We start from the raw sequence: 52,202 nt of genomic DNA, 5'->3' as shown, positions 1-52,202 counted from the left end.
CCAGCCGCTCCCAGTCCTGATCAGTCAGATCACCAGCCACAACACGCCAACGATCGACCACAGTCATCCGTGATGATCCGTCAGATGCGCTCTAGACCACCGTGGAGAAGGCGACGTAGAGGATGACCACGATCTGGGCGATCAGGCCGAGCCCGCCGAGCGCCATGCCGGAGTAGGTCATCCCGCGGTTCAGCGGCGACCGCAGCCCGATCACGCCGCTGACGATCGCCGCGATCGACAGCACCGGGCCGAGCGGCACGCAGGCCGTGGCCGGCAGGGACAGGATGCCGAGGACGAGGGAGACGAGGGGCGCGCCGCCGTTCTGCCGGGGAGGCGGCGGCGCGGTCCGGCCGTACACCACGGGATGGCTCCCGGTGGGCGCCGGCAGATCCCAGACGACCCGGGACAGCTCGCCCCAGGTGCGGCACGCGTAGGCCTGCCGGGTCCGCTCGCTGAACTCCTCGATGGAGAGCCGCCCCTCGGCGGTCGCCTGGTTGAGCCGGGCCACGATCGCCTCACGGTCGGCGTCGGACACCCGCATGTGCGGCTCGCGGTACATGCCCGGAGACTATCCCTGCACGTCAAGCAGGCGCAGCGTCCGATCGTCCGGTCCGTCGTAGAACACGTCCAGCACCCGGGTGAAGATCGCCGGATCGTCGGCCGCCCGGGCGAACAGCGTCATCGACGACCGCAGCTTCAGGTCGTCCGGGTATCCGAAGATCTGGGTGGCCGACTTCTCCGGGTGCGCGAGCACGGCGGTGGCGCAGGAGATCAGGCGCGGCCCGAGGACCGGATGGGCCAGGTACGCCCGCGCCTCGGCCAGGTCACGGATCGCGTACTGCTGGGCGGTCGGGCTGCTGCCGAGCCCGGCGATCTGCGGGAAGACGAACCACATCCAGTGGCTGCGCTTGTTCCCGTCGACGATCTCGGCGAGGGCGCGGTCGTACACGCCGTCCTGTGCCCGTACGAAACGCTCCAGGTCATCCCCCATGACCACAGACTCTAGGCGAAGCGGGCGATCCGCAGCCCGGAGGAGCCCGGCATGCTGCGCCTTGCCGCGCCGAGGCCGCTCACCCCCTCGACGGTCACCTCGACGATGTCGGCGTCCGCGAGCACCAGGGTCTCGCCTCCGGGCGGCATGCGCAGGATCAGCTCCCCGTTGTCGCGGACCTCGCCGCCGGCCGCGGTGAGGCCGGCCGCCCCGGTGATCAGGTAGGGGTCCAGGTGGGGGTGCGGCGAGGCGAGCAGGCGCTCCGCCCGTACCGAAAGAATCCAGGGAAGACTGAGAGCCTCACCCAATCGCGCGAGCGCGCAGCGGCGCCCCGCGGCGTCCGGGAAGGTCACCACGTGCTCGAAGCCGCCGTGCCCGAAGACGCCCCGGTGGTGCGGCGCGAAGGTCCGGCCGTCGTAGGAGCCGACCGCGTAGGAGCCGGCCACCAGCAGCACCCAGGCGCCGCCGAGCGGGAAGAGCTGCGGGCAGCGGGCGCCCTCCCAGGCCGTCAGGTCCGAGACGAACTCCCAGGTCCGCTGGTCGCTGGACCGGTATTGCACGATCCGGTCGGCGGCCGCGAGCAGCATCCGCCACTCGCCGCCCTCGCTCCACACGTAGGGGTCGCGCAGCCCGGGCCCCGCGTCCAGGACCCGGCTGGTGGTCCAGCCGGGAGGTCCGCTCACCGCACGATCGACGGCGCCGGGGGTACGGGTGAAGTAGACGGCCGGCCCGGTCACCACCGAGCCGCAGCCCCACTCCCCCGGGCTGTCCGCGACCGGCTGCTCCCACCAGATCACCAGGTCGTCGGAGACCGCCCGGCCGAGACCGCCGCCCCCGGCGATCGCGTAGTACAGCCGGTAGCGGCCGTCCTCCCGGGTGACGCCGTAGACCTCGCCGACGCCGGCGGCACGCGGGGAGAAGTGGAGCCGGGGCAGGGGCACGGGTTCCATGCCTCTGCGTAACACCCCGGCCCGGATAAGGGAACAGTCACACCCGCAGAAGCTGTGCCACTCCGGTCGCCGGCCGGCCGGTCAGGTCGGTCACGTGCGTGGTCACCGCCGCGAGCTCGCCGGCCGCGATGGCCAGGTAGGTGGAGACCCACGCGTCGACCTGCCAGCGCGGGGCGCCGTAGACCGCCCGGGACTCGTAGGCCTCCTCGATCGTCTCGTCGTGGTACGTGACGCCGAGGATCCGCGCGATCTCGCCGAGGCTCAGCGCCTCCGGGCCGGTCAGCTCGTAGGTGCTCCCGGCGTGCGCGGCCGGGTCGCGCAGCACCGCCACGGTGGCGTCGGCGATGTCGTCCTGCGCCACGGCGGCCACCCGGCCGTCGCCGGCCGGCCCACGGATCACGCCGTCGGCGCCGGCCAGGTGCGGCAGGAAATCGGCGTAGAGGTTGTCCCGCAGGAACGTCGCGGGGATGCCGCGGGCGCGGATGTGCTGCTCGGTGGCGTGATGGTCGCGGGCCAGGGTGAAGGTGGCGTCCGGCGACGCGCCCGCGAACGAGATGTAGACGAGGTGCCCGACGCCCGCGTCCGCCGCCGCGTCGACGAACGTCCGGTGCTGCTCGACCCGGTCCTCGGTCTCCGACGCCGACACCATCAGCACGGTCCGCACGCCGTCCAGCGCCTCGCGCACGGCGGGTCCGTCGGCGAAGGGCGCGACCACCGCTGCGGCGCCGGCCAGCTGCGGCGCGCGCGCCGCGTCTCGCACCAGCAACTTCATGGGTACGCCGGCAGCACCGAGGCGGCGGGCCACCCGCCCGCCGAGCTGTCCCGTGGCGCCGGTGACCGCGATCGTTTCCAGGCTCATGAGGTCCATCCTGCCGGGGCGGGAGGGTGGTCCGCCCCGGCAGGAGGAATCTTCTAGCGCGCGTACGCCTGGAACTCGGCGATGCGCACGTTCTGCGCCTGCGGGCTCGCCGTCGAGCAGTCGGTCGCGGCCCGCGGGTCGGCGTCCTGCTCACCGGCGTAGGCCGGCCCGCCCGTGCACTGGTTGGTCACGACCTCGACCCGCAGGTGGGTCGCCGTCGTGTCCGGGATGTCGAAGTCCCGGACGATCAGCTCCGGCGCGCGCGGGCGCGGGTTGCCGGACGGGAACGCGTCCCGCTTGCTGACGTACACGGTCCGGTAGTCGGCCGCGTCGGCGCAGTCGTTCGCGGCCGACGCCGTGCAGGCGAGGACCTTGAACTGCCGCAGCGCCGAGAACCGGCTCTGCGCGGCCGGGTCGGCGTTACCGGTGATCGCCGGGCGCAGCATGGCGCTGACCTGCACCCGCTTGATCCGCTGCCGGTCGCCGGCCAGGTCGACGCTGACCCCCTTGCCCGCGATCGGGGCGGCGAGCGACGCCCAGTTGGTCGCCTCGTCGTCGTCGATCAGGGCGGTCAGGTTGACGCCGTCACCGGTCGCCGTGGCGCCACTCGTGCCGGACGCCAGGTTGGTCGGCATCTTCACGAACAGCGTCCGGTCGTGGCCGGCCCGGAACTCGGTCGCAGTGACCCGCGCCTCGCCGCGGCCGGGGGCCTGGGCGATGAACGAGTACTTCCCGGCGACCAGGTCGACGGTGTCCGGCAGGGCGGTGGCCGGGTCGGTGTCGGCGACCGCGACCGCGCGGGCCTGGTAGTCACCGACGAACAGCTTCGCGCCCGCCACGACCTTGCCGTGCTCGTCCAGCGGCCGGAACCTCACCGTGGACTCGTTCGCGTACGGCGACGCGAAACTCGGCGTCGGGTTGACGTCGCCGGCGCCGTTGCTGGCCGCGCCCTCACCGAGGCCGCGCTTCGCGAACGCGTTCCAGATGATGTCCTGGTTCTTCCCGCCGAAGCGGACCTGGTCGGCGGCGATGAGCGCGTCCCGGGCGTCGACCTGGCTGTTGGCCGAGTTCGCCAGCAGCAGGAACGAGTCGAACACCAGCTGGATCCAGCGCCGGTTGCCCGGGCACTTGGTGACCGCGACCTTGCCGTTGGCGCAGGCCTTCTGCAGGGCCGCGCTGCCGGTGCCGTACCGCTTCATGAACGCGGAGCGGACGTCGAAGTTGGCGGCGCTCCACACCTCGCCGGAGGCGTGCACCTGCAGGCCGACGAAGTCGTAGTCGACGTGGCTGTAGTTGAGCGGGCTCCGGCTCATGTTGAAGTTGCGGATGCCGGCGCCGCCGTCACCGGTCACGTACTCGCCGATGGTGTAGGCGCTGCTGCCCTTCGGCATGTAGCCGTGCTCGTAGAGGTACTCGATCGCGAGCAGGTCGGACCAGCTCTCGCTCATGCCCTGCGGCGAGCTCAGACCCGCGTTCGGCCCGGCGATCATGCGGTTCGTGATGGCGTGCGTGTATTCGTGGGCGATCACCGACATGTCGTAGTCGCCGTCCACGCAGGGCCCGTAGAAGGCGCCGGCGATGGGCTGCCACAGGTACATGTTCGTGATCGGGGCCTCGCCGTCCGGCGGGGTGATCTGGTTGGCGTTGTTGCGGGCCGCGAAGTCCGGCGGGCCGCCGCTGATGCCACCGGCCTGCGCGTTGCCCTGCTCGTAGTCGTTGCCGAGGCCTGCCCCGGTGAAGTTCTCGGCCTGCATGTTCCAGGTCTCCTCGGTGAAGCCGAGGTGGTACGACCAGTCGTGCATCCGGTTGTGCATGGCGAACAGGTTGGCCCGGGCCGCGTCGATGTCGTTCTCGGCCGGCGTCGTGAAGACGGTGGGCGCGCACTGCTCCTTGAACCACTGGTTGGTCCAGCGGTACCGGTAGTCGCGGTCCGGGCGCGGGGTGGCGGTCTCGGTGCCGACCGTGAACGGGTCGTTCGAGTTCCAGTTCTCCACCGCGATCGCGTTGTTGCCGCGGGTCGTGAACGTCGGCTGGTCGGTGGCCGGGTCGACGTCCCAGCCGATCGGCGACGCCGGGGTGCCGACGACCTCGTCGCAGCGGCGGGACGGGAACTGGCACCACGTCCTGCGGGTGTCCGCCGACGAGTGGTCGGTGCGCGGCGAGTTCGGGAAGACGTCCCACTCCGGGTTGTCGCTGTCCGCGTCCACGATGCTGTCGCTGACCAGCACCGCGCCGTCCCGGGCGTCGACCCAGGTGGTGTACGCGACCGGGTCCGCGCCGGTCAGGTCCTGTCCGAGGGTGACCTGGTAGGCGGCGCGGGCGCCCTGCTCCGGGGTCGGCACGGCGACCAGCTCGGTGGCGAGGACGGTCGGGCTGGTGAGACCGGCGTCGGAGGCGGCGATCCGCTCGGCGTCGGCCTTGCTGAGCGTGGCCGGCGCCGGCGCGGCCCCGTCCCGGGCCAGCGACGAGCTGACGCTCCACACCTCCCCGTTGCGCACCCCGACCGAGAGCAGGCCGTCGCGGCCGGCCACCAGGTCGCCGAAGCGCTGCCGGAGGATGACGACGGCGCCCTCGCCGAGCTGCTGCTTCGTCAGCACCTCGAGGGCGTCCGCGCCGCTCTGCGTCAGGCCCAGCACGTCGAGGTGCGAGGCGACGTAGGCCTGGGCGGCCGCGACCGGCTCGGCCGGAAGGCCCTCGGCCAGCGGCGCCGCGGTGGACGTGAGCGCGGCCGGGGTGCCGAGCGTATTCCAGCGGACCAGCGCGCCGGACTCGGCCGCGCCCTCCCGCTGCGCCGCGGTGGGCGCGAGGCTGCCGCGGCGGTTGTCCCTGCTGTGGTCATGGTCATGGTCGTCGTGGACCCGGGCGGTCCGGGGTGGCTCTGCGGGAGCCGCGCTGCTCGCCGTAGCGGGAGTGAGCACGAGCACCGCCGCGACGAGGGCTGTTGTGGATGCCGCCGACGCACGGGATGGTGTGCGCACGGTACCTCCTTTTTGGACGGCCTTTTACCGACCCCGCCATCCGATCAGCCGGACGGGCCCCGGCGACATGGGCCGAACATCCACAATCGAAGTCGATCAATTGCGAAAGTCGTCGATGTCGCCGGGTCGCGGTGCCCCCTAGGCCGCCTCGTCCAGGCGCCGGCGCTGGTCCTCGGTGAGGATCACGTCGCGGGCGCCCATCGCCTCGGTGATCTGGGCGATCGTGGTGACGCCGACGATGGGCGCGATCCGCCGGGGGCCGCCCGCCAGCCAGGAGAGGACGACCTGGTTGCGGGTCGCGCCGGTCTCCGCCGCGACCGCGTCGAGGACGGCGAGGCGCCGCGTCGTGCCGGGGTGGTCGTAGGCGTCCGGCAGCGGGCGGTCCTCGCGGGTGTAGCCGCCGTCGAGCAGGGTGTTGTAGGCCCACAGACCGAGGTCGTTGCTCGCCAGGTATTCCAGGGTCTCGGCCGTGGCGTGGACGTGGGCGCTCTGCGGCAGCTTCACTCCCGGCAGTGGCTGGAGATAGGAGTAGCGGAGCTGGAGGACCGTGTAGGGCTCGAGGCCCCTGCTCCGAGCGATGCCTCGTGCCCTCTCCACCCGCCAGACGGGGTGGTTCGAGACGCCCAGCCGGTCGACTCTCCCCTGGGCCACGAATCCGCCCAGAGCGGTGACCGTCTCCTCCAGCGGCGTGGCCCGGTCCTCGATGTGCGCCCAGTAGAGCTCGACCTTCTCGGTCCGCAACCGCTCCAGGCTCCGGTCCAGCGCGGTGGTCAGCGCCTTCTCCGACAGCCCCTCGACGTGCTCGGGGAACCCGTTGGCGACCGTCGGCTCGGCGCCGGCCTTGGTGCTCAGCCGGACCCGTTCCCGGGCGCCGGGCCGCCGGTCCAGCCATCGGCCGATGACGGTCTCGCTCTGCCCGCCGAAGCCGCTCGGGTGCATCCACCACGCGTAGTTGTTCGCCGTGTCGATCCACTCCCCGCCCAGCTCCCGATAGCGGTCGAGCAGGTCGAAGGATTGTGCCTCGTCGATGCGGGTGCCGAGCGCCAGGGCGCCGAGAACGATCGTGATATCGGTTGCCATGCCCGTTACCCTGTCGCCTGGAGCGCGCTCCAGGTCAAGCATCCACGGGGAGATTCCATGCCGTACACACCGGGCGAGGCGGCCGGCCGGATCGGGGTCAGCATCGACACGATCCGCTACTACGAGAAGATCGGCCTGATGAACGGGGTCCAGCGCGACTCCGTCGGCCGCCGGGTCTTCTCCGACCACGACCTGTCCCGGCTGGGGCTGCTGCGCTGCCTGCGCGACTCCGGGATGCCGATCGCGCGGCTGCGCCGGTTCGCCGAACTGCTCGAGGAGGGCGACCACACCGCGGGGCAGCGCGCGGCGCTGCTCGAGGAGCATGATCGCGAGATCGACGAGAAGGTCGCCCAGTTGCGGCTCGAGCAGAAGCGAGTACGGGAGAAGATCGAGTGGTACCGGTCGGTAGCGGAACACTGACGTACGTCAAGAGCATCACCTTCGACTGCGCCGACGCCCTCGTGGTCGCGCGGTTCTGGGCGGCGGCGCTCGGTGGCGAGCTGGACTCCGGCGCCACGAGCGGCAAGGCGTACGTCGAGGCGCCCGGCTGGGGCGGCCCCAACCTGTGGTTCCAGCGCGTGCCGGAACCCGCGGTCGCGAAGAACCGCATGCACTTCGACCTGCGCGCCCCGGGCGGCGACGTGCCGGCCGAGGTGGCCCGGCTGAGCGCGCTCGGCGCCACGGTGGTGACGCCCGGCGACCTGACGGTGATGGCCGACCCCGAAGGCAACGTGTTCTGCGTCGAGGCCTAGGCGGGGACTGTTCTCTCCTCGTACACATGCTCGGCAGTGGCCCGCGCCCAACGGCCTGTCGAGAAACGCCCCAGCGCAAGCACCGCCAGGCCGAGCCCCACGAGGATCCACCAGCCCACGGCGGGCGCCACCGCCGAGGCCACCACGGCGCCGATGACCGCCACGCCCAGCGCGCTGCCCACCTGCCGGCTGGTCGAGGCGATCGCGGCCGCGACGCCCGCCCGCGCACGCGGCATGCCGGAGACCGCGGTGTTCGTGATCGGGGTGTTGACCATGCCGAAGCCGAGACCGAAGAGCAGGTAGCCGATCACCAGCTGCCAGACCGGCGAGGTGGCGTCCGCCTGCGTGAGCGGGAGCATGCCGAGGGCCATCGCGGAGCCGGCCACGGTGAGCGGCAGGCGGGTGCCGCGCGCCCCGACGAGCCGGCCGGAGAGCGGCGAGGCGATCACCGTCATCAGCGCCATCGGCAGCGTGTAGAGGCCGGCGTGCAGGGCCGAGAGCCCGCGCTGCTCCTGCAGGTAGAGCGTGTTGAGGAAGAGGAAGCCGCCGAGGGCCGCGAAGGCGCAGACCGCGATCAGGGTGGCGCCGCTGAACGGGGCGCTGCGGAAGAACCGCAGCTCGATGAGGGGTTCGGTGCGCCGCGGCTCCCACCACAGCAGGCCGCCGAGAGCGGCCATCCCCAGCAGGAAGCAACCCCAGGTCTGCGGGGACGTCCAGCCCGCGTTCGGTCCCTCGATGATTCCGTACGTCGTGGCCGACAGGATGACCAGCACCAGGACCTGCCCGACCGGATCGAGGCGGCGCGGGTGCTCGGCGCGCGACTCCGGGATGAAGCGCCACGCCAGCAGGAACGCCGCGATCCCGACCGGCACGTTGATCCAGAAGATCGAGCGCCAGCCGAACGCGTGCACCAGGACGCCGCCGGCGAGCGGGCCGAGGGCCATGCTGAAACCGGTCACCGCACCCCAGACGCCGATGGCCCGGGCCCGCTCCTTCGGCTCGGTGAAGGTGTTCGTGATGATCGACATGGCGACCGGGTTGAGCATCGACCCGCCGACGGCCTGGACCATCCGGAAGGCGATCAGCCATCCGAGCGACGGCGCCACGCTGCACAGCAGGGAGCCGAAGGTGAACAGCGCGAGACCGATCTGGAACACCCGGCGCCGGCCCACCCGGTCGGCGGTCGAGCCGGCCAGCACCAGCAGGCTCGCGAGGACCAGGGTGTACGCGTCGATGGTCCACTGCAGGCCGGAGACCGACGCGCCGAGCTCGGCCCGGATCGCGGGCAGCGCGATGTTCACGATCGTGACGTCGAGGCTGATGATCAGCAGGCTCATGCAGCAGATGGCCAGGACGAGGTAGCGGCGGGGCACGTCCGCAGTTCTACCCGCAGGAGGATGTTGCTCACATCGGCGGTTGTTTTCCCGGCGGAGGTATTTGGGCAGTCTGGGGCCATGAAAATCTGGCCTGGCAACCCGTATCCGCTGGGTGCGACATACGACGGCGGCGGCACCAACTTCGCGATCTTCTCGGAGGCGGCGACCCGCGTCGAACTCTGCCTCTTCGACGAGAACGGCAACGAGACCCGCGTCGACCTGCCGGAACGCGAGGCACTCGTGTGGCACGGCTATCTGCCACGGGTGGTGCCGGGGCAGCGGTACGGCTACCGGGTGCACGGCCCGTACGACCCGTCGCGGGGGCTGCGGTGCAACCCGTCGAAGCTGCTCCTCGACCCGTACGCGAAGGCGATCGACGGCGACTTCACCTGGGACCAGGCGCTGTTCTCGTACAACTTCGGCGATCCGGGCTCGTACAACGACGCCGACTCGGCGCCGTTCGCCGCGAAGTCCGTGGTGATCAACCCGTTCTTCGACTGGGGCAACGACAAGCCGCTGAAGATCCCGATGTGGGAGACGGTGATCTACGAGGCGCACGTGAAGGGCATGACGGTCCAGCACCCTTCGATCCCGGAAGACGTCCAGGGCACCTACTCCGGGCTGGCTCACCCCGAGATGATCAAGTATCTCAAGAGCCTGGGCGTGACCGCTGTCGAGTTGATGCCGGTGCACCAGTTCGTGCACGACAGCGGGCTGGTCGAGAAGGGCCTCTCCAACTACTGGGGTTACAACACCATCGGCTTCTTCGCGCCGCACAACGGGTATTCGTCCTTCGGCGGGATCGGCGGGCAGGTCCAGGAGTTCAAGGCCATGGTGAAGGCCCTGCACGCGGCCGGGATGGAGGTCATCCTGGACGTGGTCTACAACCACACCGCCGAGGGCAACCATCTCGGTCCGACGCTGTCGTTCCGGGGGATCGACAACCCGGCCTACTACCGGCTTGTCGATCAGGACAAGTCCTATTACTACGACACCACGGGTACGGGGAACAGCCTCAACGTCCGGCACCACGAGTCGCTGCGGCTGATCATGGACTCGCTCCGGTACTGGGTGACCGAGATGCACGTCGACGGCTTCCGGTTCGACCTGGCCGCCGCCCTGGCCCGCGAGTTCCACGAGGTGGACCGCCTGGCCGCCTTCTTCGACCTGGTCAACCAGGACCCGGTGGTCTCGCAGGTGAAGCTCATCGCCGAGCCGTGGGACGTCGGCGACGGCGGCTACCAGGTCGGCGGCTTCCCGCCCAACTGGACCGAGTGGAACGGCAAGTACCGGGACTCGGTCCGGGACTTCTGGCGCGGCGAGCCGTCCAGCCTCGGCGAGTTCGCGTCCCGGTTCACCGGCAGCTCGGACCTCTACCAGGACGACGGCCGGCGGCCGATCGCGTCGATCAACTTCGTCACGGCGCACGACGGCTTCACGCTGAACGACCTGGTCAGCTACAACGAGAAGCACAACGACGCGAACGGCGAGGGCAACCGGGACGGCGAGAGCCACAACCGGTCCTGGAACTGCGGGGTCGAGGGCCCGACCGACGACGCCGACGTGGTGATGCTGCGCGAGCGGCAGAAGCGCAACTTCCTCACCACGCTGCTGCTCAGCCAGGGCGTGCCGATGATCGCGCACGGCGACGAGCTGGGCCGCACCCAGCAGGGCAACAACAACGTCTACTGCCAGGACGGGCCGATCTCGTGGGTGGACTGGCAGGACTCGCGCAACTTCGACGTGCTGACCGGTTTCGTCCGCCGGCTGCTCGCCCTCCGCGCCCAGCACCCGATCTTCCGGCGCCGCCGGTTCTTCACCGGTGAGCCGGCCGGCGACTCGAAGCTGCCGGACATCGCCTGGCTGCGCCGCGACGGCGAAGTGATGACCGACGAGGACTGGCACACCCGCGGCGGGATGACCATGACGGTGTTCCTGAACGGTCACGGCATCCCCGAGCGCGACGCCCTCGGCGAGGAGATCAAGGACGACTCGTTCCTGCTGCTCTTCAACCCGCTCGACGAGGACGTGTCGTTCACGGTGCCCGGCCGCGACTACGGCCGCACCTGGGAGGTCGTGGCGAACACGGCCGACCCGCTGCTGGCCGGCCGCCGCCGCACGTTCAAGGCGGGCAGCCAGATGGGCGTGATGCGGCACAGCCTGGCCGTGCTGAGGTGCCGCTACTAGGTCACCGCGGGTGGGCGGCGGCGGCCGGATCGGGGAGAATCGGGGCGTGGGGGAAATTCTTGACATCCAGCGCATCTACCTCGAACCGGCCGCCGCCGAGCTGCCGCGCGGCAAGGAGGTGCTGAGCCGCTACCCGGACGCCACGATCGTCGAGGTGGAGAGCCACCAGCGCATCCCGGAGCTGTACGGCGACGAGACGAACGTGCGGCGCTGGGTGCGGATCAAGCGGGAGGCCCTGGTCCTCGGCGTGAAGAAGACGATGACGGCCCGGCCGAACGGGCGGTCCGCCGACTTCATCGCCCCCTCCACGGCGAACGGCTGCGCGATGGCCTGCGCCTACTGCTACGTCCCCCGGCACAAGGGCTACAGCAACCCGATCACGGTCTTCGCCAACATCGAGCGCATCACCGGCTATCTCGGGCGGCACGTGGGGCGGCAGGGCGTCAAGCCGGAGGCCAACGAGTGCGACCCGGTCAGCTGGGTCTACGACATCGGGGAGAACTCCGACTGCTCGCTCGACGCGAGGATCAGCGACAACGTCCGGGACCTCGTCACGCTCTTCCGGGCGCTGCCCACGGCGAAGGCCAGTTTCGCGACCAAGCACGTCAACCGCGACCTGCTGGACTGGGATCCGCAGCAGCGCACCCGGATCCGCTTCTCGCTGATGCCGCAGGCCGACGCGAAGGTGCTCGACATCCGGACCAGCCCGATCGCCGAACGGATCGCCGCGATCGACGACTTCGTCGAGGCCGGGTACGAGGTTCACGTCAACTTCAGCCCGGTCGTGGTGCGCGACGGCTGGCTCGACGACTGGCGGGAGCTGCTCGACGAGCTGGACGCCGGCCTCGGCGAGAAGGCGAAACGGCAGCTGGCCGCCGAGATCATCTTCCTGACCCACAACCGGAACCTGCACGAGGTCAACCTGGGCTGGCACCCGAAGGCCGAGGAGCTGCTCTGGCGCCCCGACCTCCAGCAGGTGAAACGGTCGCAGAACGGCGACCTGAACGTCCGCTACCGCACCGGGGCGAAGGGCGCCTACGTGCACGCCCTGACCGCCCTGATCGCCGAGCGGACGCCCTACCTCCGGGTGCGCTACGCCTTCTGATCCCTCTCAGACGCGGAACCGCGACACCAGGGTGTTCAGGTCCGTCGACATCCGCGCCAGCTCGGCGATGGCCTGCTGCGTCTCCCCCACGCCGTGGCTGGTGTTCTGCGCGGCCTGCGCCACGCCCACGATGCTGCGGGAGATGTCGCCGGTCCCGGTGGCCGCCTCGGAGACGCTGCGGTTCATCTCGGCCGTCGTCGCCGTCTGCTCCTCGACCGCGGACGCGATGGTGGTCTGGAAGTCGCTGATCCGCCCGATCACCTCGGAGATCTTCTCGATGGCGGCGACCGCGCCCTCGGTGTCGGCCTGGATCGCCTCGACCCGGCGGGAGATGTCCTCGGTGGCCCGGGCGGTCTCCTGCGCGAGGTCCTTCACCTCGGAGGCGACGACCGCGAACCCCTTGCCGGCGTCGCCGGCGCGGGCCGCCTCGATGGTGGCGTTCAGCGCGAGCAGGTTGGTCTGCTCGGCGATCGAGGTGATCGTCTTGATGACGTTGCCGATCTCCGCGGACGACTCGCCGAGCTTGTTCATCGTGGAGGACGTCGAGGAGGCGAGGCTGACGGCTTCGGCGGCCACCTGGGCGGCCTCGCTGGCGTTGTGCGAGATCTCCCGGATCGACGCGCCCATCTGCTCGCCGCCGGCCGAGACCGTGTCGACGCTGCGGGAGATCTCCTCGGCCGCGCTGGACACGTGCGCGGACTGCTCGGACGCCTCCATCGCCGAGTTGGCGATCTGCGCGGCCGTACTGGTCATCTCCTCGCTGGCGCCGGCGAGCGAGGCCGCCGACCCCTCGATCGTGGTGATCGCGTCGCGCAGGGAGGCGGTTGCGGCGTCCAGCGAGCGGCCCATCCGGCCGGTCTCGTCGTCGCTGGTCAGCCCGGTCCTCTGGGTGAGGTCGCCGGCCTCCAGGGCGGCGCAGACCCGCTGCACCGCGGCGATCGACCCGACGATCTTGGTGGCGATGTAGAAGGCCATGACGAGGGCCACCGCGAGCCCACCGGCCAGCAGGACGATCTGGACGATCCGGCTCTGCTCGTAGCTCGACCGGGCCGCCGCGGCGTTCTTGGCGGCGTCGGCGGTCTCGGCGGCGTCCAGGTCGGTCACGTCGGCGTAGATCGTCTGCAGGATCGGGATGGTCACCGTGTCCCGGACCGTGGACCACTGCGCCAGCTTGCTGGCGGCGCCGAGCGGCAGCAGCTTCTCCTTCACGGCCGTGACGTAGGCGTTCCACTGTGTCTGCAGGTGATCGATGGTGTCCGGGTTCCCGGTCGGCATGCTGTCGCGGTAGGCCGTCATCGCCGCCTCGAACGTCTCGAGGTCGTCGCTCACGGCGTTGGTGAACTTCGTGATCGACGCCTGGTCCGGCGAGAGCGCCTGGTTGGCGACGTCCGAGCGGGTCTGCATCACGGCGGCCTTGACCTGCCCGATGGCCCGGATGCTCGCCACGTTGCTCTCGTAGATCAGCTGGGCCTTGGCGCTGGTCTCGCTCAGCGACATCAGGCCGCCGACGCCCACGACGAGCGCCACGACGGCGGCCACGGCGACCGCACCCAAAATCTTGATTTTGACGCTGAGATCCGCGAAGGACCACCGGCTCACCGAACTCACAGAACCACCGTAGGACGCCATCGGTGATCGCGGGGCGGAGTCCGGACGCCTCCCTGACCCCATCGGCACCACTGATGAACTCGGGGCCCGGCGGTCACCCGCCGGGCCCCGGGGGGCCGGAAAGTCACGCGACCGTCATGCGAATCGGGCGGCGATCCAGTCGGCCACGTAGTTCACCGACTCGAAGACCGCCTCCTCGTGGTCGGCTCCCGGCAGGCCGAGGAAGGTGACCGGGACGCCGTACGCCTGGATCTGCGGCACCAGGAAGTCGGTGGAGAGGAAGTACGGCACCGCCTCGTCGTCCTCCCCGTGCACGATCAGCACCGGCGCGCTCGGCGCGGTCTGGGCCGGGTTCTCGTACGAGGCCATCTTGGTGACCACGGCGGCCGGCACGTTCCCGCCCTTCACCAGCTGCGCGGCGGTGAAGTCCTGGTAGGTCTCGAGGATCTCGGGGAGGCAGCCCGAGCTGAGCACCCCGGCCTTGGCCTGGGCCGGGGCGGCGAGCACCGTGTTCGGGTTGAAGGTCGGTTCCACGGCCGCGAGACCGTAGAGCGCCATCGGGAGGTAGCCCTGGCCGGGCGTGCCCGCGATCTCCGGGATGATGTACTGGGTGTTCGAGACCGGCGCGATGCTGGCCGTCCCCTTCAGCACCAGCGTCCCGTCGTACGAGGGCGCCAGCTGGCTCGCGAAGAGCGCGCCCTGCCCGCCCTGCGAATGCCCGTCCACGACGTACTGCAGGGAGAGCGCCGCGTCGAGGCTGCGCGCGGCCCGCACGCTGTCGATCAGGGACCGGCCCTCGCTGTTGCCGATGAGGTAGGGGTGGGCCTGCGGCGTACCCAATCCGGGGTAATCCGGGGCGGCGACCGTCCATCCTCGCTCGAGGAGCTCGGCGACCGCGGCGCGGGCCTCGGGCCAGAAGACGCCGTAGTTGGCCGAGGGCGCGCACTGGTCGGCGAGCCCGGTGGTCCCGTGCGCCCAGGCGACCGTCCTGTTCTTCTTGCCGGACTTCGGGGTGAGGACCAGACCGGTCGCGGTGATGACATTTCCGGTCACGCCGGTGGTGACGTACTGGACGCGGCGGCCCGTCGCGAGCGGCGCCAGCTCGGCCGGCAGGGAGACGGCCGAGGACGACAGCACCAACCCCGGCAGTGACGCCGCGGCGGCTGGCTGGGCGGCCGTGGCGACCGTGCCGCAGACGGCGAGAAGAACCGCCGGCAGCACGCGTGACACGATTTTCATGAGCATCCTGTCCCTGGAAGTGATGGGGAAGCGATCGCGAGGGCAGCCTAAAACCGATCACTGCCAGACGGATCCGTATTCGAGGACACAGATGCCCGGCCACCTATCCGATGTGGACTCACCGGTTGCGGCAAAGCGAAGATCCATTTAAGCGGAACCTCATTCAGACCCCGCTCGGGAATGTCTCCGGCTCGCGGGTCACGACCCGCATCGTGTGCAGCGGCCGCAGCGCGTGCGTCTCGTCGAACCACAGGAATGCGTCGTAGCGGTCGCCCAGAATCGTCGGCACGTAATTCGCCCACCGCTCCCGGTGCGCCTGATAGACCACGCCTATCGCGCGATGTGCTAATTCGGTCGTGAGAAGGCCGGGTCTGTCATTTCCACCCGGGAAGACCATGAGGGCGCAGGGCGGCGCCGTCGCGTGCAGCACGTCCTCGAGCGAGTCCGGCCGCGCCTCCGGCACGGCCATCACCTCCATGTGGTCACCCCAGGAGGGTCCGGCCACCACACTTCCCCGGTACGTGCCGAAGCCGACCAGCAGCACCTCGTCGTCCCCGAAGCGCTCGCGGGCGAGCTGCCCCAGGGTGACCTCGCCGTACCGGGCCTGGTCCGTGGCCCGGGCGTCGCCGACGTGCGTGTTGTGCGCCCAGACCACGGCCCGCGCATCCGGGCCGTACCGGTCGAGCAGCCGGTCCAGGGTCTCGTCCATGTGCCGGTCGCGGATGTTCCAGGCGTCCGCCCCGCCGCGCACCATGGTCCGGTAGTAGCCCTCGGCGCCCCGCACGACCTCGGCGTTCTGCCACGTCCCGAAGTCGCGTCCGCGCAGGTCGCTGAGCATCCGGACGACCTGGTCCTCGCAGGTCGCGCCGACGAACCGGGTGGCCCAGCCGTACGCGTTGGGATCCTCGTCGTACGGCTCGAAGCACTTGTACGCGTCGAGCGCCGGCGGCACCATGTCCGGCTCGTGCTCGCGCAACCAGGTGAGGATCTCCCGCATCGACTGCCACAGCGAATACACGTCGAGCCCGTGGAACCCGGCCCGCTCACCCTCGGGCCGGCGCGCGTTGAAGTCGCGCAGCCATCGGGTGAAGTCGACGGTCTCCTCGTTCGCCCACATCCAGGTCGGCCACCTGTCGTACCGGACCAGGGCGGCCCGCGGGTCCTCCGGCGCGCCCGGCGCGCACCGCACCGCGGCGTCCACCCGCTCGCAGTCCGGCCAGTCGCCCTCGACCGCCACGAACGAGAAGCCGCGCTCCTCGATGAGCCGCCGGGTGAGCGCGGCCCGCCAGCTGTAGAACTCGTGCGTGCCGTGGGTGGCCTCGCCGATCTGGACGACCCGGGCGCCGGCCGCCCGGTCCAGCAGAATCTCCAGATCGCCGGGGTCCCGCAACGGCCGGGCCATCGACGCGACCTCGTCCCCGTACCGGATCATCCTGATGCGGTACCCCGGGCGAGTTGCCCTATACGTCCGACTTCACCGGTGTGGGCGTTCGTCTCGGTGGCCGGCGCAGGCCGCGCTGCCAGGATGCAGGTGTCGTCGTCCGGGTTGGCCCGGCGCAACCGGGCCACCAGCTCGGCCAGCGGGCGCAGCGGCGCGGCGCGGACCGCCTCGTCGACCGTGGCGATCACCGCGTCCAGCCCGGCGTCGAGGCTCTTCCCCCGGTGCTCGACCAGGCCGTCGGTGTAGAGCAGCAGGACGTCCCCGGGAAGGAAGCCGGTGACCGCGTTCGTGTACGTCGCGCCCTCCACCACGCCCAGGACGTGCCCCTGCGGCCGGGCCAGCATCCGGGTCCGGCCGCCCCGGTTCAGCAGCGGCGGTGGGTGACCGGCCTGCGCCCAGACCAGCTCGCGGCGGGCCGCGTCGAACCGGGCGATCACCGCGGTGGCGGAGACCTCGGGCGTCTGCAGCTCCAGCTCGCAGGTGAGCCGGTTGAGGTGCCCGAGGATCGCGGCCGGGTCGCTGGTGACCACCGAGAGGGCGCGCAGGGCGTGCCGTAGCTGGGCCATCGTGGTGGCCGCAGGGGTGCCGTGCCCGGCCACGTCGCCGACCGCGAGCAGCACCGAGCCGTCGCGCAGCGCGGCCGCGTGGTACCAGTCACCGCCGACCAGCGCGTCCCCGGAGGCCGGCAGGTAGCGCACCGCCGCCTTCAGGCCGGGCAGCTCGATCGGCTCGTCCGGGATCGGCAGGATGATCCGCTGCAGCTGGGCGGCGAACTCGTGCTCGGCCGCGAGGGTGCGCCGCTGCTCGTCGAGCTCGTGCTCCACCGCGGCCAGCCGTTCCGCGCCGGCCTGCTGGTCGGTGACGTCCTGCACGATGCCGTAGATGCGCAACGGCCGGCCGTCGGCGTCGCGGACCGCGTCGGCGACCGTACGCAGGTGCTTGATCCGGCCCCCGATCCGGACCCGGGTGATCAGGTCGACGCGCTCGGCGCAGCGGAACGCGGCCAGCGCGGCGAACCGCAGCGGCTGGTCGTCGGCGACCGCCATCCGCTGCGCCTCCTCCTGGCTGATCGGGCCGAGAGCCGGCTCCCGCTCGTAGATCCGGTAGATCTGCGGCGACCAGTAGATGTCGCCGCTCACCAGGTCCCACTCGCCCCAGCCGAGCTTGCCGAGCTCCTCCATGCCGTCGAGGCGGTCGCGCTCCCGGCCCGGGTTGTCCCGGCGGTCCCAGGCCAGCAGCAGGCCGGGGCCGAGCGGCCGGGCGCGCACGGTGTATTCATTCTCGCCGATCCGCAGCGGGCCGAGCGCGGCCGGCTCGCCGGTGTCCAGCACCCGCTGGTAGACGGCGCAGCGCTCGGCCGCGGTCACCTGCGGATAGTGCCGGCTCACCGGCATCCCGATCAGCTGGCAGCCGTGCCGGCCGTCCGGGGTGACCGCGCCCGGGCTGGCCGCGGCCCAGACCAGGTCGGTGAGCAGGCCCTCCTCGTCGCGCTCGGCCACGAAGTACCCGGACATGCCGGGCAGCGCGTCGAGGACACCCTGGACGGTGGTGAGCCACGGCGTGGCCCGGGACCGGCCGGTCTCGGAGCGGGCGAGGGTGGCGATGAGAGCCGAGAGGTCACTCTGCTCCTGGGCGGTGTCCAGCAGCTGAATGACCTTCCCGGCCATCTCCTCCACATCGCAGCGCTGCCCCGCTGCCATCCTCAGCAGGTGCCGGTGGGCTTCGGCGAGCCGGCACCGCGCCCGGCCGGCCAGGAGCCCCACGGCGCGCTCGACGCGCAGCCGGGAATGCTCCTCGCCCGCTCCGGGGCGCAGCGCGCCGGGCGCCTGCGCGTACACCTGACCACCCACCAGCGACCTCCCCGCCCGCTCTGGGTTCCTGCTTACGCCAGGCCGCGCCCGCGCCGCATCCCCCGATCATCCGGGCAGGCCTCCTGCCTGCGGCATCGCACCGCACGGGTCACCCGGTCGGGCGTCGGGCGTTCGGGGCAATGACACGACGTCAAGGGCCTCGAATGCCCTGAATGGACTAATCCGTCTAGTCGAGTTCGAAGAGGGTGCGCATCGCCTCGGTGAGCCGGGCCATGCTCGCGCCGGTCACCATGCCGATCCGCTCGGCGCCGGTCGACGCGGGCAGCCGGCGCATCCGGTTGATCACCACGACACCGGTGATCGGATCCTGCTCGGTGAGCGCCACGGCGTACGGCGGGAGCTCGGTCACGCCCCGCTGGCGCACGATCGGCGCGCAGAAGGGCGCGGCGTTGCTGCGTTCGTTGTAGGAGTCCCCGGAGAGCACGAGCACGCGGTATCGCAGGTCGGCACGGTCGCCGATGGTCCAGATCTCCCCGCGGCGCACGTCAGCCCAGTCCTGCGGGCAGGGGTATCCGGCGCGGCATGGCAGGAAGCGTACCGCCGCCCCGATCTCGGCAGACGCCACCCCGCCGACTACCGCTCAAGCAGCGCGGCCGGCGGCCTTCTCCCGGTACATCGCCTGATCGGCGCGGCGGATCAGGCCGTCGGCGTCGAGCGTGCCGTCGGAGCGGATCACCCCGACGCTGGCGCCGACCCGCACCTGCTCCCCCGCGATCGGGACCGGCGCGGCGACCGCGGCCCGCACGTGCCCGGTCAGCCGCTCCTCGGCGTCCGGGTACGCGGAGATCAGCACGAACTCGTCGCCGCCGTACCGGGCCACCGTCTCGCCGTCCCGCAGCCCCTCCCGGAGCCGGGCCGCCACCGCGGTGAGCAGCCGGTCGCCGGCCAGGTGGCCGAGGCGGTCGTTGACCGCCTTGAACCCGTCGAGGTCGCAGAAGAGCAGCACCACGGAAGGCCCGGCGGCCAGCGCGGCGTCGAGGCGGCGCCACAGCTCGGCCCGGTTCGGCAGCCCGGTCAGCAGGTCGTGAGTGGCCTGGTGGCGCATCGCCGCCTCGGCGATCTCCCGCTGCTCGGCGAGCCGGGCCACCCGGATCGCCACGAGCACGACGATCAGCAGGTTGCCGACGGTGAGCAGCGCGGTGTCGCCCCGTACGCCGAGGAACTCGCGGATCGCCGAGACCATCGGCACCACGGTGACCGCGACGGTCAGGAACAACACCCGGATCCGGAAGGGACGCTCCGCGGGCCCCGGGCCGGCCTCGGCCAGCCGGGACGCGCCGGGCAGCATCATGGCGAGACCGACCAGCAAGTAGCAGATCATGAAGAGCATCTCGGCGCCGGGCGGGGAGGCCGAGCCGTCCGGGCCGGCCGCCAGCATCGTGACCGCGTTGGCGGCCAGGTCGAACACCACCGCGGCGACGAGGGTCAGCAGCGCGGGTGACCGGTCCGCCGCGATCTGCACCAGGCGCACCAGCGCGCCGAGCAGCCCGGCCAGCAGCAGAACCGTGGCGAGCACCGTGGTCTGGCGCCCGGTCGTCATCCGGGCCGCGTTCAGGCCCGGTTGCAGCAGCGCGCTCCACAGGATCGCCGCCACCACGATCGCCACCACGGCGGCGTCGATCAGCCCGCCGACGTCGTTGCGGCCGCGCCGCAGCACCAGGCAGACCGCGGCCACCAGCAGAACCACGTGGCCGGCCGCCACCAGCGGATTCCCGGGCGCGGCGATGGCGAGGCCGGCGAGCCAGGCCACCAGGTTGTTGAGCAGGAGCAGACCCATCCCGCAGGCGAACAGCGCGTACGGGCGGCGCTCGGCCGGCGGCAGCCCGCGGATGACGGCGAGCACCGGGATCACGGCGATGACCGACACGAGCACCATGAGCAGATGGCGCCCGGACGGCGAGGCCGCCGGCATGGCAGCCGTCAACGCGCCCGTCACACCGAGATAGGCGGGCACGCCGAGAATGCGGGTCACAAGCGAAGCCATCGGCCGGAAGGCGCGCGATCTGAGCGTCCTGCTCAACACGTGGACGTGATCGAACCGACGCGGCCGCTATCCCGTAAGAATGACCGCGGGGCCCGTAACGGGCGGGTAACGAGGAAGGACTGAGTGATGTCGCAGAAGGCGCAGATCGGAGTCACCGGCCTGGCGGTGATGGGCCGCAACCTGGCCCGCAACTTCGCCCGGCACGGTCACACCGTGGCGGTGCACAACCGGTCCTACGGCCGCACCAAGGAGCTGGTCGAGGAGTTCGGTCACGAGGGCACGTTCCTCCCGGCCGAGACCGCCGAGCAGTTCGTAGCGAGCCTGGAGCGCCCCCGCCGCGTCGTCATCATGGTGAAGGCCGGCCCGGCCACCGACGCCGTGATCGACGAGTTCGCCCCTCTGCTGGAGGAGGGCGACATGCTGATCGACGCGGGTAACGCGCACTTCGCCGACACCCGCCGCCGGGAGGCCGCCCTGAAGGAGCGCGGCCTGCACTTCGTCGGCACCGGCGTGTCCGGCGGCGAGGAGGGCGCGCTGCACGGCCCGAGCATCATGCCGGGCGGTTCGAAGGAGTCCTACGAGGCCCTCGGCCCGCTGCTGGAGGACATCTCGGCGAAGGTCGACGGCGAGCCGTGCTGCGTGCACGTGGGCCCGGACGGCGCCGGTCACTTCGTGAAGATGGTGCACAACGGCATCGAGTACGCCGACATGCAGCTCATCGCCGAGGCGTACGACCTGCTGCGTCAGGTGGGCGGGCACACCCCGGCCGAGATCGCCGACGTGTTCCGGGGCTGGAACGAGGGCCGGCTCGGCTCGTACCTCATCGAGATCACCGCCGAGGTGCTGAAGCAGACCGACGCGTCGACCGGCAAGCCGTTCGTCGACGTGGTGCTGGACCGCGCCGAGCAGAAGGGCACCGGCCGCTGGACCGTGCAGGCCGCCCTCGACCTCGGTGTCCCGGTCTCCGGCATCGCCGAGTCGGTCTTCGCCCGGGCGCTCTCCGGCGGCGCCGAGGTCCGCGAGGCGGCGGCCGCGGCCGGCCTGCCCGGCCCGGCGTCGAACGCCGGCGTGCACAACGGCGACCTGGTCGCCGACGTCGAGCAGGCGCTGTTCGCCTCGAAGATCGTCGCGTACGCGCAGGGCTTCCAGCAGATCCAGGCCGCGAGCGCCGAGTACGGCTGGGAGATCGACCCGGGCGCCATGGCGAAGATCTGGCGGGCCGGCTGCATCATCCGCGCCAAGTTCCTGGACTTCATCAAGCAGGCGTACGACAAGAAGCCGGAACTGGCCACGCTCCTCGTCGACGAGTACTTCCTGGACGCCGTCTCGGGCGCGCAGGACGCCTGGCGCCGGGTCGTCGTCACGGCGGCGCAGCAGGGCATCCCCTCGCCGGGCTTCTCCTCGGCGCTGGCCTACTACGACGGCCTGCGTGCCGAGCGCCTGCCGGCCGCGCTGATCCAGGGCCAGCGCGACTTCTTCGGCGCGCACACCTACCACCGGGTCGACAAGGAGGGCTCGTTCCACACCCTCTGGGCCACCGACGAGCGCAACGAGATCGACGCCTAGCACCCGACTGCTAGCACCCCGCGCCGCGCCGCAGCCCCGCACCCTTCCCGCTCACCCACCCCCTCCCGATCTTGATGATTCACACAGACCCGGTGCAGCCCGAATCAACAAGATCGAGGGCGGGGTGCCTGGGCGCGGGGCGCGGCGTTCAGGAGCGGGGCGGCGTTCGGAGGCGACGCGCGGCCGTGCAGGGGGCCAGGTGCGGGGCGCGGCGCAGGGTGCGGGGTGCGGACTCACGCCAGGACGATGGTCTTCTCCGTCGTCGTCTCGGCGTTGAGGCGGCGGTAGGGGCGGCTCGCCAGGGCGATCGTCGTCGCGATCACGCCGATGATGCCGGTCAGCACGAAGACCAGGGCGATGCCCCGGTCGGCGCCGGTGCCGAACCACGGGCCGAGTTCGCGCGCACCCCAGCCGTCGGTCATGAAGGGGATGAACACGAACTGGGTGATCGGCGAGATCAGGAACGCGGTGAGCGGCGAGGCGGCCTGCTCCGCGCTCTGCGCCAGCCCGAACACGCGGCCCTGCCGCTCGTAGGGCACCACCTTCTGCAGGATGGTCTGCTCGGCGGCCTCGGCGTAGGGCATGAGCAGCATGTAGAGGTAGAAGCCGACGGCCACCCACCAGATCGACGCGCGCAGCGGGAAGACGATGATGATCGTCCAGAGGGCCACATTGATCAAGAGCAGCAAGCGTACGGGGTGACGGCCGAGCCCGGTCCGGGACACCACGATGCCGCCGACGATCATGCCGGTGCTGAGTACGCCCCAGAGCAGTCCCCAGGCCTGCACCGAGACGAGCGACAGCCCGTACGCGTCGGCCAGGGCCATGAAGACGCCGCCGAGGAAATTGTTGAACATGCTGAACAGGATCAGCGCGGTCAGCCCCGGCACCCCGGCGATGATCCGCAGCGTGCCGCGGATGTCCACGCCGCCCCGATGACCGTCGGCGTGCGGCTCGGCGGCCCGCTCCGGGAGGGTCACGAAGGACAGGTGCAGGATCGCCAGGCCGAGCGCCGCCATCGCCAGGATGATCACTGAGCGCATCCCGTCGAAGGCCACCAGCACGCCGCTGATCACCGACGTGGTCAGGAACGTCGTGCCGGTGACGGTGCCGACCAGGCCGTTGGCGCGGTCCCGGGTGTCCTCCTCGATGAGCAGCGTGACCAGGGTGGGCATGGCGATGGTCCGGATGTTGCCGGCGATCACGCCGGCCATCAGCAGCAGGACCAGCGCCCAGAGGGCGACGCTCGCCGGGTCGTGGAACTCGTCCGCGGGGGTGAGCAGGTAGACCACCGAGGCGCCGGCGTAGAACAGCAGCGACGCCACCGCCGACCCCTGCAGCGCGGTCTTCTTGCGGTGACCGTCGACGATGCTGCCGAACCAGATGCCGGTGGCGGCGGTGAGCACCAGGAAGATGCCGGAGATGACGCCGGTGGCGAACACCGATCGGGTCTGCAGGTACACCCAGAAGGTGACGGCGAACCAGACGGTGAAGTTCATGACCGACACCAGCAGGGTGTTGGCGAGCAGCTGGTAGAAGGTTCTGACATGGCCCCGGATGACGGTCATGCCAGGCAGGGTACGACCTCAAGCGGGCTGGAGGTCCACCCTTTTCAGGCGGCCCGCACCGGATCGGCGGCCATCAGCGCGCCGCACTCGGCCGCAGGCAGCGGCTTCGCCATGTGGAAGCCCTGCCCGTAGCGGTAGCCCATGGCCCGCAGCCGGTCCGCCTGGGCCCGGCTCTCGATGCCCTCGGCGACCGCCTTGAGCTGGAGGTGCTCGGCGAGCTGCGCGACCGCGCCGGCCACCGCGAGCCGTCCCCGGTCCTCCCCGTCGGCGATGCCGTCGACGAACGACTTGTCGAGCTTGAGCACGTCGACCGGGAACTCCCGCAGCAGGCTGAGCGACGACTGGCCGGTGCCGAAGTCGTCGAGCGCGAGCCGGACGCCCATCTCGTGCAGCGCCTCCAGGGTCTCCCGGACCTGCCAGCCGTCCACCACGGAGGACTCGGTGACCTCGAGGATCAGGTTGCGCGGGGTCAGGCCGGTCTCGCTGAGCACGGCCGCCACCTCGTCGACGAACCCGGCCTCGCGCAGCTGGCGGACCGCGACGTTGACGTTGATCGCCTCGATCGCGCCGGCGCCGTGCTCGGCGCGCCAGCGGGCCAGCTGCTCGCAGGCCTCGCGCAGCACCCACGAGCCGAGCGGCACGATCAGGCCGGACCGCTCGGCGACCGGGATGAACTCGCCGGGCGAGACGAAGCCGCGCTGCGGGTGCTGCCAGCGCACCAGCGCCTCGGCGCCGGCCAGGCCACCGGTGACCAGGTCGAAGACGGGCTGGTAGAGCAGGCGCAGCTCGCCGGCGAGGATGGCGTTGCGCAGCTCGCTGGCGAGCCGGGCGTGCCCGGCCATGTCCTGACGCATCTGCGGCTCGAACCGGACCCAGGACGCCTTGCCGGACTCCTTCGCGGCGTACATCGCGATGTCGGCGTTGCGCAGCACCTCGTCGGCGGTGTCGCCGGCCGCGGCGATCGCGATGCCGGCGCTGGCGTGCAGCAGCAGGTCCTGGTCGCTGAGGTGGAACGGCTCGGCGAGGGCGCGCAGCAGCCGCCCGGCCGCGGTCTCGGCCGCGTCCGGGTCGTCGACCGGCAGCAGCACCGCGAACTCGTCGCCGCCCAGCCGGGCCGCCATCTCGCCGGCCGCGCACTGCTCGCGCAGGCGCTGCGCCACCTGGTAGAGCAGCTGGTCGCCGGCGGCCGGGCCGAGCGTGTCGTTGATCATCTTGAAGTCGTCGACGTCGATCAGGATCGCGGTGGCCGGCTCGCCCGCCTCCAGGCGTTCGCCGAGCGCCACGCCGAAGCGGGTGCGGTTCGGCATGCCGGTGAGGCTGTCGCTGAGCGCGAGCCGCTCGAGCTCGGCCTGCTGACGCCGGATGCCGCGCAGCGCGATGGTGTTCTCGCGGAGGCTGAGCAGCTGGCGGGCGACCACGAACCCGGTGATCAGCACGGCGCCGATGATCACGGTGCGCTGCCGGCCGGTCATGTCCTGGGCGCTGACCGAGACGACGAGCGCGGCCGTGGCGGTGACCGCGAGGAACGGCAGCAGGTTGAAGAGCGACCGGTGGCCGGGCGCCCGGCGCGGCTCGCCGGCCAGGGCGTGCCCCTGGAGCAGGGCGGCCACGCAGACCGCCGCGCCGATCAGCGGCAGGGCCAGCACCGAGAGCGCGAGCCGGCTCAGCTCGTCGCCCGCGATCAGCAGCATGTTGCCGACCACCGCGACGACCGGCACCACGGTCATGACCCGCAGGGCGAACGCGTCGACCATGGTCTCCGGGCGGGCCGCGGCCTTGCCGATCACCACGAGCAGCAGCACGCAGCCGACGCCGATCACGGCGGCGGCGGTCCGGGTGACCAGGGAGGTGCCCGCCGGGGCCAGATCGAGCACGACGTACCAGAAGACCAGCGCGCTGGCGACCGCCACGGTCGCGGCGTCGAGCACCCCCCGCACCCACCCGGCCGCGGTCCGCCGCGGCCCGGGCAGGCCGAGGAACGCCGTCATGAGCAGCACCACGCCGAACGCCATCGGCACCGCGGTCTGCAGCGAGAGGCCGGTGTTGTTGTTGGCCCGGGCCAGCGAGACGCAGGAGGCCACGAGCAGGCAGATCGAGGCGAACCCGAGACGCCGCCAGAACGTGCGGATCGGGCGGCGCAGGCCGGGCCGGCGGGCGATCCGCCAGGCGGCGACGACCGCGGCGGCCTGGGCGACCGGGCCGCCCGCGTAGCCGAGGAACACGTCGGACTCGTGCCGCATCAGCAGCCACACCAGCACCCCGGCGATGGCGGCACCGGCCACCACGACCGGAGCGAGCCCGGCGGCCCGCTTGTCCTCGGCTGCCATCACGGTGTCCGAATGCTCCTCGCCGACTGATAGATCCAGCTTGCGGCATACCAGTCGGCGGGAACGCACAGAACCTGAGATCTAACCGCCCAGCGCCGCGGAGACGACCCCGCGGGCCTCCTCCTGGATGCGGGCCAGGTGGTCCGGGCCGTGGAACGACTCGGCGTAGATCTTGTAGACGTCCTCGGTGCCGGACGGGCGGGCCGCGAACCAGCCGGACTCGGTCACCACCTTGAGGCCGCCGATCGCCGCGCCGTTGCCGGGCGCGCTGGTCAGCACGTTGGTGATCTTCTCACCGGCGAGCTCCTTCGCGGTCACCTGCTCCGGCGACAGCTTCCCGAGGACCGCCTTCTGCTCGCGGGTCGCGGGCGCGTCGATGCGGGCGTACGCCGGCTCGCCGAACCGCGCGGTCAGCTCCCGGTAGTGCTCGCTCGGCGTCTTCCCGGTGGTCGCGATGATCTCGGAGGCGAGCAGGTCGAGCAGGATGCCGTCCTTGTCGGTGCTCCACACGCTGCCGTCGCGGCGCAGGAACGACGCCCCGGCGCTCTCCTCGCCGCCGAAGCCGATCGACGCGTCCAGCAGGCCGGGCACGAACCACTTGAAGCCGACCGGCACCTCGTCGAGGCGGCGGCCCAGGTCGGCGGCGACCCGGTCGATCATCGAGGAGGAGACCAGCGTCTTGCCGATCCCGGCGCCGGCCGGCCAGTCGGTGCGGGCCCGGAACAGGTAGCCGATCGCGACGGCGAGGTAGTGGTTCGGGTTCATCAGCCCGCCGTCCGGGGTGACGATGCCGTGCCGGTCGGCGTCCGCGTCGTTGCCCGTGGCGATCTGGAAGCGGTCCTTCTGGGCGATGAGCGAGGCCATCGCGTACGGGGAGGAGCAGTCCATCCGGATCTTGCCGTCCCAGTCCAGGGTCATGAAGCCGAACCGGGGGTCGACGACCGGGTTGACGACGGTCAGGTCGAGGCCGTGCCGGTCGGCGATCTCGCCCCAGTAGGCCACGCTCGCGCCGCCGAGCGGGTCGGCGCCGATCCGGACCCCGGCCCGCCGGATCGCCTCGATGTCGATGACGCTGGGCAGGTCGTCGACGTAGGTGGCCAGGTAGTCGTACCCGGAGACGGTGGCCGACTCGCGGGCCCGCACCGCGCTGATCCGGCGCACGCCCTTGAGGCCGTCCGCGATGAGCTCGTTGGCCCGGTCCTGGATCCACTTGGTGGCGTCGGTGTCGGCCGGGCCGCCGTTCGGCGGGTTGTACTTGAAGCCGCCGTCGTCCGGCGGGTTGTGCGACGGGGTCACCACGACGCCGTCGGCCAGGCCGTCGCTCTGCGAGCGGGTCTTGTTGTACGTGAGGATCGCGTGCGACAGCGCCGGCGTCGGGGTGTACCCGTCCCGGCTGTCGATCAGCGTCGTCACGTCGTTCGCGGCGAACACCTCGAGCGCGGTGACCATGGCCGGCTCGCTCAGCGCGTGGGTGTCACGGCCCAGGAACAGCGGCCCGTCGGTGCCCTGCGCCTTGCGGTACTCGACGATGGCCTGGCTGGTGGCGGCGATGTGGTCCTCGTTGAACGCGGTCCGCAGGCTGGAGCCGCGGTGACCGGAGGTGCCGAAGGCGACGCGCTGACCGGCCTGGGACGGATCCGGGTGCTCGGTGTAGTACCGGGACACGACCTTCGGCACGTCGATCAGGTCGGCCGGTTCGGCGGGCTTGCCGGCGCGGGGGTGGGTGGACATCGCGGCCTCCTCAGGAGCGTGGACCTGTGCGGAATCGTATCGAGCCGCCCTCGTCCCCTTACCCGCCGCGGCCGATGTGACTCCGTGTCACTTCCGGGGAAGAAGGAACCGGTGGACCTTTCCCTGCGAGAGACACCGGACGCCGTCCTCGTGGCGGTGCGCGGCAACCTGGACCTGGACAGCGCCCCGTCGCTGGCCGTCTGCCTGGACGAGGCGCTCTCCCGGCCCGAGCCCCGCGTCGTGGTGGACCTGTCCGGCGTGGACTTCTGCGACTCGATCGGGCTCAGCACGTTCGTGACCGGCCACAACCGGGCCGAGGCGGCCGGCGGCTGGCTGCGGATCGCCGCGCCGTCGGAGTTCCTCGAGCGGCTGCTGAACACGCTCGGGCTGGCGAGCCGCCTCGGGGTCTACCCGAGTGTGGCGGACGCCCTGGCCAACCGCCCGGACGACTGAGGCCACGGCCCGGCCGGATAGTCTCGCGGCGTGCTGATCCTGCTGCCGCCGTCCGAGGGCAAGACCGCCGCGACCGCTGGCGCGCCGGTCGACCCGGCCGGCCTCCGGCTCCCCGGGCTGGCTCCGGCCCGGACCCGGGTGCTCAACCGTCTCGTCGCCCTCTGTAAGCGCACGAGCGAACGCTCCGTGGCCGACTCGCTGAACGTTCTCGGGCTCAGCGCCGGCCAGCGGGACGAGGTCGCGCGCAACGCGACCCTGCACACCGCGCCGGCCGCCCGCGCCGCCGAGGTCTACACCGGCGTGCTCTACGAGGCCCTCGACCCGTCGTCCCTCGCCCCCGCCTCGCAGAAGTGGCTGGACGACACCGCCCTGGTCTTCTCCGGCCTGTGGGGCGTGGTCGGCCCGGGCGACCGGATCCCCGCCTACCGGTGCTCGATCGGCGTGACGCTGCCGCCGATCGGCGGGCTCACCTCGTACTGGAAGAAGGTCTTGAAGCCGGCGCTGGATCCCCTGCCCGGACCGGTGCTGGATCTGCGGTCGGGCGCCTATGTGGCGATGTGGGCGCCGGGCGCGCAGAGCTGCCAGGTGCGGGTGCTGCACGAGCGCGTGGCCGGCGGCGAGGTGAAGCGGTCGGTGGTGAGCCACTTCAACAAGGCGACCAAGGGACGGCTGGTCCGCGCGCTGGCCGAGGAGCGCGCCGCGCCGGCGACGGCCGACGAGCTGGTGACCGCGATGCGTGACCTCAAGTTCACCGTCGAGGAACGGCCCGCCCCGGAGGGCAGGCCGCGTCAGCTCGACGTCGTGGTGACCGAGATCTAGGTCCTACTTCGCGTCGAGGATGTCCACGACGAAGCGCAGGTCGCCCTGCTGCGGCCCGTAGGCGAGGTCGGCCGGCACGTCCAGCTGGATCCGGCTGCCCACCTTCTGCCCGGGGATGGCCTGGTCCCAGCCCTTGATCAGCTGTCCGGTGCCGATCGAGGTGGAGAACGGCGCGCCGCCCTCGCGCCACGACGAGTCGATCAGGTCACCGGTGGAGTACGAGATCAGCTTGTAGTTGACCGTGATGGTCTGCCCGGCCTTCACCGCCGGGCCGGTGCCCGGAATGATCTCCTTGACCGCCAGCTCCTTCAGGGTGCCGGTGCCCGGGGTGACCTCCGGCTCGACCGCGAGCGGGCTCGCCGGCGCCGACGAGGTCTGCGAGGCGGGCGCGGCGGCGCTCTCCGGCTCGTCGCCGTCCCGGTTCACGAAGAAGATCACGGCGGCGAGCACGGCGAAGACCAGCACCGCGGTCAGCACACCGGCGATCGCTCCGCCGCGGCGCTTGGTGTCGAGCGTTTGCGTCATCCCAGAATCCCCTGCCAGTGTCGGAAACTTCGGACACGGTACTCGCTGCGGGATCAATGCCGCGGGCAAGCTCGGCCGAATCGCCGATGCGCTTGATCAGCCATAAGTCCTTCAAAGCAGGACCACTCTTCACTCCGGCCCCGGGGGATGAGATCGTTTATCGCCCTCGACCCGATCTTCACCGCCTGATCCGGAGGACCCTTGCCCGATCAGACGCCACCGGACATGCCCGCCTCGCTCCTGAAGAAGGAGAAGAGATCCTGGCGGGAGTACGCCGCCCCCGGACTCGTGATCCTCCTCGGCGTGCTGGCCGTGGTCGCCTTCGGCGTGGTCGTGGTGACCCGCGGTGGCGACGATCCGGGTCCGGCGGACACCGCGCCGGGTCTCGGCGGGCTCTCCGACCCGGTCGCCCAGCTGCCGATCCCCCTCGACAGCCCGTCACCGTCGATCAGCCCCACCCCGGTGAACTCGATAGCCATCGAGCGGTCCGGCGTACCCGATGAAGTTGATCTCAGGGCCGAGGGCACGATCGACTGGGTGCACTGGGGTGAGCAGGGCACCTACGCCCTGGAGCGGAACGCGAACGGCGGCTTCGCGATCCTCGAGGGCACCCCGGGCGAGGACCGGCGGCGGCACACCGCGAGCCCCGAGACGTTCCGGTGGACCGGTGGCAGCCCGCTCGCCGCGGCGAAGGGCGTGACCAGCGGCGTGCAGGCCTGCGACGAGGGCGGCGGATTCACGCTCTCGGCGCCGGCCGGGACCCGGGACAGCACGCTGCGGCTCTACGTCGGCGCGCTCGCCGGGCGCGGAACCCTCGAGGTCAGCCTCAGCACCGGCGGCAAGCCCGTGACCGACAGCTGGGAGCAGTCCGGGGATTCGATGGCGACCGCTGCCTACACGGTGAGCTACACCGCATCGGGTACTGGCAAGATCTCCATCAAGTGGATCACCGACGAGTCCTTCGACACGGACTGCGGCGGTGTCTCGCTGCAGGCCGCGACCCTTAGCTGACCTGCTTAAATCTTCGTTTCTCTGGAAGGTGATCTTGTGTTCGCGGGCTGGGGATCGCGGGTCGCCCGCCTGAGGTGGCCGGTGCTGGTGATCGCGCTCGTCGCGGTGCTGGGCGCGGGCGGGTGGGGCCTCGGGGTGTTCGATCGGCTGACCGAGGGCGGCTACACCGATCCGGACAGCGAGTCCGCGCGGGCCGCCGACGTCGTGGCCACCGCCCTGGGCGGCAGGAGCGGCGACGTGATAGCGATCTACGCCCCGGACCAGGGGACTATCGACGACGCGGCCCTCACCAAGCGGATCACCGCGCGGCTGGACGCGCTGCCCGCCGAGTACGTCACCTTCAAGGTCTCGTACTGGGACTCCCAGGACGCCGCCTATGCGGCGGCCGACAAGTCCAGCGCCGTCGCCGCGATCACCCTGGCCGGCGACGACGACGCCGAGAAGATGAAGTCCTACGCCGAGATCGAGGACTACCTGACCGTGCCGGGGGCGCACCTCCAGCTCGCCGGCGGGGTGCCGCTCGCGCACGCCTCCAACGAGCGGTCCTCCTCCGACCTCGTCTTCGCCGAGATGATCTCGCTGCCGATCGTGCTCGTGCTGCTGCTGTTCATCTTCGGCTCCCTGGTCGCGGCGTCCCTGCCGGTGCTCGTCGGCGGCGCCGCGGTGCTCGGCTCGCTCGGCGTGCTGCACGCCGTCGCGCTCACCCACGAGGTCAACTCGTTCGCGGTCAACGTGGCCAGCCTGCTCGGGCTCGGCATGGCGATCGACTACGGCCTGTTCATGGTCGGCCGGTTCCGCGAGGAGCAGGCGGCCCACCCCACCTTCGAGGCCGTCCGGCGGACCGTCGCGACGGCCGGCCGCACCGTGCTCTTCTCGGCCACCCTGCTGATGACCGCGCTGGCCGGCCTCCTGCTGTTCCCGCAGGGCTTCCTCAAGTCGCTCGCCTACGGCGGCCTCGCCGCGGTGTTCCTGGCGATGCTGCTGTCGCTCACCCTGCTCCCGGCGATCCTGGCGATCCTCGGACCCCGGGTCGACAAGCTTCCGGTACGTCTGCCCGGCCGCGGTTCCGGCGGTTCCTTCTGGGAGCGGGTGGCCGGGGGTGTGCTGCGGCGGCCGGTGCTCTTCGCCGTACCCATCCTGATCGTCCTTGTGGTCCTGGCCCTGCCGATCGGGGGTGTGCGGTTCGGCGAGAACGACGAGCGGGTGCTGCCCGCCGGTGACCCTTCGCGGGTGGCGATCGAGACGCTTTCGGCCGATTATCCGCAGTTCAGTACGGGTGGCGTGCAGATCGTCATTCGCGGGGATTCGGATATTTCCGATTTTTCCTCTAAAGTCGGCGAAATCGCCGGGGTGGCGTCGGTCGCGCCCGGAGGCGCGGCAGACGGCGTCGTCGTGCTCAACGCCGCGCTCTCCGCCACCGACCCGTTCAGCGCCTCCGCGCGGCAGGTCGTCGAGGATCTGCGCGCCCTGCCCGCCCCCTCCGGCACCACCGTGCTGATCGGCGGCCCCACCGCGCGCAACGTCGACAGCATCGCGGCCATCGCCGGCAAGCTCCCCCTCATGATCGGGCTGCTGGCCGGGGCCACGCTCATCCTGATGTTCCTGGCGTTCGGCTCGATCCTGCTGCCGATCAAGGCGGTCGTGATGAGCGCGCTCAGCCTCACCGCCACCTTCGGCATCCTCATCTGGATCTTCCAGGACGGCCACGGCGCGGGCCTGCTCAACGTCACCCCGGCACCCCTCGAAGCCGGCATCGTGGTGCTGATGGCGGCGGTCGTTTTCGGACTCTCCACCGACTACGAAGTGTTCCTGCTGTCCCGCATGGTCGAAGCCCGGGTGAGGGGCGCCTCCACCCGTGAGGCGGTGACGATCGGGCTGACCCGTACCGGCCGTGTCATCAGCGCCGCCGCCCTGCTGCTGATCGTGGTGACCGGCGCCTTCGCCCTCTCCTCCGTCACCACGATGCGCTTCGTCGGCGTCGGCATGATCGTCGCCCTGCTCCTGGACGCCACCGTCGTCCGGATGCTGCTGGTCCCGGCGGTCCTCGCCCTCTTCGGCGACGCCGCGTGGTGGGCGCCCGGCCCGCTGCGCCGCCTGCAGGAGCGCGCCGGCCTGGCCGAGCACGCGGGCGAGGACGCCCTGCCCCGGCACGCCGCCGAACCCTCCCCGCGGCACGCCCTCACCGGTCGGCACTCCGTCACGGTGGCGGCGCTGACCAGCGACAGCGCCTCCGCCCCGCCGGCGTCACTGGCCGGCGTGCGGCCGACCCTCGCGACCGGCGCCCAGGACACGATGGTGATCCGGGCGCTGCCGTCCTCGGCGTCGTCGCCCGACACCGTCGTCCTCGACTACGAGGACGTGCTCGACTACCTGGCCGAGAAGGAGCGCACAGCGGCCATGACCTCCCCGGACGAGACCGCGGTCCTTTCGCGGGTCGTGGATGAGCCTGCGGTGAAGGCGCTGCCCGCCGCCCCGTCGTCGTCGCCCGAGCTTGCGGATTCGGGGTCGCCGGCGGATTCCGAGTCGCTCGTGGAGTCGGAGTCGGCCGCGGGTCCGGTGTCTCCCGCGGCTCCGGTGTCTCCCGCGGGTCCGGTGTCTCCCGCGGCTCCGGTGTCTTCCGCCCCTGCGGACCCGGTGTCGCCTGTGGACCCGGTGTCCCCTGCGGCCATGGTGTCCCCTGCGGCCATGGTGTCCCCTGCGGCTCCGGTGTCGCCTGCGGCCTCGTCGTCGTCGGCCGAGCCGGCGTCATCGGAGTCCGCCCCTGCGGATGGGCCGGCATCCTCGCCGGAGCCCACCCCCGTGGATCTGGCCGGTGCCGAGACGCAGCTGATTCCGAAGATCGTCGACGAGCCGGCTGGTGGGGCCGCCGAGGAGACTCCGCTCTTCGTGGAGGCTCGTAGCCTCGCCGAGCCGCCTCCTCCGGACCCGGCGGACAGCGAAGCGATCTGGGCCGAGGTGGAGGCGACGCTCGCCGCAGGCGCCGAAGCGGCCCACGGGGACCCGGAGCCGCTCCCCCGGCGGGACGAGCCCTTCCCGGTTGACGAGGAACCCGCCGACGTGGAACCTCAGGTCGACGAGCATGCAGGCGACACGGATGCTCCGGTGATCCCCGAGACCTCGACGACGACCGACGCCGGCGAAGAGCCGTCCGCCGCCGGCACCGCCGACGATGACCAGCCGTCCGCCGTCGGCACCGCCGATGCCGACCTCGACGACGACCCGCCGTCCGCTGTCGGCACCGCCGATGCCGAACTCGACGACGACCCGCCGTCCGCCGTCGGCACTGCCGATGCTGACCTCGGCGACGACGAGCAGGCTGCGAAGGCTGACGTCGACGCCGGAGAGCAGGCCGCGATCACCATTGAGGGCGACGTCAGCGATGTGGCCTCCGACGCTCGATCGGAAGCTCCCGCCGATGTGACGGCCGACGTTGACGAGGCCGTCGACCGTGAGCCGGGCGTCGACGAGGAACCGCTTGCAGGGCTCGAAGAAGCCTCGCCGACCGAGGTCGACGAGCCCACCACCGAGCAGGACGAGCCCGCGCCGGACCCCGACAAGCCCACCACCGAGCACGACGAGCCCGCGACGGACCCCGACGAGCCCACCACCGAGCAGGACGAGCCCGCGACGGACCCCGACGAGCCCACCACCGAGCACGACGAGCCCACCACCGTGCAGGACGAGCCGGAGGAGGAGGTGGCTCAGCCGGAAGGCCAGGGTCTCGAAGCCGAGTCGTCCGAGGCCGAGCCGGTAGGCGTCGAAGAGTCCGCGCCTTCCGAGGCCGAGGAGTCCGTGCCTGCGCCCGCTGAGGTCGAGGGCGAGGTGGCGGAGGCCGGGCGGCGGGTTGCTGGGACGGATGATGTCGAGCCCCAGGCGCCTCAGACCACGGATACGGGCTCGACTACGGAACCGGAAAGCAGGGCCGCCGCGGCTGAGGTGGTGTCCGAGCCCGCCGCCGGACAGGATTCAGCGGCGCCGGATCCGTTCGCCTGGCGGAACGATCCTCGGCTTGCCAATCTGTTGACGCCCGGTGTGGGTGGGTTCGGGTGGTTGTCGCGTCCGTCGGCGGCCGAGGAGACGCATGAGGCGCCGGAGAGCCGGCGCCCTCAGACCTTGGACGACTGGCTCAGTGGGGGGTCGGCGCCGGTGAGTGCTGCGCCTGCTCCCAGCCGGCGGCCGCAGACTCTGGACGAGTGGCTCAGCAGGCCCCCGGCGGAAGAAAAGCCGGAGCCGGCGCCAGAGAAGGAGCCGGCCCCGGAGAAGAAGCCGGCCCCGGAGGAAAAGACGGAGGCAAAGACGGAGGAGAAGCCGGCCACCGCGGAGAGCGACACCGGCGATGACCGGCAGAACGACCAAACCCCGGAAACCGAGAACCCCGCGCATTTCGTCCGCCCTCAGACCCTCGACGACTGGCTCAGCGGCCCCAAACCGCCGGCCGCCCGGCCGCAGACGCTCGCCGATCAGCCGAAGCCGCATCACCCGCGGCAGCAGGAAGGGTGATGCGGACCCCTTGCCCCGTCCCGCCCTCAGCCGATAGGACGGCCGGTTAAGTACAGTGCCTGCGGTGGAAACAGAGGGGGATGTCGTCATGACCGGCAACGTCACGGGCGTGGATCCGGACCGGCTCGCGGTCTGCCTTGCGGTCCTCGCCGAGGTGGAGGCGCTTCCGGCCGAGCATCCTGACGCGGTGGCGGTGCGGCGGGCCACGGCCGGCGTGTTCAAGGCCGTCAAGCTGCGGCGGCGCAAGGACCGGCGGGACGCGATCCTCGCCAACGACCGGGCGGTGACCGCGGCGACAGCGACCGGGGCGCCGGGGCGGATCGACGACGAGACGGCCGGGATCCCGTTGCGCAGCAGCGTGCGCGGGGCCACGGCCGGGGTGCTGCGGCAGGCGCGCGGCTGCTACGTGTGCAAGCAGCGGTACACCGTGGTGGACGCGTTCTACCACCAGCTCTGCCCGGAGTGTGCCGAGCTGAACCACTCGCGGCGGGACGCCCAAACCGACCTGACCGGGCGGACGGCGCTGCTCACCGGCGGGCGCGCCAAGATCGGCATGTACATCGCGCTGCGGCTGCTGCGGGACGGCGCCGATCTGACGATCACGACGCGGTTCCCGCACGACGCGGTCCGGCGGTTCGCGGCGATGCCGGACAGCGGGGACTGGATCCACCGGCTGCGGGTCGTCGGCATCGACCTGCGGGACCCGTCCCAGGTCGTCGGTCTCGCGGACTCGGTGGCCGCGCGGGGTCCGCTGGACATTCTGGTCAACAACGCGGCCCAGACGGTACGAAGGACAGCGGGCGCGTACTCCGAGCTCGTGGCGGCCGAGTCGGCGCCGCTGCCGGACGGCGACCTGCCGGCGCTCGAATACTTCGGCGGGACGGCCACGCTCGGCGCCCGGTCCCCGGCCACGGCGCTGACCTCGGGCGGCAGCCTCACCGCGCAGGCGATCACCAGCCTGGCGCTGACGGCCCGGTCCACGGCGATCGACGCGGGCGGGCTGGTGCCGGACACGGTGCCGACGAACAGCTGGAGCGACCGGGTGCACGAGGTCGAGCCGCTGGAGCTGCTGGAAGTGCAGCTGTGCAACGTGACGGCGCCGTTCATCCTGGTGAGCCGGCTGCGGAAGGCGATGACGGCGTCGAAGTTCCCGCGCCGCTATGTCGTGAACGTGTCCGCCATGGAGGGGATCTTCCAGCGCGGCTACAAGGGCGCCGGGCATCCGCACACCAACATGGCGAAGGCCTCGCTGAACATGCTGACCCGCACCAGCGCCGAGGACCTGTTCGCCGACGGGATCCTGATGACCAGCGTCGACACCGGCTGGATCACCGACGAGCGCCCGCACCCGACGAAGATGCGGCTGCACGAGGAGGGCTTCCACGCCCCGCTCGACCTGGTCGACGGCGCGGCCCGGGTCTATGACCCGATCGTGCGCGGGGAGATGGGCGAGGACGTGTACGGCTGCTTCCTCAAGGACTACGCACCGGTCGCCTGGTAAGAAACACCTGGTAGAACCGGAACGACCGAGGGCCGCACCCGTGCCGGGTGCGGCCCATCGATACGTGCGGACCGTCAGCCGCGCTGGCCGCCGGGGCCCACCTTGTCACCGGGGCCCTTCCAGTCACCCTTCGGGCCGCCCTGGTTCAGGTCGCCGGGACCCTTCCAGTCACCCTTGCCGCCGCCCTGGTTGTTGCCCAGGTCGCCGGGGCCCTTCCAGTCGTCCTTGCCGCCCTGGTCGTTCCAGGGACCCTTCTTGTCGTCCTTCCAGCCGCCGGGACCGCCCTGGCCGCCGCCCTTGCCGTCCTGCCAGTCGTCCGGGCCGTTCCACGGTCCCTTCGGACCCTTGTCGTCCCAGCCGCCCTTCGGGCCGTTACCCATGTGGCCCTTCTTGTGGCCGCCGATGTGGTAGCCCTGGCCGACCAGGTAGTCCGGCTTGTTGGGCCAGCCCTTGGGCCAGCCGCCGCGCCAGTTGTCCCAGTACCAGTCGTCCTCCTCGACCTCGAGGACGAAGTAGGACCCGCGCCAGCCCCAGCCGACACGCCAGCAGTTGAAGTCGTCCCACGCGCCGAACCGGATACCGGTGAATCCGGCGCGGTTACAGGCGCCCCGGTTCCGGTAGTAGCCGGCGATGTAGTCGTCGTCGAGACCGTGGCCAGCGGCCGTGGCACCCGAACCTGCGGTGCCGGACTGTCCAGCGGCGGGCGCGGCCTGGGCAGGGGTGGCAGCGATCATCGCGCCGGCCGCCAGGCTCATGCCGGTGAGGGCCAGCATCCGCGTTAGCTTTTTCATCTCACACCTTTTCGGACAAAACGCCTTGACTTGTGATCAGCCCATCACGGCGCGCAATGCCCGATCCTCGGTTTCGGCGAAAGCTGACCGTTTGGACGACCCTTTCGGTGTCCGGAAAGACATGAAAAGAACTGGTTCGCCACGTCACGTTTCATCGGGAAAAGCCCACTCCATCAGGCATTTCATTGGGTACGAAGGTAAGCGCCCGTCCTCGCGGGATCGAGACCCTCCCCCGCCCGGTGGCGAGCATGCAGGTCACGAAAGAACGGACACGAGGCCGGAAATCAGGCGGCCATCCAGGCCTCGCCGTGGCGTATGCCGGGCTTCCCGGGCCGGACCTCGGGCGGTCCGGCCCGGGAGAATGCCGGCAATGGCGTCGGATTCGGGACACCATTCCCGTCCGCTGTGCCGGAAATCAGCGGGCGGGGCTGCCCTCGTACCTCTGGTTCTTGCGCTTCGAAGAAGGCTTGGCACCCACCTTGGGCGGTGCGACAGGCGTGCGCGAAATGCTCTTGCTCTTGTCCCCGGCCCGGCCCTGCGCCCTGCTCTCACCCCCGGCCCGGCCCTGCGCCCTGCTCTCACCCTCGGCCCGGCCCTGCGCCCTGCTCTCACCCCCGGCCCGGCCCTGCGCCCTGCTCTCACCCCCGGCCCGGCCCTGCGCCGGCGGCTTGATCACCGGGTAGCGGCGGAGAATCCAGGCCTGCTGGGCGAGCGCGAAGACGTTCTGGGTGACCCAGTAGAGGACCACGCCGATCGGGAACAGCGCTCCGGAGATCAGGAGCGAGAGCGGCAGGCCGTAGAGCATGAGCCGCTGGATGGTGCGCGCCGGCTCGTCCACGGCCCAGCCCGACTTGCTGATCATCTGGCGGGTGGTGAGGTACGTCGTCACCGTCATGACCGCGATCAGCACCGCGGCGACGAGCTTCACGACCAGATCCCCGGTGGTGAATCCGGCCGTGATCGGCGCCGTGAAGAGCTGGGCGTTGATCGCGCTGTCGAACTGGGTGAGCGTCCAGCCGTAGAGCGTGCGCGACGCCTCGCTCGTCACCTCGGGACGCAGATGACGCAGCACGTGCAGCAGACCGATCACGACCGGGATCTGCACGAGCATCGGGACGAACTGCGCGAACGGGCTGACCTTCTCGCGCTGGAAGAGGGCGGCGAGCTCCTTCTGCAACGTCTCGCGGTCCCCCTTGTGCTTCTCCTGCAGCGCCTTCACCTGCGGCTGGATGCGCTGCGTGGCCCGCTGCGAGCGGACCTGCCGGACGATCACGGGGAAGAGCGCGAGCCGCACGGTCAAGACGAGGAAGACGATGCCGAGGACCCAGGCCCAGGAGGTGCCGAGGGCTTCGGTACTACCGATCAGACGCTCCCAGGCGGCGTGCCAGAAGAGCAGGATGGCGGAGATCGTGGTGTAGACGGGTTCCATCACGGGCGTGATTCCTTTGCGGGCGCACTGGACTGGTGGAAGGTCGGCAGTGGCCGTTCCGCGATGTCGGCGGGATGGTGCGTAGCGCCGAGATCGCGGGAGCTTTTGTAGCAGTGTTTCGTCGACGTCGCTGGTGCGGGCTGCGGCTCGCACGGGCTTGCGGCTCGCACGGGCTTGCGGCTCGCACGGGCTCGCGGCTCGCGCGGGCTTGCGGGCTGCGGCTCGCGGGACGAGCGCGGGGTCAGCGCGTCGGTGCCGTCAGCTCTGGATCACGCGGTGGGTGCGGGCTCGCACCCGGCTCCGATGGTCGGGTGCTGAAATCGGCACTCGGCTCCGGAGTCGGGTGCTGAAGCCTGCACTCGGCTGCGAGGTCGGATGCTGAAATCCGCATCCGGCCTGCGCGGTGCGGGTGCTGGACCTGCACTCGGCTCGACCGGCCGGATGCGGGCTCGCACTCGGCGCCGCTCGGAGGCGATTTGCGTGCTTGCGCTGATGGCGTCGACAGGGCGGTTCCCCGCCCTCGAATCTGCGGAAGCTCAGACGGCCACGAGGGACCGCGTCGGACCTCGGGGCCGGGTGCGTCCGGGCGCGTCGGGATCACGATGGCGGGGCACACCGGTACGCCGGGCTCGGTCGCGCATGGCCGCACGCCCGGCCAGCGGATTCGCCACGGCGCGGAAGTTGAGCAGCGCACCGGCGGTCAGCGCCGTCAGCAGCAGCACACCGGCGACCGAAGCCGCCCCGACGATCATCGCGGTGGGGCCGGCGTCGGTCAGCAGACCGACCAGTCGCCAGAGGGCTTCCCACAGCATCACGCCGTCAACGCTAGCTCCTCCGCGCAAGCTCCGCTGCCCCCGGCCGTCAGGAATCGTCGGCGAGGGCCGCGTAGGCCGGCCGCAACACCTCCACGATCGGCTTCCCGTGATGGCTCAGATGCGGGGCGTCGAGCTGGTCGAGGAGGGCGTCCGGCCGTACGCCGGAAAGCCCCGCCGCCCGCTCCCCGGCAAGCCCCGTCGCGGGCTGTGCCCCGTCCCCGGCGGCCGTCGCCTCGATCCCCCAGAAAGCGCCCGGATCGTCGGGGTCCACGAGAGGCCGCTGCCCGCCCGTTCCCCCAGCGCCATCCGCAGATCCCCCGCCCGCATATCCGTCCGCCCGGCCCCCGTGACCGCCGGCCGAGCCCTCGAAGCCACCCGCGCGACCCCCGCCCGCACCCGCCGCTCCGGCCGATCCCGCCGAGCCGCCGCCCGCCGCCCCGGCTGACCCCGCGTAGCCACCGCCCACAGAGCCACCGCCCACAGAGCCACCGCCCACAGAGCCACCGCCCGCCGAGCCGCCCTCACCGATCACCGCCGCGACCGCCGCCGACTCCCGCAACCGCCGCAAGCGCATCAGCAGCTCGTCGCGCGAGCGCCCCCGCCACGTGAACACCTCGAAAGGATCGGCCTCGAACGTCCTCGCCAGCGCATAACAGGTGGCCGCCAGGTGCACGCACGGCATCGGCCACCCTTCGCACGTGCAGTCGAGGGCCACCTCGTCGAGGGAGAGCGGCAGCAGCCCGAGGCCGGCCTCCGCGAAGATCGCCTCGATGCCGTCCGGCATCCGGCCGTCGAGCAGGGAGGCGACGTAGCGGGCCTCGGTGACCAGGGCTTTCTCGACGCGGCCCCATTCGGCCGCCCCGAAGGAGCGGACCGCGATCCGGGCCCGGAAGGCGACCGGGTCTTCCGGGCCGCGGACCAGCGCGACGACGAGGCTGGAGGAGACGGTCAGGCTGCGTACGTGGCCTGCTCGTTCGTCGCGGCGGCCGCGGGAGAAGGTCGGGCCCATCCGGAGCGATTCGAACATCCCGAGGAAGGCCAGCGGAAGATCAGTCAACGATGGCCTCCGGGGCGAGGGCGAACAGATCACGCAGTTCGCTGGTGGAGAGCGCGGACAGCCAGCCCTCGCCGGTGCCGACGACGCGTTCGGCGAGCACGCCCTTGTCGGCGATGACGCGGTCGATGCGTTCCTCGAGGGTGCCGAGGCAGACCAGGTTGTGCACGTGCACGTCGCGGCGCTGGCCGATCCGGAAGGCGCGGTCGGACGCCTGCGTCTCGGTCGCCGGGTTCCACCAGCGGTCGACGTGGATCACGTGGTTCGCGGCGGTCAGGTTGAGGCCGGTGCCGCCGGCTTTCAGCGACAGCACGAAGACGCCCGGGCGGCCGGCCTGCTGGAACTCGGTGACCATGGCGTCCCGGGCGCCGCGCGGGGTGCCGCCGTGCAGGAACTTCACCGGTGCGCCGAACCGCGCGGCCAGGTGTGGCGTGAGCATCCCGCCGAACCGGGCGAACTGGGTGAACACCAGCACGCTCTCGCCCGCCCCGAGCGCCCGGTCGACGATCTCCTCGAGCCGGTCGACCTTGCCGGAGCGGCCGGGCAGCGGCGAGTTGTCCTTGAGCGCGAGGGCCGGGTGCACGCACACCTGTTTCAGCTTGGTCATCGCGGCGAGGACCAGGCCCTTGCGCCATTTGTCGCCCGGTTCGGCCAGCCGGTCGAGCAGGTCGTCGAGGACCGCCTGGTAGAGGCTGACCTGCTCGGTCGTCATCCCGCACAGGTGCCGCACGTGCCGTTTCGCCGGCAGTTCGGCGGCGATGGCCGGGTCGCTCTTGGTGCGCCGCAGCAGGAACGGCCGGGTCGCCTGCCGCAGCCGCGCCGCCGTGTCCTCGTCGGCGTACCGCTCGATCGGCACGGCGAACCGGGCCCGGAAGGTGTGCGCCGACGCGAGCACCCCCGGATTCAGAAAGTCGAGGATCGACCAGAGCTCGGCGAGCCGGTTCTCCACCGGGGTGCCGGTCAGCGCGATCCGGTTGCGCGCCGGGAAGCGCCGGACCGCCTTCGCCGCGCCGCTGCCCGCGTTCTTAATGTGCTGCGCCTCGTCGAGCACCACCCGGTCCCAGGCGATCGCCGCGAGCGCCTCGGTGTCGCGCACCGCCGTCTGATAGGTGGTCAGCACCAGATCGGCGCCGTCGGCCAGGGTCGCCGGATCGGCCCGGTCGGCGCCGTGCAGCACGCGCACCCTCAGCGACGGCGCGAACCTCTCGGCCTCCCGCTGCCAGTTGCCGAGCACCGAGAGCGGGCAGATCAGCAGCGCCGGCCCCGCCCGATGGTGCAGCAGCAGCGCCAGGAGCTGCACGGTCTTCCCCAGCCCCATGTCGTCCGCGAGGCATGCGCCGAGCCCGATTCGATCAAGGAAGGCAAGCCAGGAGAAACCCCTTCTCTGGTACGGGCGGAGCACGCCGTTCAGATCCCGGGGCGGATCCAGCACTTCCAGGCGTTCCTCGAGCCGCCCGGTGAGCAGATCGGCGAGCCAGCCCTCGCCGCGCGCGTCGGTCACCGGCAGCGGCAGCTCCTCGGGCGGCAGCAGACGCATGGTCTTGAGCGCGTCACCGGCCGTCATGGTGCCGCCGCCCCGGCTCAGGAAGGCGAGGCCGGCCGCGAGCCGCTGCGGATCGAGGTGGACCCAGCGGCCCCGCAGCCGCACCAGTGGCACCTTGGCCCGGGCCAGGTCGGTGAGCTCGTCCTCGGTGAGCGTGCGGCCGCCGAGCGCGAGGCTCCACCGGTAGTCGACCAGCTCCTTCTTGCCGACGGCCCGGTCGCGCAGCACGGTCGAGACCGGATCGCGGCCGCGCACGTTCAGCGACAGGCCGAGCCCCGGGCGCCGCTGCCACCAGGCCGGGAGAAGTACGCCGTAGCCCGCCTCCTCGAGCAGCGCCGCGTGGCTGAGGAACCCGTGCGCGCCCTCGGTGTCGAGCAGCATCTCGGCCGGCCGGGCGCCGCGCAGCGCCTCGCCGAGGGCGGGGTAGAGCCGGGCCGCCCGCCCGAGACCGGCCAGCAGCCGCTCCTGCGGATGACTGGTCCACCGGCTGAGCGGCGCGAACGTGTCCCGCCACACCTCGGCCGCGGTGACCAGCACACTCGGCTCGTCGGCGGCCTGCAGCAGGAACTCGAGCCGCCACGCGTCCTGTGGCAGCGGCACGTCGTCGGGCATGACCGGCTCGTGCTCGCGGGGATCGCTGAGCCGGAAGCAGACCCGCACCTCGGCGCCGCGCGCCGCCTGCTCGAACCACCCGTCGAGCCGCCCGGCCAGCTCGTCGGCGAGGGCCGGCGCCGCCTCGAACTCGGGCTCGCCGCCGAGCGCCGCCAGCCACCCGTAGTCGGCGAGGCTCACCCCGGCCTCGGCCAGCCGGGTCCGGACCAGCCCGTCGACAAGCCGGTCCAGAGCAGCCCTCACCAGCCCCTCCTCCGCGGGCAGGCCACCGGAGTGCGCCGCCCGGTCCGCCGAGCCGCCCGACGAGGCCGAGCCCGGGAAGGCGACCCCGGCCACCTCGGCACGGCAGGCCGGCGGCATGGTCTCGATGAGGGCCGCCCGCCGGACCGCATCGGCCCCGATCGTGACGGGCCGCCAGATCGCCGAGGGCCGCGGGCCCTCGATCCGCACGGCGGGCAGCACCCGGCCGCGCCGCACCAGGCTCGCGGCGAACCCGCACAGCTCGACGAGCCAGGCCGCCGACGGCGCCACCCGCCCGTCGAACTCGGCCACCAGATCGGGGTCGGCGAACGGCACCGACACGGCCGGCACCCGCCAGGTCCGTGCCTTGGGCGTCCCCCGCCGGGCCGGCATCCCGAGCTGCGGCGACGCCAGCGGCCCGGCCGACGTCGACGGCAGCACCAGACTCGCCGCCGCTCGCCGATCCCCGGCCGGCAGCTCCCCCGCCTCCACGGCGAACGGGTGCCACGGCGCCGCGCCCCGCTCCCCCGCCTTCCTGCCGCCGGCGGCGGGCACCGAGCCCTCCGCCTTCCTGCCGCCGGCAGCGGGCACCGAGCCCTCCGCCCAGAGATTCAGCCCGCCGTCCCGCCCGACGAACCCGTGCAGCACCCGCACCGACGCCACCACCGGATGCGCACCCCCGGCAGCCGGGCCGAGGTCGGACGTGGCCGTCATCGCAGCTCCCACACCACGTCGGGCGGGCGGACCCGCGCACATCGGGGCCCACCCTCAGCGTCGGTCAGGGCGAGGCGGCCCACCAGGACGCCCTCGCCCGCGGCGGCGGCGAGCAGGAGCGGGCCCGGGATGTCGCCGAAGAGCAGCTTGGCCCGGCGGAACATCGCGAAGCTCTCGCCGTCGGCCGCGCCCCAGCTCAGATAGAGGAACCGCTGACCGGGGCGCCCGTGCACCCACGGCCCGCCGACGTCGAGGTGGTCGCCGACGTGGCGGACGCCGACCTCGAGATCCCACGCCGCGCTCTCGGCGTGGACCGGGAACCGGCCCACCACCTCTGCTTTCCGCTGCATGCCGACCTGCACCCCGCCGAGCCGCAGCGCCTCCGCCTGGGGGGCGCCGGGTCGGCCGGGGAGGTCGTATCCCTCGATCCGCATCCGCACGCCGACAACCCTAGGCCGCCCCTCCGACAATTTTCCGGCGCCGGGCGCGCCGCCGCGAGCGGCAGTAGGGTGCCAATCATGGAGGCTTGGAACGGTGCCACGGTGCGGTTCCGCTATCCCGATGCCGGCCGGGAGCTCGCCGCCGTCCGCCTGCTCTCCTCGATCCGGCACGCCGACCTGGAGTTCGCCGGCGACGCCTGGCAGCTGAGCATCGACGCCCCGGCGGTGAAGCGGATCGAGTACCGCTTCGAGCTGACCCGCCCGGACGGCAGCCGGGTGACCGTCAACGACCCGGGCAACGCCGTGCACGCGCCCGGCGGGTTCGGCGAGTCGTCGGTGGTGCACAGCCCGGACTACGCCGAACCGGACTGGCTGCACCGCTCCGGCTCGTCCGGCCACTGGCACACCGTCCACCTGCCGGTCCGCGGCCTGCACACCACGATCGATCTGCGGATCTGGACGCCGGAGGGCCCGGACGCCCCGAAGGGCCGGGTGCTGATCGCGCACGACGGGCCGGACTACGAACGGTTCGGCGGGCTGACCCGGTACTCCGCAGCGATGATCCGTGCGGGACGCGTCCCGGCGTACCATCTGGTGCTCTTGTCCTCGAAAGATCGTGACGAGTGGTACTCGGCCTCCCCGGCATACGCGCTCGCGCTGGCCGGCGAGATCATCCCGCGGATCCGGGCGGAACTGCACAGCGGCGCGGTGGTGGGCGCCGGGGCGAGTCTCGGCGCGCTCGCCATGCTGCACGCGCAGCGCCGGCACCCGGCCGGGTTCGCCGGCCTCTTCCTGCAGTCCGGCAGCTACTTCCAGCCCCGGCACGACATCCAGGAATCCGCTTTCCCGCGGTGGGGGCGGATCGTCCGGTTCACCGGCCAGGTGCTGCGCGCCGGCCGCGGCCCGGCCGTCCCGGTCGCGCTCACCTGCGGCGCTGCCGAGGAGAACCTCGCGAACAACCGCGACATGGCGGATGCGCTGCGCGATCAGGGGTATTCCGCAGACCTCACCGAGAACCCGGACGCGCACACCTGGACCGGCTGGCGTGACGCGCTGGACCCGCATCTCACCGCCCTGCTGTGCCGGGTATGGCCCGATTGAGAGCCACGCCGGAGGCGAGCACCACGACGATTTGAGGGAGGCGGCCGTGGCCGACGTCGAGCACACCATCGGAATGTTGCTGGGCACCGAGGACGACTGGCCACGCGCGTACGAAGCGCTGCTGCGCCGCCTCAGCCTGGTCAACGGGCCGGACGGCCGGACGCACCGGGCCAGCGCGGTCCGGGTCACGATCGAGCCGTTCAACCTGCGCGACAAGCCCCGCCACGAGCTGGTGATCGACCGGCTGGCGTACTGGTACTACCACCCCCGCGAGTGGCTCAAGAAGATCGCCCTGATGGACGACGTCTACCTGCTGAACAGCCCCTTCACGTTCCAGTCGATGGAGAAGCACGCGGCGTACTGCGCGATGATGCGGCTCGGGCTGAAGATCCCGGAGACCGTGCTCGTGCCGTTCAAGAACCCCCTCGAGAACTCGCGCTGGGCCTACACGGCGGCCCGCTACAACCGGCCGTTCGACCTGGAGGCGACGGCCGCCGGGGTCGGCTACCCGCTCTGGATGAAGCCGTACGACGGCGGCGCCTGGGTCGGCGTCTCGAAGATCCGCAACGAGACCGAGCTGCACGCCTCCTACGACGCCTCCGGCGAGCGCCTCATGCACCTGCAGGCCTCGATCGAGGACTACGACGTCTTCGCCCGCAGCCTGAGCATCGGCCCGGAGACCATGGTCATGAAGTTCCGGCCGGACCAGCCCATGCACGCCCGGTACGAGGTGGACCACAACTTCCTGTCGGCGTCGGCCGGCGACGAGGTAGTGACGATCTCACGGCTGGTCAACGCGTTCTTCCGCTGGGAGTTCAACTCGTGCGAGTCGCTGGTCCGCGGCGACCAGGTGCACCCGATCGATTATGCGAACGCCTGCCCGGACGTGGCCCTCACCTCCCTCCACTACTACTTCCCGTGGGCGATGTCCGCCCTGGTGAAGTGGACCGTCTATTGCGTGGTGACCGGCCGCAAACCGCGGCTGGACACCGACACCTCGCGCTACTTCGCGATCGCCGACGACGTCTCGCTCTCCTACGCGGAGAAGCTGGCCGGCTATCGCAAGCTCGCCGACGAGTACTTCGAGGTGGACCGCTACCAGGAGTTCTGCGCGAAGCACCTGGCCAACGTCGACGAGATCGTCTATGACTGGGTCACCTCCGAGGAGTTCCGGTCGTTGCTGCGCGAGACGGTCCGGGCGATGTACCCCGTGCACGAGCACGAGAAGTTCCTCGCCCACTTCGGTGGCCTGATCGACGCGTGGATCCGCGACCAGGAGCGTTGACGCGGGTAACAGCGCCGTAATAAACATAGGTCCATGTCTCGATGGGAGCGCTCCCGCATCATCGGCCTCACGGCCGCATTACTGACGGTCGGCCCGCTGTCCTTCATAGGGGCCGCGCCAGCGCAGGCGGACGAGGTCGAACAGGTCGTCAACGGCGGCTTCGACGGCACCGCCGACCCGTTCTGGTCGACGGCCGGCTCACCGATCACCCTGACCGACGGCGTGGCCTGCATCGACGTGCCCGGCGGCACCACCAACCGCTGGGACGTCGGGATCGGCCAGAACGACATCGACCTGGTCGCCGGCGAGAACTACCGGTTCAGCTTCGACGCCTCCGGCGACCCCGCCGGGCACGTCGCCCGCGCGATCACCGGTCTCGCCGTCGACCCCTACGACACCTATTTCGAGCAGTCGCCCATCCTGGGCAGCGACCTGACGCACTACGAATACACGTTCACCGCGAGCACCTCCACCGCGCAGGGGCAGGTCGCCTTCCAGGTCGGGGGCAGCCCGGACCCGTGGCGCTTCTGCGTCGACAACGTCAGCCTCGTCGGCGGCGTCCCGCCCGAGGTCTACGAGCCTGACACCGGCCCCAGGGTTCGAGTCAACCAGGTCGCCTACATCAAGGACGGCCCGAAGGGCGCCACCCTCGTAACCGAACAAACCGCACCGATCGCCTGGCAGCTGCACGACAGAAACGGAAAGATAATCCAGAAAGGCCGCACCACCCCACGCGGCGTCGACGAGAGCTCCGGCCAGAACGTCCACACCATCGACTTCAGCGCCTACCGCAAGTACGCGACCGGCCTCACCCTGACCGCCGACGGCGAGACCTCCCGCCCGTTCGACATCAGCACGAAGCCGTACGAGACCCTGCGCACCGACGCCCTGAAGCTCTACTACACCCAGCGCAGCGGCATCGAGATTCGCGACGACCTGCGCCCCGGCTACGCCCGCCCGGCCGGCCACGTCGACGTCGCTCCCAACCAGGGTGACGGCGCGGTGCCCTGCCAGCCCGGCATCTGCGACTACACGCTCGATGTGACCGGCGGCTGGTACGACGCCGGCGACCACGGCAAGTACGTCGTGAACGGCGGCATCTCGGTGTGGGGCCTGCTAAGCGAGTACGAGCACCTGCGGGGCTCCCGCAAGGTGAACCTCACCATCCCGGAGAGCGGGAACCGGACCCCGGACCTCCTCGACGAGGCGCGGTGGGAGCTGGAGTTCCTGCTCGACATGCAGGTACCGGCCGGTCACCCGTACGCGGGCATGGTCCACCACAAGATCCACGACGCTGCCTGGACCGGTCTTCCCCTGCTTCCCCACCTGGATCCCCAGCCGCGGGAATTGCACCCGGTCTCCACCGCCGCGACGCTGAACGTCGCCGCGACAGCGGCGCAGGCGGCGCGTCTCTACAAGCCGTTCGACGCGGCCTTCGCGAAGCGTGCGCTGGCTGCCGCGCGGACCGCCTATGAGGCGGCCAAGGCCAACCCCGCCCTGTACGCACCGGAGAGTGACGGCGTGGGCGGCGGGGCGTACAACGACTCCAAGGTCACCGACGAGTTCTACTGGGCGGCCGCCGAGCTCTTCCTCACCACCGGCGAGCGGAAGTACGCCGACGACGTGCTGGCCTCGCCCGAGCACACCGCCGACGTCTTCGGGCCGGTCGCCTTCGACTGGGCCGCGACCGCCGCGGCCGCCCGGATCGACCTCGCCCTGGTGCCGAACCGGCTCCCCGGCCTCGGCGCCGTGAAGGCGTCCGTCGCCAAGGGCGCCGACAAGTACCTCGCCATCCAGAAGCAGCACGGGTACGGGGTCGCCTACGCCCCGGCGAACAACGTCTGGGACTGGGGTTCGAGCAGCGTCATTGCCAACAACCTGGTGGTCGTCGCGGCCGCCGAGAAGATCACCGGCCGGGACCGCTACCGGGACGGCGTGCTCACCGGCATCGACTACCTGTTCGGCCGCAACGCCCTGAACATCTCCTACGTCACCGGGTACGGCGAGGTCAGCTCGCAGAACCAGCACAGCCGCTGGTACGCCGCGCAGCTCGACCCGTCGCTGCCGCACCCGCCGGCCGGAACCCTCGCCGGCGGTCCCAACTCGTCGATCCAGGACCCGGTCGCGCAGGCCAAGCTCACGGGCTGTGTCGGCCAGTTCTGCTACATCGACGACATCGGCTCCTGGGCCACCAACGAGCTCACCATCAACTGGAACGCGGCGCTGGCCTGGATCAGCGCTTATGTAGCCGAGGAGGGCTGACGGCACCTACCCTGGCCATATGGGGGCTCTTCGATTCGCCGCGGCGCTGTACCGGCAACGTCTCGGCATCGTCTACCACGGATACGTGCGGCACGATCCGATGTCCCGGCTGCACCTGAAGCCGGGACGCGACGACCCGTACGCGATCTACGACCGGGTCCGGGCGGGTGGTGACCTCGTCACCACCCGCCTGGGCAACTACGTCACGGCGTCCTATCAGGTCGTCTCGTCGGTGCTGCGGGACCGGCGCTTCGGCGTCCGCTCCAGCGAGATCAACGGTCCGGGCGCGCCCGGCGACGCCATCGACATGTCCTTCCTCGACCGCAACCCGCCCGAGCACACCCGATTGCGCCGCGTCGCCCAGCCGGCGTTCAGTCCCCGCCAGATCGCCGGCTATCGCCCGCTCATCGAGCGCAACGTCGACGATCTATTGGATCAAGCCCTTGCCAAGGGTACGTTCGACCTGGTCCCCGGGTTCGCAGCTCCGCTGCCCATCGCCGTCATCACCGATCTGCTCGGGGTGCCGGACGCCGACGCGGACCGGTTCGCCGCGCACGGCGCGGTCATCGGCGGCGCCCTCGACGGCATCCGCGGCCTGCGGCACGCCGCCCAGCTCAAGGAGGCGAGCGGCGCGCTCGACGCGGTGCTCACCGACCTGTTGCGGCTGCGCCGCCGCGAGCCGGCCGACGACGCGGTCTCCAGGATCCTGGCCGCCGAGGGCGATCAGATCCAGTCGTCGGAGATCCTGCCGATGGTCCGCCTCCTCCTCGTCGCCGGCTTCGAGACGACCGTCAACCTGATCGGCAACACCGTGAACGCCCTGCTCGACCACCCCGCCCAGTGGGCCGACCTGTGCGCCGACCCGGCCGGCCTGGCCGAGAAGGCCGTCGAGGAGACGCTGCGCTGGGACCCGCCGGTGCAGCGCACCGCCCGCTGCGCCCTCGAGGAGATCGAGGTGGGCGGCCGCCGCGTACGCCCCGGCCAGTTCGTCATCACCCTGCTGGGCGCCGCCAACCGCGACCCGTCCGTCTTCTCCCGCGCCGGCGTCTTCGACATCCACCGCTCCCCCGAGGCCGACCACCTGGCCTTCTCCAGCGGCATCCACTACTGCGTGGGCGCACCCCTGGCCCGCCTCGAAGCGGCCATCGCCATCCAGCGTCTCGCCGAGCGAGCCCCCGACCTCCGCCGAGCCGGCCCGATCCGCCGCCGCAACGCCACCCTGATCCGAGGCCCCATCCAGTTCCCGGTCAGCGCCTCCGACCGGATGCTCGCCGCTCGCTGACAGCAATCGGACAGTCCACCCGCGTCGCCGGCCGCATAGGCTCGCGGGCTGTGCGACGCGAACCAAGCCTGACCTTCAGCGGTGCGCTCGAGATCCTCGGCGCGCAGGACCCGTCGAGATACGAACGGCTCAGCAAGGTGCTCGGCGGCGTCATCCTGGGCGCGGGAGTGGCCACGGCGATCGCGACGCTCGGCCCCGCCGCGGCGGCACCGCTGGCCGCCGTCGCGCCGATCTGGGGCTGGGTCGACCAGAAGAACGAGGCGATGGGCCTCCTCCGCGACCTGCACAAGGCCTTCCGGACCGGCCTCGGCAAGGCCCCGACCCGCAAGCGGCGCGAGATGGTCGCGGCCGCACACACCACGATCGTGGTGTCCTCCTTCTTCGAGGCGCTGCGCGAGACCGTCGGAGACAAGGTCTACAACGCGCTGGAGATCACCCACCGTGAGCAGGCGACCGTCGCCCTCGGCCCGCACACCGGGCTGCTGCGCGCGCTCTACGAGTCCGAAGTGCCAGCACCCGATGTGAGCCGCGGATTCGCCGAGACCGAGCGGGAGATCTTCGGGTGGTACCACGCCCTGGCGGAGCGCGCCGACGCGTTCCTGGAGGGCCTGTCCGCATGGCCTCCCGGAGCGCTCGACCGGGGAATCGCGGTGATCGCCAGGGACAGATATCGGGAGCGGTACGCCGATCTGGCCGCCGCCGTGCCGGAGTTCTGGATCTGGGCGTCGCTGGACGAGCACGCCGCCACCCGGCACGCCCTCGGCACGCAGCGCGACGACCTGGCACGCATCACGGCGTTGCTCTCCCAGGTCGCCGGCCGGGCCGTCCCGCCCACCGAACCGCAGACCGTGGTCGCCCGCGCCAACCGCGGCCGCCTCGACCAGCTGATCATCAAACCGGCGGAGGCGAGGCATCTGGGGCCGGTCCTGCTCCCCACGGTGGGCGACGCGTTCATCGCGCCGTCCTACCGGGTGACCACGATGGGCCCGCGAGCCGGGATCACCGACGAGGACTGGTGGCAGGACCAGGCCCGCCACGACGACCTGGACGTGTGGCTGGCCGCGTACGCCCTGTCCCCGCCGGCCACGCGTCTGCCGCTGCTCCTGCTCGGGCACCCCGGCGCGGGCAAGTCCATGCTGATGCGGGTCCTCGCCGCCCGGCTGCCGGAGACCGACTACACGGTCGTCCTCGTCCCGCTACGCGCCGTGGGCGCCAACGCGAAGATCGTCGACCAGATCCAGCAGTCCCTCGACGACGCCACCAACAACCGCGTCTCCTGGGCCGACCTCGCCGATCGCAGTCTGGAGACCGTCCGGGTGGTCATCCTCGACGGCCTCGACGAGCTGCTCCAGGCCTCCCAGCACGACCGCAGCGGCTTCCTGCAGGAGGTGGCGGACTTCCAGCGGGTCGAAGCGGAGCAGGATCGCCCGGCCATCGTCATCGTCACCTCCCGCACGGTGGTGGCCGACCGGGTCGACGTGCCGCCCGGTGCCGCCGTGCTCAAACTCGACGACTTCGACGACGCGCAGATCGACCGCTGGGTGCGGGTGTGGAACGACACGAACGCGACCCCGATCGCGGCCGGGCAGGTGCAGGGCTTGTCCCGCACGATGCTCCCGGACAGCGTCGACCTGGCCAGGCAGCCGTTGCTGCTGCTGATCCTCGCGCTCTACTACGCCGACCCGGAGGCCGTCACCCTCACCGCCAGGGACTCCTCCAGCGCGCTCTACCAGGACCTTTTCACCTCGTTCATCCGCCGCGAGGCGCTCAAGGGCGGACCGCTCGACGACCGGGCCCTCGACCGGGCGATCCGGCAGAAGCTCGATCGGCTCTGTGTGGCCGCCTTCGCCATGTTCAACCGGGGCCGGCAGAGCACCACCGAGGGAGAGCTGACCGCCGACCTCGTCGCGCTCTACGGCCCGGGAGCGCTGGAGGGCGACGAGCCGGGCCAGCGGCTCCTCGGGGAGTTCTTCTTCGTGCACGCGGCCGAGGCGACGATGCTGGGCGCGGGCGACGTCGCGGCCCGGCGCAGGGAACGCCGTTCGTACGAGTTCCTGCACGCCACGTTCGGGGAGTACCTGATCGCGCACAAGGTCCTCGACGAGCTGCTCGACATCGCCGACAAGACATCCCACGCGTTTTAGCGTCAAGCTGCGGTAGGCATTTGGTGCGGCTGAGGTGCGGCAAATGCGGTTTCTTCCTGGTAGGGCTG

38 protein-coding genes are annotated in these 52,202 nt (G+C 71.5%); 15 read left to right on the top strand and 23 right to left on the bottom strand.

Features of this window, described 5'->3' with window-relative positions:
- Positions 1–91 precede the first annotated feature (91 nt).
- The 6 genes from AB0G10_RS42095 to AB0G10_RS42070 all read right to left on the bottom strand — a co-directional run bounded on the left by AB0G10_RS42095 (position 92) and on the right by AB0G10_RS42070 (position 6,858).
- Positions 92–559, bottom strand: coding sequence for a DUF1707 domain-containing protein (locus tag AB0G10_RS42095; protein ID WP_360935841.1), 468 nt, complete (start codon positions 557–559; stop codon positions 92–94).
- A gap of 9 nt (positions 560–568) precedes the next feature.
- The gene (locus AB0G10_RS42090) at positions 569–991 is read right to left on the bottom strand and encodes a DUF1810 domain-containing protein (RefSeq protein WP_360935838.1); all 423 of its coding nucleotides are present in this window, start codon (positions 989–991) and stop codon (positions 569–571) included.
- 11 nt (positions 992–1,002) lie between these two features.
- Positions 1,003–1,941: a hypothetical protein gene (locus tag AB0G10_RS42085; protein ID WP_360935835.1), complete on the bottom strand. Its 939-nt coding sequence runs from the start codon at positions 1,939–1,941 to the stop codon at positions 1,003–1,005.
- Between the two features lie 37 nt (positions 1,942–1,978).
- A complete protein-coding gene (locus AB0G10_RS42080; RefSeq protein ID WP_360935832.1) occupies positions 1,979–2,800 on the bottom strand; it encodes an SDR family oxidoreductase in 822 nt (273 codons plus the stop codon).
- A gap of 53 nt (positions 2,801–2,853) precedes the next feature.
- Entirely contained in the window at positions 2,854–5,778 is a 2,925-nt protein-coding gene (locus tag AB0G10_RS42075; RefSeq protein ID WP_360935829.1) for a M36 family metallopeptidase, read from the bottom strand.
- A 138-nt stretch (positions 5,779–5,916) separates the two neighbouring features.
- Complete coding sequence (locus AB0G10_RS42070) at positions 5,917–6,858, bottom strand: aldo/keto reductase (RefSeq protein WP_360935826.1); 942 nt, start codon at positions 6,856–6,858, stop codon at positions 5,917–5,919.
- A gap of 57 nt (positions 6,859–6,915) precedes the next feature.
- On the opposite strand from AB0G10_RS42070, the gene AB0G10_RS42065 reads away from it, so the two are divergent.
- Positions 6,916–7,278, top strand: a complete 363-nt coding sequence (locus AB0G10_RS42065) for a MerR family transcriptional regulator (RefSeq protein ID WP_360935823.1) — start codon at positions 6,916–6,918, stop codon at positions 7,276–7,278.
- Positions 7,251–7,610, top strand: a complete 360-nt coding sequence (locus tag AB0G10_RS42060) for a VOC family protein (RefSeq protein ID WP_360935820.1) — start codon at positions 7,251–7,253, stop codon at positions 7,608–7,610. The genes AB0G10_RS42065 and AB0G10_RS42060 overlap by 28 nt, the downstream gene beginning before the upstream one ends.
- On the opposite strand, the gene AB0G10_RS42055 is transcribed toward AB0G10_RS42060, so the two are convergent.
- Positions 7,607–8,983 (bottom strand): MFS transporter, encoded by a 1,377-nt coding sequence (locus AB0G10_RS42055; protein ID WP_360935817.1) that lies wholly within the window; start codon positions 8,981–8,983, stop codon positions 7,607–7,609. The two genes, AB0G10_RS42060 and AB0G10_RS42055, sit on opposite strands and share 4 nt — an antisense overlap.
- An 81-nt stretch (positions 8,984–9,064) precedes the next feature.
- Between AB0G10_RS42055 and glgX the strand changes: the two genes are divergently transcribed.
- Positions 9,065–11,173, top strand: coding sequence for a glycogen debranching protein GlgX (glgX, locus tag AB0G10_RS42050; protein WP_360935814.1), 2,109 nt, complete (start codon positions 9,065–9,067; stop codon positions 11,171–11,173).
- A 46-nt stretch (positions 11,174–11,219) separates the two neighbouring features.
- Positions 11,220–12,278, top strand: coding sequence for a spore photoproduct lyase family protein (locus AB0G10_RS42045; RefSeq protein WP_360935811.1), 1,059 nt, complete (start codon positions 11,220–11,222; stop codon positions 12,276–12,278).
- Positions 12,279–12,284: 6 nt separating this feature from the next.
- On the opposite strand, the gene AB0G10_RS42040 is transcribed toward AB0G10_RS42045, so the two are convergent.
- The 6 genes from AB0G10_RS42040 to AB0G10_RS42015 form a co-directional block, all read right to left on the bottom strand.
- Entirely contained in the window at positions 12,285–13,886 is a 1,602-nt protein-coding gene (locus tag AB0G10_RS42040; protein ID WP_360935808.1) for a methyl-accepting chemotaxis protein, read from the bottom strand.
- A 135-nt stretch (positions 13,887–14,021) separates the two neighbouring features.
- Positions 14,022–15,125, bottom strand: a complete 1,104-nt coding sequence (locus AB0G10_RS42035; RefSeq protein WP_360935806.1) for an alpha/beta fold hydrolase — start codon at positions 15,123–15,125, stop codon at positions 14,022–14,024.
- 163 nt (positions 15,126–15,288) lie between these two features.
- The gene (locus tag AB0G10_RS42030) at positions 15,289–16,557 is read right to left on the bottom strand and encodes an erythromycin esterase family protein (protein WP_360935803.1); all 1,269 of its coding nucleotides are present in this window, start codon (positions 16,555–16,557) and stop codon (positions 15,289–15,291) included.
- The gene (locus tag AB0G10_RS42025; protein WP_360935800.1) at positions 16,554–18,416 is read right to left on the bottom strand and encodes a SpoIIE family protein phosphatase; all 1,863 of its coding nucleotides are present in this window, start codon (positions 18,414–18,416) and stop codon (positions 16,554–16,556) included. The genes AB0G10_RS42030 and AB0G10_RS42025 overlap by 4 nt, the downstream gene beginning before the upstream one ends.
- Positions 18,417–18,603: 187 nt before the next feature.
- Positions 18,604–19,002: a type II toxin-antitoxin system PemK/MazF family toxin gene (locus AB0G10_RS42020; protein ID WP_360935797.1), complete on the bottom strand. Its 399-nt coding sequence runs from the start codon at positions 19,000–19,002 to the stop codon at positions 18,604–18,606.
- A 15-nt stretch (positions 19,003–19,017) separates the two neighbouring features.
- Positions 19,018–20,409, bottom strand: coding sequence for a GGDEF domain-containing protein (locus tag AB0G10_RS42015; protein ID WP_360935794.1), 1,392 nt, complete (start codon positions 20,407–20,409; stop codon positions 19,018–19,020).
- 138 nt (positions 20,410–20,547) lie between these two features.
- Here AB0G10_RS42015 and gndA point away from each other — a divergent pair, with 138 nt between their 5' ends.
- Positions 20,548–21,987 (top strand): NADP-dependent phosphogluconate dehydrogenase, encoded by a 1,440-nt coding sequence (gndA, locus tag AB0G10_RS42010; RefSeq protein ID WP_360935791.1) that lies wholly within the window; start codon positions 20,548–20,550, stop codon positions 21,985–21,987.
- A 233-nt stretch (positions 21,988–22,220) separates the two neighbouring features.
- On the opposite strand, the gene AB0G10_RS42005 is transcribed toward gndA, so the two are convergent.
- From AB0G10_RS42005 to pgm, 3 genes are all read right to left on the bottom strand, one after another.
- Positions 22,221–23,555: an MFS transporter gene (locus tag AB0G10_RS42005; RefSeq protein WP_360935788.1), complete on the bottom strand. Its 1,335-nt coding sequence runs from the start codon at positions 23,553–23,555 to the stop codon at positions 22,221–22,223.
- Positions 23,556–23,599: 44 nt separating this feature from the next.
- Positions 23,600–25,882 carry a bifunctional diguanylate cyclase/phosphodiesterase gene (locus tag AB0G10_RS42000; RefSeq protein WP_360935785.1) on the bottom strand — a complete coding sequence of 761 codons (2,283 nt, stop codon included), beginning with the start codon at positions 25,880–25,882 and terminating at the stop codon, positions 23,600–23,602.
- An 81-nt stretch (positions 25,883–25,963) separates the two neighbouring features.
- On the bottom strand, positions 25,964–27,613 hold the full coding sequence (gene pgm / locus AB0G10_RS41995) for a phosphoglucomutase (alpha-D-glucose-1,6-bisphosphate-dependent) (protein ID WP_360935782.1): 1,650 nt from the start codon (positions 27,611–27,613) through the stop codon (positions 25,964–25,966).
- Between the two features lie 111 nt (positions 27,614–27,724).
- On the opposite strand from pgm, the gene AB0G10_RS41990 reads away from it, so the two are divergent.
- Together AB0G10_RS41990 and yaaA are read left to right on the top strand one after the other, a co-directional pair.
- Positions 27,725–28,066 (top strand): STAS domain-containing protein, encoded by a 342-nt coding sequence (locus tag AB0G10_RS41990; RefSeq protein ID WP_360935779.1) that lies wholly within the window; start codon positions 27,725–27,727, stop codon positions 28,064–28,066.
- 30 nt (positions 28,067–28,096) lie between these two features.
- Entirely contained in the window at positions 28,097–28,885 is a 789-nt protein-coding gene (gene yaaA / locus AB0G10_RS41985; protein WP_360935776.1) for a peroxide stress protein YaaA, read from the top strand.
- 3 nt (positions 28,886–28,888) lie between these two features.
- Here yaaA and AB0G10_RS41980 read toward each other — a convergent pair whose 3' ends face one another.
- Complete coding sequence (locus AB0G10_RS41980; RefSeq protein WP_360935773.1) at positions 28,889–29,410, bottom strand: FKBP-type peptidyl-prolyl cis-trans isomerase; 522 nt, start codon at positions 29,408–29,410, stop codon at positions 28,889–28,891.
- A gap of 225 nt (positions 29,411–29,635) precedes the next feature.
- Between AB0G10_RS41980 and AB0G10_RS41975 the strand changes: the two genes are divergently transcribed.
- The 3 genes from AB0G10_RS41975 (at position 29,636) to AB0G10_RS41965 (ending at position 36,422) form a co-directional block, all read left to right on the top strand.
- The gene (locus tag AB0G10_RS41975) at positions 29,636–30,421 is read left to right on the top strand and encodes a hypothetical protein (protein WP_360935770.1); all 786 of its coding nucleotides are present in this window, start codon (positions 29,636–29,638) and stop codon (positions 30,419–30,421) included.
- 36 nt (positions 30,422–30,457) lie between these two features.
- A complete protein-coding gene (locus tag AB0G10_RS41970) occupies positions 30,458–34,921 on the top strand; it encodes an MMPL family transporter (RefSeq protein ID WP_360935768.1) in 4,464 nt (1,487 codons plus the stop codon).
- 88 nt (positions 34,922–35,009) lie between these two features.
- On the top strand, positions 35,010–36,422 hold the full coding sequence (locus tag AB0G10_RS41965) for an SDR family NAD(P)-dependent oxidoreductase (protein WP_360935765.1): 1,413 nt from the start codon (positions 35,010–35,012) through the stop codon (positions 36,420–36,422).
- A gap of 74 nt (positions 36,423–36,496) precedes the next feature.
- Here the strand turns inward: AB0G10_RS41965 and AB0G10_RS41960 are convergent, their stop codons facing one another.
- From AB0G10_RS41960 to AB0G10_RS41935, 6 genes are all read right to left on the bottom strand, one after another.
- Positions 36,497–37,213, bottom strand: coding sequence for a hypothetical protein (locus AB0G10_RS41960; protein ID WP_360935762.1), 717 nt, complete (start codon positions 37,211–37,213; stop codon positions 36,497–36,499).
- 415 nt (positions 37,214–37,628) lie between these two features.
- Complete coding sequence (gene yidC, locus AB0G10_RS41955) at positions 37,629–38,642, bottom strand: membrane protein insertase YidC (protein WP_360935850.1); 1,014 nt, start codon at positions 38,640–38,642, stop codon at positions 37,629–37,631.
- Between the two features lie 536 nt (positions 38,643–39,178).
- Positions 39,179–39,454, bottom strand: coding sequence for a DUF6412 domain-containing protein (locus AB0G10_RS41950; RefSeq protein ID WP_360935847.1), 276 nt, complete (start codon positions 39,452–39,454; stop codon positions 39,179–39,181).
- 49 nt (positions 39,455–39,503) lie between these two features.
- Positions 39,504–40,514, bottom strand: a complete 1,011-nt coding sequence (locus tag AB0G10_RS41945) for a hypothetical protein (protein ID WP_360935759.1) — start codon at positions 40,512–40,514, stop codon at positions 39,504–39,506.
- Complete coding sequence (locus tag AB0G10_RS41940; RefSeq protein ID WP_360935756.1) at positions 40,507–43,620, bottom strand: SNF2-related protein; 3,114 nt, start codon at positions 43,618–43,620, stop codon at positions 40,507–40,509. The genes AB0G10_RS41945 and AB0G10_RS41940 overlap by 8 nt, the downstream gene beginning before the upstream one ends.
- Positions 43,617–44,054, bottom strand: coding sequence for a DUF5990 family protein (locus tag AB0G10_RS41935; RefSeq protein WP_360935844.1), 438 nt, complete (start codon positions 44,052–44,054; stop codon positions 43,617–43,619). The genes AB0G10_RS41940 and AB0G10_RS41935 overlap by 4 nt, the downstream gene beginning before the upstream one ends.
- Positions 44,055–44,138: 84 nt before the next feature.
- Between AB0G10_RS41935 and AB0G10_RS41930 the strand changes: the two genes are divergently transcribed.
- Genes AB0G10_RS41930 through AB0G10_RS41910 form a run of 5 tightly spaced genes read left to right on the top strand, consistent with a single transcriptional unit; the run spans position 44,139 to position 52,134 of the window.
- Positions 44,139–45,161 (top strand): alpha/beta hydrolase-fold protein, encoded by a 1,023-nt coding sequence (locus tag AB0G10_RS41930; RefSeq protein WP_360935753.1) that lies wholly within the window; start codon positions 44,139–44,141, stop codon positions 45,159–45,161.
- 46 nt (positions 45,162–45,207) lie between these two features.
- Entirely contained in the window at positions 45,208–46,446 is a 1,239-nt protein-coding gene (locus AB0G10_RS41925) for a hypothetical protein (protein ID WP_360935750.1), read from the top strand.
- A gap of 33 nt (positions 46,447–46,479) precedes the next feature.
- Positions 46,480–48,708, top strand: a complete 2,229-nt coding sequence (locus AB0G10_RS41920) for a glycoside hydrolase family 9 protein (RefSeq protein ID WP_360935747.1) — start codon at positions 46,480–46,482, stop codon at positions 48,706–48,708.
- A gap of 19 nt (positions 48,709–48,727) precedes the next feature.
- Positions 48,728–49,990, top strand: coding sequence for a cytochrome P450 (locus AB0G10_RS41915; protein ID WP_360935744.1), 1,263 nt, complete (start codon positions 48,728–48,730; stop codon positions 49,988–49,990).
- A 50-nt stretch (positions 49,991–50,040) separates the two neighbouring features.
- Positions 50,041–52,134, top strand: a complete 2,094-nt coding sequence (locus tag AB0G10_RS41910; RefSeq protein ID WP_360935741.1) for an AAA family ATPase — start codon at positions 50,041–50,043, stop codon at positions 52,132–52,134.
- Positions 52,135–52,202: the final 68 nt, after the last annotated feature.

Source organism: Actinoplanes sp. NPDC023714 (assembly GCF_040639855.1).
Lineage (GTDB): Bacteria > Actinomycetota > Actinomycetes > Mycobacteriales > Micromonosporaceae > Actinoplanes.
The sequence above is the reverse complement of the archived record's forward strand: the minus strand, read 5'-3'. Positions and strand labels throughout refer to the sequence as shown.

Excerpts from the sequence above, each read along its gene's own strand:
- AB0G10_RS42095 (WP_360935841.1), bottom strand. The coding sequence starts at position 559 with ATGTACCGCGAGCCGCACATGCGGGTGTCCGACGCCGACCGTGAGGCG.
- AB0G10_RS42090 (WP_360935838.1), bottom strand. The coding sequence starts at position 991 with ATGGGGGATGACCTGGAGCGTTTCGTACGGGCACAGGACGGCGTGTAC.
- AB0G10_RS42085 (WP_360935835.1), bottom strand. The coding sequence starts at position 1,941 with ATGGAACCCGTGCCCCTGCCCCGGCTCCACTTCTCCCCGCGTGCCGCC.
- AB0G10_RS42080 (WP_360935832.1), bottom strand. The coding sequence starts at position 2,800 with ATGAGCCTGGAAACGATCGCGGTCACCGGCGCCACGGGACAGCTCGGC.
- AB0G10_RS42070 (WP_360935826.1), bottom strand. The coding sequence starts at position 6,858 with ATGGCAACCGATATCACGATCGTTCTCGGCGCCCTGGCGCTCGGCACC.
- AB0G10_RS42065 (WP_360935823.1), top strand. The coding sequence starts at position 6,916 with ATGCCGTACACACCGGGCGAGGCGGCCGGCCGGATCGGGGTCAGCATC.
- glgX (WP_360935814.1), top strand. The coding sequence starts at position 9,065 with ATGAAAATCTGGCCTGGCAACCCGTATCCGCTGGGTGCGACATACGAC.
- AB0G10_RS42035 (WP_360935806.1), bottom strand. The coding sequence starts at position 15,125 with ATGAAAATCGTGTCACGCGTGCTGCCGGCGGTTCTTCTCGCCGTCTGC.
- AB0G10_RS42030 (WP_360935803.1), bottom strand. The coding sequence starts at position 16,557 with ATGATCCGGTACGGGGACGAGGTCGCGTCGATGGCCCGGCCGTTGCGG.
- gndA (WP_360935791.1), top strand. The coding sequence starts at position 20,548 with ATGTCGCAGAAGGCGCAGATCGGAGTCACCGGCCTGGCGGTGATGGGC.
- AB0G10_RS42005 (WP_360935788.1), bottom strand. The coding sequence starts at position 23,555 with ATGACCGTCATCCGGGGCCATGTCAGAACCTTCTACCAGCTGCTCGCC.
- AB0G10_RS42000 (WP_360935785.1), bottom strand. The coding sequence starts at position 25,882 with ATGGCAGCCGAGGACAAGCGGGCCGCCGGGCTCGCTCCGGTCGTGGTG.
- pgm (WP_360935782.1), bottom strand. The coding sequence starts at position 27,613 with ATGTCCACCCACCCCCGCGCCGGCAAGCCCGCCGAACCGGCCGACCTG.
- AB0G10_RS41980 (WP_360935773.1), bottom strand. The coding sequence starts at position 29,410 with ATGACGCAAACGCTCGACACCAAGCGCCGCGGCGGAGCGATCGCCGGT.
- AB0G10_RS41975 (WP_360935770.1), top strand. The coding sequence starts at position 29,636 with ATGCCCGCCTCGCTCCTGAAGAAGGAGAAGAGATCCTGGCGGGAGTAC.
- AB0G10_RS41965 (WP_360935765.1), top strand. The coding sequence starts at position 35,010 with ATGACCGGCAACGTCACGGGCGTGGATCCGGACCGGCTCGCGGTCTGC.
- AB0G10_RS41960 (WP_360935762.1), bottom strand. The coding sequence starts at position 37,213 with ATGAAAAAGCTAACGCGGATGCTGGCCCTCACCGGCATGAGCCTGGCG.
- yidC (WP_360935850.1), bottom strand. The coding sequence starts at position 38,642 with ATGGAACCCGTCTACACCACGATCTCCGCCATCCTGCTCTTCTGGCAC.
- AB0G10_RS41950 (WP_360935847.1), bottom strand. The coding sequence starts at position 39,454 with ATGCTGTGGGAAGCCCTCTGGCGACTGGTCGGTCTGCTGACCGACGCC.
- AB0G10_RS41940 (WP_360935756.1), bottom strand. The coding sequence starts at position 43,620 with ATGACGGCCACGTCCGACCTCGGCCCGGCTGCCGGGGGTGCGCATCCG.
- AB0G10_RS41935 (WP_360935844.1), bottom strand. The coding sequence starts at position 44,054 with ATGCGGATCGAGGGATACGACCTCCCCGGCCGACCCGGCGCCCCCCAG.
- AB0G10_RS41930 (WP_360935753.1), top strand. The coding sequence starts at position 44,139 with ATGGAGGCTTGGAACGGTGCCACGGTGCGGTTCCGCTATCCCGATGCC.
- AB0G10_RS41920 (WP_360935747.1), top strand. The coding sequence starts at position 46,480 with ATGTCTCGATGGGAGCGCTCCCGCATCATCGGCCTCACGGCCGCATTA.
- AB0G10_RS41915 (WP_360935744.1), top strand. The coding sequence starts at position 48,728 with ATGGGGGCTCTTCGATTCGCCGCGGCGCTGTACCGGCAACGTCTCGGC.